This is a genomic window from Propionivibrio sp. (genome assembly GCF_029255185.1).
In the GTDB taxonomy this organism is placed as follows: domain Bacteria; phylum Pseudomonadota; class Gammaproteobacteria; order Burkholderiales; family Rhodocyclaceae; genus Propionivibrio.
The window spans coordinates 1-43,526 of record NZ_JAPUVO010000116.1 but is presented as its reverse complement, the minus strand read 5'-3'; the positions used below and the strand labels follow the sequence as shown (position 1 = coordinate 43,526).

Sequence of the window (43,526 nt, the reverse complement as noted above, 5' to 3'; positions counted from 1 at the left end):
TCTCGTATGGCTCAGGCTCTGGTACTCTTTCATTGTGAATCTCCTTTCTCTTGGCAGAGATCAGAAATTCACGCAGACCGTCGTAAAGGTCAAACCTTGGTGAGTCCCCCGGCAGAGCCGGGGGCTTACCTCTATGAGTTAATGGCATCGACCGCAAGGTAGATGCCATTTTTTTCGGGGCGTTTAACCCGCATCAATGTTTGAGTAAATCGGTCGACTATACTCGCCCTGTTCTCTTTCGCTCCAAGGGTAATCGAATGGATACAAAAACACAGCACACGGCGCAGGAACTGCCCTTCTACGACGCTACCGGCAACGAAGTCGAGATTTTCGACTACGCCTGGAAAAACCGGCTGCCGCTGCTGATCAAGGGCCCGACCGGCTGCGGAAAGACCCGCTTCGTTTCCTACATGGCCGCCCGGCTCGGCCTGCCGCTATACACCGTGGCCTGCCACGACGACCTCACCGCTGCCGACCTTGTTGGCCGCCACCTGATCGGCGACGGCGCCACCTACTGGTCGGACGGGCCGCTGACCCGCGCCGTGCGCGAAGGCGGCATCTGCTACCTCGACGAAGTGGTCGAGGCGCGCAAGGACACCACTGTCGTTCTCCACCCGCTGGCCGACGACCGCCGTGTGCTGCCGATTGATCGCACCGGCGAACTGATCGCAGCGCCACCCTCGTTCATGCTCATCGTCTCCTACAACCCAGGCTACCAGAATCTGATGAAGGGGCTCAAGCCATCGACGCGCCAGCGCTTCGTTTCCTTGCGCTTTGAATTCCCGTCAGCGGCACGTGAACAGGCGATTCTGATCGGCGAAACCGGCATTGATGCCGACACCGCAAAACGCCTGGTAGCCATCGGCAATTCGCTGCGCGCCCTGAAAGACCGTGACCTTGAAGAAGTGGCCTCAACCCGCCTGCTGGTGTACGCCGCGACACTGATCAAGGCCGGCCTGACGCCGGTTGAAGCCTGCCGCGTCACCCTCGTCGAAAGCCTGACCGACGACATCGAGACGGCCGAAGCGCTGCTCGAGATCGTCAAAGCCACGTTTGGGTATTGATCATGGACGATGAGCATACGCCGCAAAAACCGGGGCAGAATCTGGCGATCATCGCTGAAGCCCTCTACCTGGCCAACCTGCTGATCCTGCCTGGCATTGCCTTTGCCGTGCTCTTCTGGCTGTGGCGAACAAGGTCCGATGTACCACCGCTGGCGCGCGAGCACCTGCGTCAGACTTTTTTCGTCAGCCTCTGGGGCGGCACGCTAATCGCTGGCTTCACTGTCGCCTTCATCGCCTTTGGCGGATTACAGTGGGCGTGGACCTGGGTGCTGGTGATTATGTACTTCACCTGCGTGCATTCAACCCTGGTCGTTTGCGGCATGCTCGGCCTTGCTCGCGCGATGGCCGGCAAGCCCTTCTGCTACCCGCTGCTCGGCCCGAAACCGCAAGACGCATGAAGCAATCCACCATTCAGCGCAGCCGCCTATTTATGCAGATGGGGTTTTTTGTACTGTTCACCCTGACACCGGTCTTTGATCTGCTGCGTTACGACCTCACAGAAGGGCATGCCTACTTCCTGACCCATGAATGGCATGTCGGCATCGACGATTTCATCGCCGGCACGGTTTCGCCTTTGACGGCCGCCGGCAACGTACTGCTCTACCTTTTCCTGCCGCTGCTCGGCGTGCTCGCTCTAATCCTGGGTATCGCCTGGAAGTGGGGGCGGCTTTATTGCGGCTGGCTGTGTCCGCACTTCTCGGTCGTCGAAACGATCAACCGCCTGATGCTGCGCGCCACCGGCAAGCACTCGTTGTGGGACAAGCGGGAAACAGCGCCGTGGGAGCCCGACGGCAGACCATCGGCACGTGACGCACGCTACTGGCTGCTCGTCGTGCCCTTTGCCATCGGCTTCGCCTTTGCCTGGGCGCTGGTCTTTCTCACCTACCTGATGCCGCCTTTTCAGGTCTATGGCGGGCTGCTGAACTTCAGCCTAAGCAAGTACGAGGTCATTTTTATCGGCGTGGTAACGAGCGTCCTTTCTGCCGAATTTCTCTTCGCCCGCCATCTTTTTTGCCGTTACGCCTGTGCCATCGGCATCTGGCAAAGCATTGCCTGGATCGGCAACAAGAAAGCGATGGTCGTCGGTTTTGACCGCGAACGCATCAACGATTGCGCCAATTGCGTCGGCGGCAAAACGAGCGCCTGCGACGCCGTCTGCCCGATGCGCCTCAAACCGCGCAACGTCAAACGCTGGATGTTCGCCTGCACCCAGTGCGGCCAGTGCCTGTCGGCCTGTGAAACAGCCAATCACAACCAGCCGCAGGGCGCGCTACTGCACTGGGTCAGCGGCGAAGCCGCACGCCAGAACGAAGCCGGCTTCAACGCTACGACGCTCAAACGACTACGGCAGTTAGGAGCGACCGAGGATGAGGACACGAATGTGCGATAGGCAAGGGAGGTTAACCGCTTTCAGCGCAGAGAACGCAGAGGCGCAGAGGACGCAGAGAGAAAACCGATATATTTTCTGGTTCTTCTCCGCGATCTCTGCGCCTCTGCGTTCTCTGCGTTGAAAGAGCTTGTTCTTAGCAATGGAAGAATTCGTCGGCAAGATTTGGCATCGATGGGCCACTGGCGTGGCGGTGCGGCACTATCCCGAGGCGGCGGTGACGCTCACGGAGGTCGAGAAAACGGCCGGCATTCTCTTTCGTGCCTTTGGCGGCGACCCCGGGCTCAAGGTGGCGGCGGCGACGACCGAAACGCACGGCGCGCACCGTCGCTTGATGCAGCGCATCGCTGGCAGCGGCGACAAGGCGACGCTGGCCCGGCTCGACGCTGATACTCTGCGCCTGCCGTCCGAGATTGCCATTTTTTCGGAGCGCTCGCTCAACCGTGACCTTTACTTCTGGCTGGCCGCGCTGGCGGCCTGCGATGAAGCACCGCAATTGCCGTGGCACCTGCGCAACCAGCGGGCCACGCAAGCCACCCTGCGCCATTTCCCCGGCCTCAAGCCGCGTTACCAGCGCCTGCTCGCAGCGCACCTGGCCAGCCGCATTGAGCCACAGGCCATGGCTGATGACGAGGCGGCACAGGAGAATGCGCTACGCCAGGCACTGTGCAAACCGGGCAGCCTCGCCCTGCTGCCGCCACTGTTCCATCGAGAGTCACGCCCGCCGCAGCCAATTCCGCTGTGGCTAGCCGCCCCACCGGGCAATGTCGCGCGCACCGATGCCGCCACCGACGCCAACCTGCCGGGCGAAGGCAGCGGCAATGACTCCGCGACCAGCCCGGCGTACAAAGCCGAGCAGGTCACAGTGCCGAAGAACGACAGCCCCTTCCTGCTCATATTCCGTGCCGAGAGCCTGCTCTCCTGGGGTGAGTACGTTCGCATCAACCGCGCCTTTGACGAGGACGACGACCCGCTGGCGGCCGAAGCAGCCAAGGACATGGATCAGCTCGCGATTACCCGTGATGCAAAAACCCGCGTTTCGCGCGTCAAATTTGATCTCGACCTGCCATCCGCCGCCGAGGATGACCAGCCGGTCGGCCCCGGCATTCCGCTCCCCGAGTGGGACTACCGCATGGGTGAGTTACTGCCCGACCACTGTCGCCTGCAACCGATGATCGCCGCTGACGCGCAGCCCGCGAAACTGCCGGATGCGCTGAAAAAAACCGCGCACCGGCTGCGCCAGCAATTCGCCGCCCTGGCGCCCGCGCGGCACTGGCTGAAAGCGCAGCAGGACGGCCCGGAACTCGATATCGACAACTGCGTGCGCAACATCGCAGATCAGGCCAGCGGGCATACCCCGGACCACGGCGCCTACCTCGCGCAAGCACGCTGTGAGCGCGATCTGGCCTGCCTGCTGCTGGCCGACCTCTCGCTATCCACCGACAACTGGGTCAGCGATTCGCACCGCATCATCGACGTCATCCGCGAAAGCCTGCTGCTGTTCGCCGAGGCGATGAGCGCCACCGGCGACCGCTTCGGCCTCTACGGCTTCTCCTCGCTTAAACGTCACAATGTGCGATTTAACCTGATCAAGGATTTTTCGACACCTTACAACGCCCAGTGCAGGGGCCGCATCCTGGCCCTCAGGCCAGGCTACTACACCCGCATCGGCGCCGCGCTGCGCCAGGCCTCGCGCATTCTCGTCGAACAACCCGCCGCGCGCCGCCTGCTGCTGCTGATCTCCGACGGCAAACCAAACGACCTCGATCTCTACGACAGTCGCTATGGCGTCGAAGACACCCGCATGGCCATTCACGAAGCCCGCCGCATGGGTTTGCAGCCCTTCTGCGTGACTGTAGACCGCGCGGGCGGCGCCTACCTGCCCTACATCTTCGGCCCTGCCGGATTCACCGTCATCCGCAAGCCGGAAGACCTCCCCGCCCGCCTGCCGCTGCTCTACGCCCAACTGACGCGGGGGTGAGCATCTTGCGACTGACCCAAAAGATTCTCCCGCCACCCCTATGGAATCGTGCAATGATTGCTTGCGTTGAGAGGTTTTTCTAAACAGGTTAACTTCTTTGGCTATTCATGCCGAATAAAAAATCAGTTGGCAACACACTGCGAGTCGTCACCTACAACATCCACAAGGGATTTTCGCAGTTCAACCAGCACATGATGGTGCACGAACTGCGCAAGCAGTTGCGTGCCCTGGGGTCGGACATCGTCTTCCTGCAGGAAGTCCAGGGCATGAACAGCCGGCATGCCGCAGAGATCGACAACTGGCCGGACGAGCCGCAGCAGGACTTTCTCGCTGAAGACGTGTGGCAAGCCACCGCCTACGGTAGCAACATCATCTACGATCACGGACATCACGGCAATGCGATTCTTTCGCGCTACCCAATCGAGCATTCGCACAATCAGGATGTCACCCACCTACGCTTCGAACGGCGCGGCCTTCTGCACTGCGCGATCAACGTTCCGGGCCTGAAAATGGCGTTGCACTGTGTCTGCGTCCACCTCTCGCTGTTCGCCCGTTCACGGCGCCGGCAGCTCGATGCCCTCGCCCTTCATCTGGAAGATATTGCACAGCCCGACTCGCCGCTGATCATCGCTGGCGACTTCAACGACTGGCGCGACGAAGCCAACGAATTGCTGGCGCGTCGCCTCGGCCTCTCAGAAGTCTTTGGCGGCGTCTGTAGCAGCCCGGCATCACCCGGACGCAGCTTCCCCGCCAAGCGGCCTGTGCTGCGCCTAGATCGCATCTACGTACGCGGCTTCTCGGTCGTCCAGGCCGAAATACATTGCGCTGCTCCGTGGTCGGAAATCTCCGATCACGCCGCGCTCTCGGCGCATTTGCGCCATGATTCTGACCATTCCAAGCGCTGACGGTGCCCGCAGACTTTGTTCCCGGCAACCGGCTGACTCTGCTCAACAGTGGGGCTGAATTTTTTCCGGCGCTGCTAATCGCGATCAGCGAAGCACGTCGCGACGTGCATCTTGAAAGCTATATCTTTGAACACGACAGCACTGGCCGTGCTGTCGCCGATGCATTGATCGCCGCCGCCCGGCGTGGCGTCGCTGTGCGCCTTCTCGTCGACGGCTTTGGTACCCCCGCATTTGCAGACACATTGCTGCCTGCGCTGACCGACGCCGGCGTCATGGCCGTGGTCTATCGTCCGGACCTCGCACCTTTCAAACTGCGCCGGCACCGATTGCGCCGCCTACACCGCAAGCTGGTCATCATTGACGGCGAGATCGCCTTCGTCGGCGGCATCAATATCATTGACGACCTCAGCCCGCAGGGTCATTTGCCGCCACGCTTCGATTATGCCGTGCAAATTTCAGGGCCACTACTCCGTACGATCCAAAGCACCATGCGCCGGCTCTGGGAAATCGTCATCTGGGTCAAGCTCAAGCGTCGCTATCGCATAGCAAACAACCCAACGCCGAACCCCGCGCCATGCGGCAAGCAGATGGCGGCATTCCTCGTGCGTGACAACATCAGGCATCGCCGGGACATTGAAGAAGCGTATCTCGTGGCAATCGCCAGCGCCCGTAAAGACATTCTGATCGCTAACGCCTACTTCCTGCCCGGGCGCCGTTTCCGGCGAGCGCTGGGTGACGCCGCACAACGCGGCGTGCGGGTGACCATTCTGCTCCAGGGGTGCATCGAGTACCTTCTGCTGCACTACGCCACGCAGGCACTCTATGGCAACCTGCTGAACGCCGGCATACACATTTTCGAATACCACCACAGCTTCCTGCATGCCAAGGTGGCGGTCATTGACGAACAGTGGGCAACGGTTGGCTCATCCAACATCGACCCCTTCAGCCTGCTGCTATCCAAGGAAGCAAACCTTATCGCACTGGACCATGAGTTTGCCGGGCAATTGCGCCGCAGCCTGGAGACGGCCATGCACGAAGGCGCTCGGGAGCTGCTGGCGGAACACTGGCAACAGCTCCCGTGGTACTCACGCCTCTTGCGCTGGGCAAGCTACAACCTCGTTCGCATTGCCATCGGCATTTCGGGCTACGGCGGGAAGCACTGATCGGCAGCCATCAGGCAGGATGGACTCGCACTGCGCCGCTAAATTTCCGGAAACAGGCTCAGATTGTTGCTGGGTGATTCGGCATAGACCTGATTGCGGCCGCCACGCTTGGCCTCGTACATCGCATCGTCGGCCCGTGCAACAAAAGTTTCTACGCTATCATCACCGCCCCACCATTGCTCAACCCCGATGCTGACGGTAAAACGGATCTCGATCTGACCGGACATGGCGACCGCAGACTCGACGGCAACCCGAATTCTCTCGGCAAGTTCGAATGCGCCAGCCAGAGCGGTCTGCGGCATTAACAGTGCGAACTCTTCCCCGCCAAGCCGGCCGAGCAAATCGGATGAGCGCAGGCATTTGCCCACGGTCTGGACAAAATGCTTGAGGAGAATGTCTCCGGTCGCATGACCGTATTGATCATTCACCTCCTTGAAATGATCAATGTCGAGCACCGCCAGGCAGCAGGAAAAACCAAAGCGCGAGGAACGTTTCAGCTCATTGCCAAGCTCTTCGAGAAAATGCCGACGATTGCTGCACCCCGTCATCGAATCAAAGCGGGCCTGCACCCGCAATTCATCATTGAGCTTGATGAGTTCGGCATTGACCCGGGCTATTTCAGCCTGATGGTCCTTGCCACGGCGCAGGTAGTTGATCCCTGCGCCAACGCTGGCAATCAGCAAAGCGCCGACCAGCAGCAGGATAAGGAATGGCCACAGTCCTTCTTGCCTGATCCGCCACAGTTCGGTGACTTCCCGAAACACCCAGATCTTCAGATTGTCTGCCTGATTCCCTGAAAATGCCATTAGCATTGGCGTGCTGTGACCTTCCAGCCGCAACAGACGAAACCCATCAAGATCCAGAGAATCAACGGCGAGCATGGCAAATTCGCGCCGCTTATATCGACTCTCCCGCTCGCTTTCGGTAAGCCTGCTGACCCTGGCCCCGGGAACAGTCTTCATGAGCAGGCCGGTATCTGTGGCCGTGATGACCACCCCGTTTTCGTCAGTAATAAAGGCATTCCTGTCGTTGATCAGTCGCGAAAACTGCACCGTGTCGATCTTGACGGCAATCACCCCGAGAAAACGATTGCCCACGACAACCGCAGCTGAGTAGAAGATTCCCGGCGTATTGGTCGTACGGCCGACGGCAAACTGTCGGCCCACACCCTCCCGCTTCGCCATCCAGAAGTACTCACGATCAAGATAGTTCACTCCGGTTGCCGTGGTTGCGAGGGGAAAACCGCCCGACGCAACGCAATCACCGGCCGCATTCATGATCCAGATCTGGTCGACACCGAGTTCGGCAGCCATGGTCTCGAGCCGTTTCGACACATGCGACAGGCGCGTGTCCTTTGCAAGCATTTTCCTGAACCTGGGCAGCGCCAGATTGCTGCGCTGTACGTCAGGGCCCATGCTGGAAAGGATCGTTTCAATTTCGGGCTGTCTGGCCAGAATCTTCGGGATGTTGCGCATGTGTGCCAGAGTAAAGCCGATATTGGCACCGAGCGAGATCGCCGCTGACGACGCTGCATCCTGCTCCCGCTCGAGCATGCGGGACGTTCGCTCAAGGCACAGGCTCTCGGCGACCAGCCATGACCCGAAGACCCAGGCGCTGGCAACGACAAGCGTGATAAGCATGCCCAGACGCACGCGCCCCCGGGTTGCGGTCCAGGCAACGCCAGAAATTTCTGCATTAGACATCAGGTCATCAACCTCCATGCAATTGCGTTAACCGTTGCCGGCCGGGATAGCACCGGACACGCCACGGGCTCCATTGCCAATTTCAGCGAGATCGCCGGGAAACACCCCGCGCAACGCAGGTACGCGCGACATCGACCAGACAGAGATTGCCCAGCGCCAAAAATCGGCGACCGGGACACCGCGCAGTTCGCTCGGCACCGGATGGCCAAGAAAATCCATGGCCAGGGCCAGCCGCGCACTGCCATCAGACGGTGTGACGGCCGCCGCCTGCGTCTGTTTGGAAAGCTTCTCGCCAGCAGCATTGACCACGACTGGCAGATGCGCGTAAGTCGGAGTCGGTAGTCCAAGGCGCTGTTGCAAGAACATCTGGCGTGCCGTCGAGTCGAGCAAGTCGACGCCACGAACCACCGCATTGACCCCCTGCGCAGCATCGTCGACGACCACCGCCAGTTGGTAGGCGTACTGCCCGTCAGCCCGCAGCAGGACGCAGTCGCCGACATCACGCAGTGGATTTTGATGGACCTCGCCCTGAACACGATCGACGAAACTGAGGGTCTGATCGGGAACGCGCAGGCGCCAAGCGCGCGCGGCTTTCCCGTCGGCCAGACCGGCGCGGCAGGTCCCAGGATAGACCAGCCCGCCATCGACCGAGGGCTGGCGTGTTGCCGCGGCAATCTCGCTGCGCGAACAGGCGCAGGGATAGACATCGCCGTCGACTTGCAGGCGAACGAGCGCGGCGTGGTAACGGTCAAGACGGCGACTCTGGACAAGAACCTCACCATCCCATTCGAAGCCAAAACCGGCAAGCGTGCGCAAAATCCCGTCAGCAGCGACAGGCACCATGCGCGGCGCATCGACGTCCTCTATACGCAGCAGCCAATCGCCGCCGTGTGCACGTGCGTCAAGATAACTGCCTACCGCCGCGACCAGCGAACCAAAATGCAGAGGACCAGTGGGCGAGGGGGCGAAGCGGCCGCGATAACGGGCAGGCAAACTGAGGGACGAAACCGGATTCATGGCGCCCGACGTATAGGTGCTATCAGACGTTAAACAGAAAGTTCAAAACGTCACCATCCTTGACCACATACTCCTTACCCTCGGCGCGCATCTTGCCCGCTTCCTTGGCGCCCTGCTCACCGGCATAAGTTATGAAGTCGTCATAGGCAATGGTCTGCGCCCGGATGAAACCGCGCTCGAAGTCGGTATGAATAACGCCAGCCGCCTGCGGTGCAGTATCCCCCTTGTGGATCGTCCACGCTCGAACTTCCTTAACACCGGCCGTGAAGTAGGTTTGTAGGCCAAGCAAATGGTAGCCGGTGTGCACCAGCCGGTTGAGCCCCGGTTCGTCAAGACCGAGGTCGGCCAGGAAGAGCTGTTTTTCGTCGTCGGCCAGATCGGCGATCTCGGCTTCAATCGCCGCACATACTGCAACCACCTCGGCCTTCTCGGCCCTGGCGTGTTCGCGCACGGCATCCAAATACGGGTTGTTCTCGAAACCGTCCTCGGCGACATTGGCCGCATACAGCACAGGCTTGGCCGTAATCAGGCAGAAAGGCTTTAGGTTGGCCCATTCTTCCTTGGCCAGATTAAGCGCGCGAACCGGCTTGGCCTGGTCGAGCTGTGCCAAGCATTTTTCGAGCACCGCCACCAGCAGTTTGGCTTCCTTGTCACCGGCGCTGGCTGGCCGGCGGTAGCGCAAGAGCGCCTTGTCTACCGTCGCCATATCGGCCAGCGCCAGCTCGGTATCAATGATTTCGATGTCGCGAATCGGATCAACGTTTCCCGAGACGTGAATCACATTGTCATTGGCAAAACAACGCACAACATGCAGGACGGCATCGGTCTCGCGGATGTTGGCCAGGAACTTGTTGCCCAGGCCCTCACCCTTCGAAGCCCCGGCGACCAGGCCGGCGATGTCGACGAACTCGGTCACCGCCGGCACGACCCGCTGCGGCTTGACAATTGCGCTCAGCTTGTCCAGGCGTGCGTCGGGCACTTCGACCACACCGACTGAAGGATCGATGGTGCAGAAAGGATAGTTTTCCGCTGCCACGCCAGCCTTGGTCAAGGCGTTGAAGAGGGTGGACTTGCCAACATTGGGTAGGCCGACGATTCCGCATTTGAGGCTCATGGTGAGGTTCCTGTGTGGTGCATTCGTTAAACGACTTTGGAGTGCAGTAAGCGTTGCGCAGCCTCGTAATCGCCAGTACAAAGTTTAGGCCAGGCCAGCAGACAGCGATCCAGGGCCTGGTCGATCAAAACCTGCTCTGCCTTGCGCGGGGCCTGAAGGACATAGTTGACCACTTCGTTGCGTTCGCCCGGATGCCCGATTCCAAGACGCAAGCGCCAGAAATCCGGCGTCGCCAAGTGTGCCTGAATATCCTTCAAACCGTTGTGACCGCCATTTCCACCGCCCTGCTTCAACCGGATGCTGCCCGGCTGCAGGTCAAGCTCGTCATGCACCACCAGTATTTCCTGCACTGCAATTTTGTAAAACCGCGCCAGAGCAGCAACCGCTTGACCGGAGCGGTTCATGAAGGTGCCCGGCTGCAGCAGCCACAAATCGCCATCCCGGCCAACACGGCCGAAAAACTTGCCCTGGGCCACGAGTGGCGCCTTCAGATCACACGCCAGACGGTCGACAAACCAGAAACCGAGGTTGTGACGGTTGTCTTCGTATTCGCTGCCGGGGTTACCGAGGCCGACGATCAGACGGGGTGGAGTCATTGGAGAAATGCCCTGAAAACCAAAAGCCGCCGCTGGCATCAAGCACCAAACGGCGGCCTCTCATGGCGGACGCAAGGATCAGGCAGCAGGCGCAGCTTCTTCGCCTTCGACACCCTCGGCAACAACAGCCTTCTTGACCGAGATCGAAACCACGACAGGATCGTCATTGCCATGAGTAATCGGTTTCACGCCTTTCGGGAAAACGATCTGCGACACGTGGATCGTATGCCCGGCTTCGAGATCCTTCAAGTCAACTTCGATAAAGACCGGGAGATCCTGCGGCAGACAGCTCACCTCGATCTCGACCATAGCCGGCGAGACATTGCCGCCGCTGAGCTTGACACCCGGCGAACTTTCGGCGTTGATGAAGTGTAGCGGCACCTTCTGATGAATCGCATGGGTGGCATCGACACGCAAAAAATCGACGTGCAGAACCAGCGGCCGGTAAGGATGCATCTGGGAATCACGCAGCAGCACGGTTTCCACAACACCATCAACATTGATTGTCAGCACGGACGAGTGAAAAGCCTCCTTGCGCAGCGCCAGAAGAAGATCGTTGTGCGGAAGTTCGATCATGGTCGGTGCAGTTGTGCCACCGTAAACGATGCCCGGCACCCTGTTCGCATGACGCAGGCGGCGGCTCGCTCCGGACCCCTGCAGTGTGCGCTGTTGTGCGTTAAGTTCAAATTTCATGATAGCTCCTGAGTGAAACAAACCCCGCCCGCGACCAGGCAGGGGGTTAATAAAACTATTCAATAAACAGCGAAGAAACCGAATCCTCGTTGCTAATCCGGCGAATCGTTTCGGCCAGAACATCGGCCACCGACAATTGCCTAATGCGTGATGACTTCTGCGCCTCGACACTCAATGGAATGGTGTCGGTAACAACCAGTTCGTCAAGTGCGGAGTCGTTGATGCGGCTGACGGCCGCTCCGGAAAGAACCGGGTGAACGCAATAGGCGAGAACCTTCTTGGCGCCGTTATTCTTGAGCGCGGCAGCGGCCTTGCACAGTGTGCCGGCAGTATCGACCATGTCGTCCATAATGACGCAAGTGCGGCCTTCGACCTCGCCGATGATGTTCATGACTTCCGAGACGTTGGCTTTCGGACGCCGTTTATCGATGATCGCCAGGTCGCACTCGAGGCGTTTGGCCAACGCACGGGCACGCACCACCCCGCCGACGTCGGGCGAAACGACCATCAGATCTTCAAAATCCTTTTTCCACACATCCGCCAGCATGATCGGCAGCGAATAGATATTGTCGACCGGGATGTTGAAAAAGCCTTGTATCTGCTCAGCATGCAAGTCCATGGTCAGCACTCGGTGCACGCCGGCGGCGGTAAGCAGGTCGGCGACCAGTTTGGCGGCAATCGGCACGCGCGCCGAGCGCACCCGTCGATCCTGACGGGAATACCCGAAATAAGGGATGGCGGCAGTAATGCGGGTCGCCGAAGCACGCTTGAGCGCATCAACCATCACCAGCAATTCCATCAGGTTTTCGTTGGCCGGTGCACAAGTCGATTGCAGGATGAAAACATCCTTGCCGCGCACGTGCTCCTGAATCTCAACGGTAATTTCGCCATCCGAAAAGCGGCCGACGTTGGCTCGCCCAAGCGAGATATTCAGACGCTTGACGACATCGGCAGCCAACTTGGGGTTGGCATTACCAGTGAATACCATCAGGCTGTCGTAGGCCATAGCGCGCATCCTGTGACGCCGGAAAGACGCCAGATAAAAAACAGTCGGTACAGGCAACCTGAACTGCTGCCCGGGTTGAAAGAAACTGAATGGCTGGGGAAGAAGGATTCGAACCTTCGAATGCCGGAATCAAAATCCGGTGCCTTAACCAACTTGGCGACTCCCCAGCAGTCGCCCACTGATTGAGTCCCAGCGAGCGAGGCGCGGATTATACAGGGATTTTCCTAAAAAAAAACAGGGCAGCGCGGCCATTTGAAGGATCAGGCCTGGCTAGCGAGCCAGCATTCCAGATTGTGCAGTGACGAATCAAGCGCCGCTGCGGTCGACATGAGATCCGGGGAGCGTTTATCGGACAGCAGCGAACGGCTGTGATCGCGAAGCAGCGGAATATTAAGGTGCATACCGTGTCGTGCAAAAATTGGCGAGAGTTCGTGCCGACGTCGGTACAGATCGGAGCGCGTACGCTGATAGGCATGCTCGCACAAGCGGCTGCGACTGCGATAACTGAAGACATTGGTAAAGAACATTTCGGCGTCATCACGTTTCGGCTCGAACAACACCACGTCCGAATTCTCGTATTCGTGCCGGTAACGCGCCATACCGATCTGCATGCGGGAGTGAATGATGGCGCGGAATGTTTGCGACAAAACAACGGGCAAGCCGCCGTCTACCAGATGCTCAGGCCGACGCACCGAATCATCATGATGCGGCTGTTTGAACGCCAGCGCGGAATCAAAAGGCACGAGCGGGTTGATGCAGATCACCAGATCGGCACCCTCGCGCAAGGCAACCGAGGCGTGCAATGTTTTTATCAGGGCGCCATCAACGTAATAATGTCCGCCGATCTTCACCGGCGGAAATAATCCGGGCAGAGCTGCGCTGGCCTGAACGGCCAGCGAGATCGGCACATCATCGTGCCCTGCAGTGCCAAAAGCCACTGAATCACCTGAATCAAGATCAGTCGCGACCAGAAAGAGTTTGTGCCTGAGCTGCCTGAAATCGTTGCTCCGCCCGGATGTTGAAAACAGTTTGCGCAGCAGTTCATCAATCCCCGAATTATCAAAAAAACCCGCCGGGAGCACGTAACTCAGGCGCTGAAACGATTCGAACAAACCCAGATGCCATGGGTCTGAAAGATAATGCCGGAGAGAAGACCAGAGCAGGGGAGGCACAGAAAGCGCGCGCTTGAAATACTCGCCAAATGCCGGACGCAATAACATCTCGGGGTCAAAAACCTCGTCGGTATCATTCTCAACCAACATGCGCGCCAGTGTTTCCGGACGCAGGCCATTGGCCAGCGCGGCAGCAACGAAGCCACCCGAGCTAACGCCAACGAAATAATCAAACTCATTGATATCCGCACCATCGAGCGACTCGGCCAGTGCAGCCAGAGCGCCGACCTCGTAGATTCCACCAACCGGCCCACCGCCAGCAAGCGCCAATCCTACCTTCGAACTCGAGACTGCTGCGGCCATCATTTGTCTCCAAAAAAATGGCGGGGCGATGGAAACGCGCCACCGCCGACCAAATTTCTGCGAACCTGACTACTTATTGCTCTTGGCAATAGTCTTCAGGACATCCGCCGGTGTAACTGACGGCGCGACCTTCGCCGCAACCGGCTTTTTGGCAGCAGCTTTGACTGTCGGCTTGGCGACCTTGGCTACCGCAGCCTTGGCTACCGGCTTGGCAGCAAGCTTCGGCGCCGTTTTCCTTTCGCTCAATCCCTGCACGACGGCAGTCAACTCAGCTACGCGTCTGGATAGTTTGTCGATATCCTTCTTGCTCGGCACACCAAGACTGCCGAGCGCCCGCGCAACGCGGTCTTCAAACACCTGCTCAAGACGATCCCAGGTCCCGGCTGCCTTGCCGGCAACAACGGCGATCTTCTCATCGGTCATCTTGCGTGTCCGCGCCTGAATGGTCTCACCCTCCCTAACCAACGCATCAAAGACCTTGCCACCTTCTTCCTGAGCCTTGGCAAATGCGCCGAGGCCAGCCAGCCAGATTTGCTGCGCTGAATCTTTGACGGTCAGTGCGAGTTGATTTTCCGTCAAACTACCCGCCAGTGCTTTCAATTTTTTTCCCATGTCGATCTCCTTGACGATAACAAACAAAAAAGGCCGGCAAGCGTTGTTTCCCTTGCCTCCCTGTGACATTGTAGGGACAATAAATAGAGGGGGCACACTAATAAGCTAGGCTTCACCCTCTAAAATCAACTACAAGATGTGCATGCTGGCGTACTACGTCGAATGAGCCACAAACGGTACGCCGAGCGTCGAAATCATCACCTCCGCCAACTCGAAACAGCGCCGCGCGATGGAACTTCTGCAACAGATATCGGCGTAGTCAGAAAACAGAACTCCAATCTCAAGCCAAACGCTTGCGGTATCAGCTACATTCGCTCTTCAAGTGTTGGAACTTCAGGTTAGAACCAGGGGTAACTCATGGAAACTATCATCATCCAAATCAGCGGCATGAAAAACGAGGAATGTGTCCGTGCAGTGACCAATGCGATTCAGGATCTGCCCAGTATCGGTCAGCTCGAAGTGTCACTGGAGAAAGGCGAAGTCAGCGTCGAGCATGGCCGCTTTGTCAGCCTGGACGACATTCTCCAGGCCATCGCCGAGGCCGGCTATGAGGCGGTTTGGTCAGGTAAATAGGGTCAGCATTTCCTGGGCGTCGGCCTCGATTTCTGGCAGCAGGTCGGCGAAGTTCTGACGAACGAGTCCCGATTCGCCAACGTCCGGATCAAAATTTTGACGTAGCCATTCGAAATCGGTACCGGCGAGAATGTTGCCGACATAGACGATTTCAGACAAGGTCCGCACCATTGCCGGAGCGGCACGCGGCTGATCGTGATCGATGGTCGCCTGGACAATTTCATCGGGCATGCCGAGGGCGTTGAGCAGCGTGACGCCGATGCTTTCATGCCACTGCAGGATGAGATGTTTTAAGGTGTCGGGACGGGCGCGCAGTTCCGGGTACTGGACCGCGCGGTAGAGCATGTAGAAGGCACCAAGGTCATGCACCAGACCGGCCAGCAGGGCTTCGTCCGGGTTGATCCGGGTGTAGGTGTGCGCCAGGATGCGGGTCGCCGATGCGGTCTTGATGGAATGTTCCCAGAGAGCGTGGGTAAAGTCGTTGAAGGCCACTAGATCCTTTGAGCGCATGAGCTGGCCCATGGCAATGGCAAGAGCGGTGGTGCGTACCACGTCGATTCCCAGGCGGGTGATGGCGGCCTTCAGATCAATAACCTGATTGTTTCTGCGTCGGTAATAGGCGGAGTTGGCCAGGCGCATCAACTTGGTGGCCACCAGCGGTTCGAGGCTGACGATGCGGGCAATGCGCGCCGTCGGCAGAGCAGGATCATGCAATTCCTGACGCAGGTGGAACGCTGCGTCAAAATAGGTCGGAAAAACCACCGTGCCTGTCAGTTCCTTGGCGATGTCCGCGAGCATCTGGAAGCGTTCGTCGTTGAGAGCCTGGCCGACCTTGTCGCCCTGCTTTTCATCAACGTCTTCTGCATCCGCTTTCGGGTGCGCTTCGTGGTTCGTAGTCATGACAGGCTAGTTTCTCTTTCTTGTGCAACTTTGGTACTCGACAGGCATTTCAACGACGACTTTTACAACGATAGCAATTGTGTGATGGATTGTCACTTGGCTTTGATCTTCTCGCCATAACCGGCCAGTGTTGCCGTTTGAAGTCAAGTTTGCCGGATGTGAGTGCGTTATCATGAGATATGCTTGGCCGCCCTGTTCCCCCGCTGCTTGTTCTGCTGGTTTTCCTGCTTGCGTCCTGCGCTACCCGCATCGGTTCCAACGGGCAGCAAGAGACGCGTTTTGATCCGCGCTATCTGGCCAAGACCGAGATCGACCGGGTGATCGATACCGACCGCGCTGAAGTGATGGCCGGCCTGCGCCGTATCGCCGAGAAACTCTACCGACGCAATCCACGGGAATGGAAGAAATCCGGGCAGCCCGGCATCGAGGCAGCGCTTGATCGCCTGTTTGCCGGCGGAGTTGATTTCCCCGAGTTGGAGGGGCGCCGCGAGGGTGCCGCAGCGCTCTTTGCCTTCAGCCCAAACTATCAAGGCGATCGCGTACTAGCCGTAATGGCCGGGTTGTTGGGCATGGCCTATGCTGCTTTCGAAGACAAGGACGATTTTTATCTGCTCGACAACTTGAATGAGCAGAAGCTCTACAATTGCGCCCGCAACATTGAAATCGCCATCTGGAAAATGTCGTCAACTAGGAATGCCAGTGGTGAAACGTTGCTGCTGTCCAATGAGCTGGACCCGAATAACCCCAACCTGAGTTTCGAGCGTGAGTTCGGTCGCGTTATCGGTCTCCTGGATTTTCTCTCCAAGGTGGTCGCCGACAAGCACGGGCGGACAGTCACGCGGTTTACGCAAAGCCTGGCGACGGCGGTGTTTTTGCCCGTCGGTCTGTTAGGCATCAAATGAACCTAGAAACCTCACCGCAAAGGCGCAAAGACGCAAAGATCGCAAAGAAATAAAGGGATTGCATGGTTTTCTCCATTCACCACCTGGGTGAGCACCATGAACAAGATCAACAAGATTAAACTGTTGATTTCTTTGCGGCACTCTGCGCCCTTCGCGGCTCTGCATTCCCTTCAGTCACCTTTGCGGTGAACAACTGAGTTTTTAAAGATGAAATCAATCGTCATTCTCATCTCCGGTCGCGGCAGCAATATGGAGTCGCTGCTGGCCGCTGTCGCTGCGGGATCGCTGCCGGTGCGCGTGGCGGCGGTGCTGGCCAACCGGGCCGATGCCAAAGGGCTGGAAACGGCTGCGGCAGCAGGCGTTGTGACGCGCGTTGTCGAACACAGGTCATTTGCCTCGCGCGATGCCTTCGATGCCGCCCTGGCCGAAGCCATTGATGCTTTTTCTCCGGATCTGGTCGTGCTGGCCGGTTTCATGCGAATTTTGAGCGATGGTTTCGTGCGCCATTTCGCCGGGCGATTGATCAATATCCATCCTTCGCTGCTGCCGTCCTTCCCCGGTCTGCACACCCATCAGCGGGCGATTGATGAGGGCGTGCGGGTGCATGGCTGTACGGTGCATTTCGTGACCCCGGCGCTTGATCACGGCCCGATCATCGTTCAAGCCGCCGTTCCGGTGCTTGACGGCGATGACGCCGCCAGCCTCGCGGCGCGGGTGCTGGCCCAGGAGCATCAGGTTTATCCGCTGGCCGTGCGCTGGTTCGCTGAAGGTCATCTACAGTTGGTCGATGGGCGGGTTGTCTTCAGTGCGCCGCAGGACAGCGCTGGCGCCCTGGTGTCGCCGCTGGCGCGAGTTGCGCGTTAGCGCATGCCCTTTTTTCTGCTTATTGCTCTTGCCGCTTCGCTCGGCATTCACGCAGCGCTGTTGTTCGGGCCGGAAATCGAACTGTCGGCCGAGGCCGAATCAACGCCGCTCATAGCCGAGCTCAAACCCACATCCAAGCCACCGCCGCAGGTCGAAACGGCGACTCGGCCTGATCCGCAGAAGCCGGCCAAGTCGAGAATGCCGCGGCGCAAGGAGGGAAGCGTCGCCAGCACCACCCAGGGACTGAGCGTTCCCGATACGTCGTTACTGGCTTTGCCCCAGACAGGGCCGGAACCAGCGGTAACGCCGCCGCCGGAACCCGAGTTGACGCCTGTCGAAGCGCGCCTGCCAGCCCACGGAATGATTCGTTATCGGGTCGATCGTGGCGATTCGAATTTCGAAATCGGTGTTGCCCAGCAGGAGTGGTCTATCGTCGATGGGCACTACCACTTGACGTCTGTGGTCGAAACGACGGGTCTTATCTGGCTATTCAAGGCCATCCGCATTGAGATGGAAAGCCGTGGACTAATAACAGTTGCTGGCCTGCAACCCGAGACCTTTGCCATTCGGCGCAATGGTCAGGAGGCGAGGGAGACGGCCACCTTCGACTGGCAGAACATGAGCGTGCGTATCGCAGACCGCAGCGAGCAGCCTCTGGACTACGGCGCACAGGATCTGCTGTCGTTCAATTATCAGCTCGGCTACCTGCCACATCCCGAGGCCGGTGGCAGTCTATCGATCACGACCGGCAGGAAGTACGGGGTTTATCATCTTGAGGTGTTGGGCGACGAAGTCATTGAGCTGCCGGCTGGCACAATGCGTACCTTGCACCTGCGCGCTCCGGGAACGAATACGACCGAACTCTGGTTGGCTTATGATTATTTGCTGCTGCCGGTTAAAATCCGGCATGTGGATGCCAAGGGCGACAGCTTTGTCCAGGTTGCCACCAAGATTCAGGTGGGCGATGAAGCTGATGGACTTAAACCACGCTGATCGTGGCGTGCGCGGCGCCGCGCTATTTTTCGGCGCAAGCCGGAATCCAGATTTGTCCATTTGATCAAGGTGTTAAAAGACCTGTTTGATAAACGAACTGGATCGGGTCAAGCACGGAATGACAGCAAATCAATGGGTTAGCGGTAGAACAAATTTATCCTGTTCATGGGGCAGCATTGTATTTCCGCTCTCTTTGTGATCTAGTTTCGTCCATAGGATTTCTATGTGTTCGCATGTTGCCATGTTGCCTCTCGAGACAAAGGACAGCTTTGATACTTGGCTGAAGGATGTTCCGGCCTCCCAATGGGAACACAGGCCCAGTCTGGCCGATTGGCTGTATGAGGATATGACGGGACAGACGCGTTTGCCGAGAGTTCGATGACCGTGTTGCTACCGAATATCGAAAACGCCAACATTGACCTCAAAAAGCTCACCGGTTATGTGTTGAATACGAACCATCCAGAGGGCCGACACAAGGCCCGCGTCTTTCTATCCGCTTTGGGCATCGCAGCAGCAGATGGAGAGTGGTTGGCCTCCGCAATCTTTGCCGGACTACGGAAATCGGAGGCAGTACTGCAAAGCAACACTTACTGGGGATCGATCTACCGGGTTGATATGGAGATTGTCCGTGGTCAGAGATGCGCCAAGGTGCGAACGGGTTGGTTGTGTGCAACTGACATGGCAAAACTGGCGACATGCTACGTGATTGGAGAATGCAATGAAACTACTTGATGTCGTTGCGACCTTGGAAGACCTTCCAGCAATTCACCTCGCCAAAGGACAGGTTGGCACCATCGTCGATGAATTAGGCGATGATTTTGTTCTTGTTGAGTTCGCTGATCTTGGGGGGATGGCCTATGCGATTGAACCGATCCCTATCAGCCAACTTATCGAGCTTCGTCATTCCCCGGCTATGGCCGCGTAGCAAGGTCGACCGAGCGGTTTCCAGTTACCCCCGGACATTCCCGGCGCGTGTCTGCCGGAAATTGGCCGTCCGTCCCCGGCCAGAAGCGGCCGGTTGCATTTTGGTCATAAAGCAGCCGTTCAACTGTTCTCTCGTAACCACTTTCGGAATTCGTAAGGAGCCAGGGCGAGTAATGAAACGCTTCGCGATAATGATGCTGCTGCTTCTGGCTGCAATTAGTTCAGAAGCCCGTTCAACCGCCGAGAAGTGCGTGGCTCTATCAAACGAGTTGTCTGAAAGATGGGAGAGGCCCGTTCCCTGCTACTGCGGCAACGAGCTATCGAACCTTGAAGTTACTCCGCCGCGCGGACTTCGCCTTAGCGCGGTCTGCGGCCTACGTGATAGTTCAGACCGTTGGATCGACCTAGAGAAAGAAAAAGCTTCTCTCGATCACTACGACCGGTATGGCGGCATGCCTGACGGTGAAATCTATCTATCTGGTCAAATCAAGCTCACTGGATCGGCCGGAATGGAGCCAAGTGATTCTGGCGACCTTTCATTCGCCATCGAATGCGATATGCCGCCGGAGCCAGCATTTCTAAGAAGGTTTTGTGAGTTCAAGCTTGGCAGCGATGCCGACTACAAGAAGCTCGGCGGACCAAAACCATCCGACGAAGAAGGAATGAAGTGCTGGTCGGCAAACGTGACACTTAAAATTGTCGATCCGATCGTAAGCCTCGGTGAAACTGACAGTGCGGGGACCTATCCTCGCAATATCGTCGTTCTAAGGAAGACCAAGCCGGTGTTTTCGAAGTGCTACCAGTAGGATGCGTTTCATGCCTTGGGGGCGATGGTCCGCTTTTTCGAAAGCCCGAGCGGCTCCTATGGGTCGGGGGCGGTCAGATCGAACATATTGGGCTGGACGTCTGCAATGTATCCCGAAGCCGGCATTCGCAAACCTCGGTCGCCGACTGCTCCCCCGAGGTAAACACATTATTCTCCGCCGCCACCCACACTGGAATTACTCTCCAAACAGCCCGTTTTTCTTACAAGGATAATTGCTCCAATGCGCTTTACCCCCGCCCTGTTTAATCATACCGAAGCGTTGCTCTCCGAGTTGCTGCGTTCGACTTTCCCCGCCGATCTGGTGGTGTCGCGCTACTTTCGCCAGAACCGTGAGCTGGGGCACGCCGATCGCGGTTTTGTTGCCGAGGCCGTTTATTCGGTGCTACGCCGCAAGCGCTCACTAGCAGCCCGTTGCGGCGATGATGTGACATCCCGGCGTTTGGTGCTGGCCACCCTGGCTTGCGTGCAGGGGTTGAATCGGCGCGAACTGGACTTGGTCCTGAATGAAGTCGAAGGCAAATGGCTGGCCCAGGCCAAGGCGATCAGGCTTGAGGATCTGCCACCGGCGGTTCGCCTCGATCTCCCGGATTGGCTGTATGAGACGCTAAGCACCGAGTTCGCTGCGACCGAACTCGAGGCGTTGGCCATCGGCCTCAATCAGTCGGCGCCGCTTGACCTGCGCACCAATCCGCTCAAAATAGAGCGCGAGGCGGTGCTGGCCCGGCTTAATGCCGATGGTCTAGCCGCCGTTGCCTGCCGCTATTCGCCGCTTGGCATCCGGTTGGTCGGCAAGCCGTCGATTTCGCGCCACCCTCTTTTCGTTGACGGTAGCTTTGAGGTGCAAGACGAGGGCAGCCAGTTGCTCGGTTTCCTGGTGCAGCCAAAACGCGGAGAAATGGTCGCTGATTTTTGCGCCGGTGCCGGCGGCAAAACCCTCCTCCTTGGCGCCCTGATGCGCTCCCAAGGCCGGCTTTACGCCTTCGATGTGGCCGAGAAGCGTCTGGCCAAGCTGAAGCCACGCCTGGCGCGTTCCGGGCTGTCGAATGTGCATCCGGTGCGTATCGAGTCCGAGAATGACATCAAGATTAAGCGACTGGCCGGCAAGCTCGATCGCGTGCTGGTTGACGCGCCGTGCTCGGGCCTTGGAACACTGCGCCGCAACCCCGATCTGAAATGGCGGCAGAGCCCGGAAAGTGTCGCCGAACTGACGATCAAGCAGGCGGCGATATTGCATGCGGCATCAGTTCTGGTGAAAAAGGGCGGGCGCCTGGTTTACGCTACCTGTAGCCTGCTCGCTGCGGAAAACGATGTGCTCGTGTCGGCGTTTCTGGCGGCGCACCCGGAGTTCGTTTCGCTGCCTGCGGCCGAGGTGCTGAGCAAGCAGGCGATCGAAATCGATTGTGACCCGAACGGCGGCGAGCGTTTGCGCTTGCTGCCGCAGCGCCATGGTACCGATGGCTTTTTTGCTGCTGTCATGGAGCGCCAATGAGCGAAAAACAGATATTTGCACTGCTCCATCAGTTCTGGCGGGATTTGCAACAGCCCGTGTTTTACTGGGAAGTGTTGGCTTTGGCGTTGATCCTGGTATTTTCCTGGTGGTTGTCGTTCAGCTTGCGTAAACAGGAGAGCCGCTACAGCCATTCCGGGCAGAGCGCGCTGCGCCTCTTCGGCGTTGGTAGCCTGAAGCGTATTGCCTTCCCCTCGGTTGCGCTGGTCTTCGTCCTGATTCTGCGCCAGGTGCTCAAGGCCGGTCAATGGGGGCATTTGAGCCTGTTTGAGCTGGCTGTTCCGCTGCTCGTCTCGTGGGCGCTGGTCAGAGTGCTGGTCTATGTGCTGCGCTGCGTTTTTTCCGATGGCGGCTTTCTCACCACGTTCGAGCGCTTGATCACTTCAACCATATGGCTGGGGGTAGTACTCAATATCACAGGACTTGACGATCCCGTGATCGAAATGTTCGAACAGGTGAGCTTCAAGGTCGGCAAGCAGACGATTGATCTGTGGATGCTGATGCACGGCGCCGTGACAGTTGGCGCCACGCTGTTGCTGGCGCTGTGGATCGCCAGTCTGATCGAGGGCCGCCTGCTGGCCGCCGGGCAGATGGATGCCAATCTGCGCGAGGTGCTGGCGCGGCTGGCCAAGGCCTTGCTTGCAGTGACCGCACTGCTGTGCAGTCTATCACTGGTCGGCATTGATGTGACGACACTCTCGGTTTTCGGTGGCGCGCTGGCTGTTGGCCTGGGGCTTGGCTTGCAGAAAATTGCCAGCAATTATGTCAGTGGCTTCATCATCCTGCTCGACCGCTCGATCCGGCTGGGCAATCTGGTGGCTGTTGATGACAAGACCTCGGGTACGGTGACGCAGATCACCACGCGCTACACCGTATTGCGCACCCTGACCGGTATCGAGGTGATCATTCCCAACGAGTACCTGGTGAACAATATTATCCGTAATCTCTCGTTTACCGACACTCGAGTCCGTATCGTGCTGAGCGTTCAGGTCGCTTACAGCACGGATCTTGAAAATGCCATGCAATTAATGGCCGACGCCGCACTGCGGCATTCACGGGTGCTTGCCGATCCGGCGCCGGGTGTCTTGCTGACTGGGTTTGCAGAAAGTGGCATCGACCTCGAACTTGGCTTCTGGGTATCTGACCCGGAAGCCGGAACGGGTAATGTGCGCTCGGAGATCAGCCTGGCGATCTTGAAGTCCTTCCGCGAAAACAGCATCGAGATTCCCTTCCCGCAGCGTGAAGTTCGCATCCTTGGCAAGGCCCCGGCAGCGGTCTGATTTGCAGAAATAAGGCAAAAAAATCCCGCGCCAGCTGGGCGCGGGACCTAAAGGCCCATCATTGGCGATGGGTCAGGGAGGGTCAAACATTGCCAGCGGGGGACGCTGAAGCAACAGGGCCATTCTGGGGATTGCCTGGGTTTGTGTCTGTTGCGCTTTTTCAGCGTTTGCGTGACGACACGTAACGCGCCTGCGGGCTGCTAGTGATGCTTGTTGCGGTTTTTCTCTTTCCAACAGCGTAAGCCAAACCAGACGATCGAACCAGCAGCGGCTGCGAGCAATGCCCGGATGAGTTCGATGTGGCCGTCAGCGAGCAGATACCAGGCCACGACTCCGACAAATATGCCAAGCCCTTCGGCGACCGGGAATGTCGTGTGCGGCGCTGGCATGGTATTCAATCTTCGTTTTTCCCTTGTGGTAGCAATCGTTCGAGAATCTGTTTGGCTTGGAACTGGGGCACGTCGCGGTTCTCCATTGATTTGACCACCGCAGTCCAGGATCGTAGCGGGGTGCAGCGAGCGTGTCTTTAGTCCCTTCGTCAGGTTTGGGTGACGTTCTGTGACAATGGCCACTCCAGGGTAAATCGTGCTCCGCCCAGGGGCGATTCGTCGGCTGTTGCCGTGCCGCCATGCTGCTCCAGAACCAGGCGGACGATGGCCAGTCCCAGGCCGTAGCCGCCAGTCGAACGGTCACGCGAGCGATCCAGTCGAGTAAAGGCGAAGAAGACACGCTGGCGTTCTGGCGCCGGGATTCCGATGCCGTCGTCATCAACATGAACACGAATACGGTTGCTGACAACCTCGGCACTGACGGCGATTGTTGACCGGGCGTACTGGAGCGCATTGCGCAGCAGGTTGGTTATCGCATAAGGCATGCTCTTCAGGTCAAGTTCGACCTGTTGCCCGGCAGGTAAGGCACTGCTGTCGACGGTCAGTTCAAGATTGCGGCTGAGAATGCGCATGGAGTTAACTTCTTGCTCAAGCCAAGGCGCGAGTTCGACCGGCGTTAGATGAAGCTCGGGTTGTTCGCGCTCGAAGCGAGCGTAGGTCAGGCTGGAATCGATCAGATTATCGAGTTCGTCAAGATCGATTCCCATCATTTGCCCTAGACGTTCGCGCTCGGCACGTCCGTCAGTTTCGGCCAACATTTCCAGCGCGAAGCGCATGCGCGCGATGGGAGTTCGCAATTCGTGCGAGATCGCGCTCGACAACTCCTTCTGGGTGGCAATCAGACGTTGGATGCGTTCAGCCATGCCATTGAGCGTTTCGGTCAACAGTTCAAAAGCACTGCTGCGTGCTTCCGGCGAGCGTGCTTCGAAGTGACCTTCGCCAAGTGCTCGCGCCGTCTGGCGCAGTGCTTCCAGGTCGCGCCACACCGGCCGTACCCAGAACCACACGGCAATGGCTAGGAAAAGGCCGATCAGGCTCCAGGTCAAGAGGCGGATGCGCAGCTCAAGCGGCAGTGCGCGCGGGTGATCCGGGCTGGTGTCGGGGGTTAGCGGACCGACGACAAGAATCTGTGGCGTTTGCTTTAAACGGTGGTAGAGAATATCGCCATCGGAATCAACCGCCAGTTCGCCGGAGTCGAGCTTTTCTGCCTGTTTTGGCGGCAGCTTGAGCGTCCAGCGGTCGACGATATCAAGCTTGTAGGCAAATTTTTCGTCAAGCGCCTTGATTGTTTTGGGCCATTCCGAGCGCGGTTTACGAAACAGGTCGTCCTCAATCAGGACGATGGTGCCGCGCATGAAACGGCTGGTGTAGTCGTCGGCGATTCCCTTGACGGCAGTCGAAATGACGAAATCGGCGAAGAAGGCGATGGCGACAAAGGAGCCCATCACCAGCAGGTAGAAATTGAAGAAAAGGCGTGACAGGCTGTAGCGACCGCGCCACGGCACCGGTTTGTAGCGCCCCAGGATGTTAAGTAGCCGATTGTTGCGACTATTGCCAGTCATGCTTGCTGAACAGATAGCCTTTGCCGCGTACCGTCTTGATTCGTACCGGGTTTTCCGGGTCGTCGCCGAGCTTGCGGCGCAGCCGTGAAATCCGCGCGTCAATCGATCGGTCAAGGCCGTCAAAGCCGATGCCACGCAACTTTAGCAGTAAATCGTCGCGCGACAGGATGCGGCCGGCGTGGCGGGCGAGCAACCACAGGAGGTCAAATTCAGCGGTGGTCAGATCGATTGTCTGGTCGCCCAGGCGGGTGTTCCGCGTTGTCTGGCTGATGCTGAAGTTGCCAAAGGCCAGTTGCGTCGCCTCGCCAGGGTCGGCGCTCTCGCCGGCTGTGCCAGGTAGACGGCGCAGCAGGGCTTTGATGCGCGCCAGCAGAAGTCGCGGCTGCACCGGCTTGGCGATGTAATCATCGGCACCAAGTTCGAGGCCAAGTATCTGGTCGAGATCTTCGTCGCGCGCCGTAAGCATCAGGATCACGCCTTGGTACCTGGCGCGTATTGCCCGACAGACTTCGAAGCCATCCTTGCCGGGGAGCATCACGTCGAGAATCACCAGTTCGGGATCGTCGTTCAGTATGCGGGTCTCGGCGGCGTCACCGCGTGATTCGATGGCGACCTCGAAATCGTTCTTGCGCAGATATTCAGCGGTCAGATCGGCGAGGCGCTCATCGTCCTCAACCAGCAGGATGCGTGTCTTCATGGGACAATGATAGCCGGTTGCGGGCATGAGATTAACGCTTTTGGAAAAAATACCTGGCCAGGCTTCGGACGAGCAATTCGTGTGAACCGTTTATTTTTATTTTCGCAGTGATCGAATATCGGTTTTTTCTGTCATACCAAATGCCTTAGAATTCTCGGCTAAATCAACTGGAGGGATTATGTACGCTGGAATTGTCGATTGGCCGTGGTGGGCTTATGTGCTGGTGACCTTGGGTTTGACTCATGTGACGATTGCTGCCGTGACCATCTTTCTGCACCGCCATCAGGCGCATCGTGCGCTGGAATTGCACGCGCTGCCCGCACACTTCTTCCGTTTGTGGCTGTGGCTGACGACCGGCATGGGGACCAGGGAGTGGGCATCGATTCACCGCAAACACCACGCCAAGTGTGAAACCGCTGACGATCCGCACAGCCCGCAAATCCATGGCATCAATCGCGTGTTGTGGGGCGGCGTGTTCCTCTACGTCAAGGAAGCAAGAAACGCTGAAACACTCCGTCGTTACGGGCAAGGCACACCGGACGACTGGATCGAGAAGCATCTTTATACGCCTTGGCAGAAGGGCGGCGTGGTGATCATGCTAGCCATTGATGTGGCGGTTTTTGGGCTGAGCTGGGGGACCGCAATGTGGGCTGTTCAGATGGCCTGGATTCCATTCTGGGCGGCTGGTGTGGTCAATGGCCTCGGGCATTTCTGGGGTTACCGAAATTTCAATTCGCCTGACGCCAGCACCAATATTTTCCCTTTTGGGATTCTGATTGGTGGCGAGGAACTGCATAACAATCACCACACCTATGCCACCTCGGCCAAGCTCTCGAACAAGTGGTACGAGTTCGATCTAGGCTGGTCATACATCTGCATTCTCGCTGCGTTGGGTCTGGCGCAGGTGAAAAAAGTGGCGCCTGTTCCGCATGTCGGAACGCTGCGTCCGCTGGTTGATTTCGATACCCTGCAGGCGGTGATCGCCAACCGTTATGACGTCCTTTCGGGTTACGCCAAGTCCTTGAAGCAGTTGTATCGGGAAGAGCTGCTCAAGGCCCAGAACGGCGAACAGTTTAAAGGGTTAAAACGCTGGTTGGTGGTCGAAGCCGCCGCAGTGCCTGAAGATCTGCGCGGGCGTCTCGAGCAGCTTCTGAAGCAGAGTAATGCGCTGCAAACGGCCTATGCCATGCGCGAAGAACTGGTTGCGCTGTGGGCACGCACCAACGCCTCGCGCGAGCAATTGATCCGGGAGTTGCAGGATTGGTGCCAGCGTGCGGAGAGCTCGGGGGTGCGCCAATTACAGGAACTTTCGCTGCGCCTGCGCAGCTATTCGCTCAGTTGATCAGGATTCTTATGCGCCTTTCCACCCGTAGTGTTTTTGCCTTGCTGACCACGGCGTCGCTTGGTCTGTTGGCGTCCGGGCTGGTTATTGGCGAGTTGGCTCGGTTGCAACCTTGCCATTTGTGCAATCTTCAGCGCCTGCTTTATATGGTTCTGGCTTTTTTTGCGCTGTGCGGTGTGCTGCTGCCCGGAGGGCGCAGACTGTGGTGCGTTTTCGTCGTCTTGGCCGCTGGCGGCGGGGTGATCACCGCGCTTCAGCAGAGCTGGATGCAGTATGCGCCGCAACAGGCGATTGAATGCGGTTTTGGTGATCCAACGCTGGCCGAGCGGCTTATCAACTGGCTTGGCACGCAATGGCCGGCCATGTTTATGGTGACCGGCTTCTGCACCAACAAGGAGTGGGTTTTCCTCGGCCTCTCCCTGGCCAACTGGTCGGGTGTGTGTTTCGCTCTATTGCTTGCCGGGGCGCTCTGGCTGCTATTGCGGAGTGAAACGGCACGGTGACCAAGAGCCCCCTCAGCAGGGGCTCTCTCAGCGGGTAACCAATGGAATGCTGTCTGAAGCGTGTTTCTTGGCCTGTTTGGCGGCCTTTTTTTCCTTGGGGGTTTTTGCTGCCTGTTTCTTGGTTTCTTTGCTGGTTTCCTTTGCTTTGCCCATGACCTTGCTCCTCGTAAATGCCAGCGAATGCAGGCTAGGCCTTAGTGTAGTCCGATAAGCTGCGAGAAACCAGCTGCCAAATAATATATCGCCGCTAGTGGCCGGGTATACGTGGGTCTGGCTTCAGGGCCAAGGCTGCGGGTGTTCTTCAGCCAAGCGGGTACCCGTGAGGGAGGCTGAAATTCAGCCCGCAGTGGTCGCCGACTCCCGGTCCGGGTAAACGCCGGGTTTTCTGCACCCGCACCTCGGTCTGTCCGACAGCAATGCGATAGTCGATGGTCTCGCCCAGATAGGCCTTGCGCATCACCACCCCGCGCACGCCGCCGGCGCTGACAAAATCGATTTCGGTCGGCCGTGCAGCCAGCAGGCCGGTGCCGGAGGCCAAGATTTCGGCCGGCGGCAGCAGGCCGCCAGGCCAGTCATAGGGCGTACCGTCGATACTCATTCCGGAGGGCGACAGTCCAGCCTGCAGAAAACACGACAGACCGATGAACTCGAAAACAAAACGATTCGCTGGCGATCCGTACACTTCAAGCGGCGTTCCGATTTGTTGAACGACCCCGGTACGCATGACCAGAATGCGATCTGACAGGGCCATCGCTTCAGATTGATCGTGCGTGACGTAGAGGATCGAAAAGCCGAAACGACGCTGCAGATCCTTGATCTCGAACCGCATCTCTTCGCGGAAATGTGGGTCGAGGCTGGACAGCGGTTCGTCGAGCAGCATAACGTCGGGACGAATGGCGAGTGCGCGTGCCAGTGCCACGCGCTGCTTGCCGCCACCGGAAAGATCATCGGGGCTGCCGCGCGCCGCCGAGAGCAGATTGGTGTGCTTTAGCGCCTCTTCAGTCCGCGCGATGATCTCCGCTTTGGGCAGCTTGCGCACGCGTAGCGGGAAGGCGACATTCTCGAATACCGAAAGATGCGGCCAGACGGCGAAGGCCTGGAAAACCATGCCGAAATTGCGCTGTTCCGGCGGTAGGTAATATTTTCCCCGGCGCGAAGACAGGAGTTTGTCGCCAACGCGGATTTCGCCGTCGTCGAGATCTTCAAAGCCGGCAACCATGCGCAGGGTGGTCGTCTTGCCGCAGCCTGAGGGACCGAGCATGGCCACGCATTCGCCCTGGGCGATGTCGAGGTCGAGGCGATCGACCGCCGTGACTTCGCCGAAACGTTTGGTGACCTGCCTGAGTTCGATATAGGCCATCGCTGAGTTTCCTAGGCGCTGTTCTTGCCGGTGACCAGGCGTTTGATCAGCACTTCGCCGAGGACGATGATGATCAGCGCGATGCCGGCGAGTGCCGCCGAGTACACGGTCTCGCCGTCCTCGTTGAGCGTGTAGATGGCGACGCCGATGGTGCGTGTCGTCGGGCCGTAGAGAAGCACCGACACGGTCAGTTCACGCAGTGCCGGCAGAAAGATCAGGAAAAACGCGGCGACCATCCCGGGCCGCACCAGCGGGATGACGATGCCTTTCAATGCCTGCCACATCGTCGCCCCTGAGGCACGCGCGGCCTCGACCAGCGAGTCATGCACCTGCTCCAGGGCGGCCGAGTTGGCCTTGAGCGAGAAGGCCATGTAGCGTGCGATGTAGGCGACCAGAATGATCCACACGGTGTTGTAGAGGTTGATGCCATACTTGCCGCTCCAGGCCAGGATGACGCCGAGCGCGATCACCGAACCGGGAACCGAGAATGGCAGCATGCCGAGGAACTCGAGCAGGCCCTTGCCGCGCACCTTCATCTTGACGATGACGTAGGCAATGATGACGCCGGCAAACATGGTGATCAGCGCCGAGGTGAGGCCAAGGCTGATGCTGTTCCAGATGGCATCGCGCGTCAGATCCCACTCGAAGAGGATGTAGCGGTAGTTGGTCAGGGTCAGGTTCTCGATGGTGAACGGCAGGCCGTAGGTCTTGAGCCCGCCGACCATGAAAATAGTCACCGTTGGCAGCACGATGGTGAAGCCGATGTAAACCAGGCAGAGCATGAGCAGCGGAACGCGCAGGCCGCGCAGCTTCAGTTCGGTCGGGCGAAAGCTCTTGCCGGCAATAATCTGATAGCGGCCCTTGTCCAGGATACGATTCTGCAGCCAGAGAATCAGTGCGGCGGTGATTACCAGAACCGTCGCCAGCACGGTCGCGGTACGGATCGAGTCAAAGCTGCCGGCGCTTTGGTGTATCTTTTCGTAGATCAGCGTCGGAATGTTGTAGATACCGGTTTCGATGCCGAGCACGGCCACCGTGCCGAAATGCGCCATCGAATAGAGCATGATCAGCAGGGCGCCGGAAAGAATCGATGGCATCACCAGCGGGATGGTGATCTTGCGTGTAATCGTCAAGAGATCGGCGCCGGAAATCCGCGCCGATTCCTCGAGCGTCGGGTCCATGCGTTCGAGCGCGCCGCTGACCTGGATGAAGACGAAGGGAAAGAGATACATCGTCTCGACGAGAATGATTCCGGCATAGGAGTAGATGTTGAAGAGCGGTCCGTCGAAGCCGAGCACGTCGATGAAAAAACGGTTGATGTAGCCAGCCCGCGGCGAGAGCAGCATCTTCCAGGCCAGCGCGCCGATGAAAGCGGGCAGCATGAAGGGGACCAGGAACAGCAGTTTCATCGTCTTCTTGAACGGCAGATCGGTGCGTGTGACTAGCCAGGCGAAGAAGGTTCCGACGATGGTTCCGGTAAAGGTGACGCCGACCGAGAGCACCAACGAATTGCCCAGCGCCTTGTAGGTCTCGGGCTGGCGCAGGATTTTGACGACATCGAGCACGTTGAAGTGGCCATCAACCCAGAACGCATTGAAAAAAATCAACAGCATGGGGACGGCGACGACAATGACCAGAATCGCCACCGACAGGCCAAAGAGCAGCTGCGAGGTGCCGAAACGCGAGTCGCTGCGGCTACTCATCGCTTTACGCCTGGGTGCTGGCGACGATATCGCCGGCAAACCACTGGACGCTGGTCAGCCCGGCGCGACAGCGATCACCCTGGACAAACAGCAACTGGCGGGCAAGGCATTCATGGCTGGGTAAGGCGGCCCGGATCAGGGTGCCGGCAATATCGATCAGGTAGTCGACCTGGGCGCCGAGAAAGCTTGCGCGGCGAACGATTCCGGGCAGTCCGTCATGTTCGTTCCGGTCGCGATAGAGCAGCACGTCGCTCGGGCGAAAGCCCGCACTGAGTTGTACTCCCGCTTTGTCCGGTGGCGGACCGACCCAGGCCGCCATCGAGCCGCCGATGTAGAGCGACTCGCCATCGCGGCGTACCGGCAAGAAATTGGCAATGCCCAGGAAACGGAAAACGAAGTCGTCGCCCGGATGTTCGTAGACCTCTTCCGGCGCACCGATCTGGCGCAGCGCCCCATGCTCATCTATCACCGCCAAGCGGTCGGAAATGCCCAGCGCGATTTCCTGATCGTGCGTGGCATAGAGAATCGTGATTCCCAGCTTGCGCTGCAGCGCCTTGATCTCGAAACGCATTTCCTCGCGCAGATTGGCGTCGAGATTGTTGAGCGGCTCGTCGAGCAGCAGCAGGTGAGGTTCCGAGACCAGGGCGCAGGCCAGCGCCACCCGCTGTTGCTGGCCGCCGGAAAGCTGAGATGGCATGCGTGCCTCAAGACCGTCGAGTCCGACCAGTCCAACCGTGCGCAGCGTGCGTTCGCGTAGCGCTGCGGAATCAGTTTTCGCCAGTTTGAGCGGGTAGGCGACGTTGTCGAAGACGTTCATGTGCGGCCACACGGCGTAATCCTGGAAGACGACGCCCAGGCCGCGCTGGTCGGGCGGAATCAGCAGCCCGGTCGCCGCGTTGGCGACCACCTTGCCACCAATGGCGATGCTGCTGCTATCCGGCGTTTCAAATCCAGCCAGCAGTCGCAGCAAGACGGTCTTGCCGCAGCCAGAAGGGCCGAGCAGGGTAAAGCACTCACCGTCATCAAGGGACAGCGACAGCCCGGACAGAATCGACCGCCCCGCATACTGCTTGCTTATGCCCTCGATGCGAACGTCAGCCATGCTTCAGTGCCGGTAGCGGGAAATTATTTCTGCATCATGTCGGTGAATTTCTTGATCGTCGTTTCTTTCTCGGCCATGATCTGCTGATAGTCGATTTTCATCGCGCGCTTCATAGCTTCTTCAACCGGTGGTAGCTTGAAACGCTCGGGAATCTTGACGTCGGCGCGTACCGGCAGCGTGCCTTCGTTGGCGATGATCGTCTGACCATCCTTCGACAGCACGAAGTCCACAAATTTTTTCGCCGCCTCGACATTGGGACTGTTGCGGAAGATCGCGATGGGGCTCGGGATGACCAGCATTTCGGGCGGGTAGACCAGCGCCAAGGTGGCGCCCTTGTCGACCTTGTCGAGCGTGATGTAGTCCACCGCCAGGCTGGCCACCAGGTCGCCCGATGCCGTATCGTCGACCACCTGCCCGGAGCCCTTGCCCATCTTGGCGCCATTGGCGCGCAGACCTTCGAAATAGGACCAGCCGAAGGTCTTTGAGAGGACGGCGACGCTCATGTAGGCGGTTCGTAACCGGAGAGTGCCGGATTTGCAATGCCGTAGGCCCCCTTGAAAGCCGGCTTTTGCAGGTCTGCCCAGGTCTTGGGCGGCTCCTTGATCAGGCGCGTGTTGTAGGCGATGCCGAGGGTGCCGAGGCGAACCGCAGTGAACGAGCCATCGTAATCGGGCAGCGGATTCAGCAGCAGTTTTACCTCGGCCGGAATATACGGCAGCAGCAGGCTTTGTGCCTTCATCTGCTAGAAGTCGGGGACTTCGCTGGTCCACAGCACGTCGGCCAAAATATTGCCCGATTCACGCTCGGCGGCAATCTTGGCCATCAGCTTGCCGGCACCTGCAGACTGGAAATCGAGTTTGATGTCGGGATGTTTCTTGATGAAGGCCGTTTTCAGGTCACCGACCATCGATTCCTTCATCGAGGTGTAAACATACAGTTTTTGTTGCGCGACTGCAGTCACGGAAAAGATACCGAGCAGCATCGCGGCAGCACACAGTGGAAGAACTCTCATGGAACGCATGGTAGTTCTCCTGTAAGAATGAACTGCATTTCAATCGTCGGTACGCGTGAAACTGTATTCCTGTTGCGTGGCTGTGAAAACGAGTTGATGCCAATAACGGTTCGCTGTCAATACACCGGCGCACCCTTGAGCAGGCTGGGAATCCACAGGGAGAAAGCAGGCACATAAGTAACCACCGCCATCACGGCAAAGAGGGCGCCGTAAAAGGGCAGGATGCTCTTCATCACCTCCTCGACCGAGACTCCGCCAATGGCACAACCGACGAACTGCGTCGTGCCGACCGGCGGCGTATTGAGCCCGAGTGCACAGTTGAGCAGTATGACCATGCCGAACTGCACCGGACCCATGCCCATCTGGATGGCCAGAGGCAGGAACAGCGGCGTGCAGATCAGGATCGTCGAGGCCATGTCCATGAAGGTGCCGAGGATGAACAGGATCAGGTTGATCAGGAAGAACATTATGTAGGGATTGGTCGTCGCCGTCAGCAGCAGCTCGGCCGTCTTGTCCGGAATCTCGAGGATGGCCATGATGTACTGAAACATCGTCGACACGCCGATCAGCAGCAGCACTACGCCGGTAGTCTTGGCGGCCTTGGCGGCGGCTTTCATCAGCTTGGTCCAATTCATCGTGCGGTAGCCGAGGAAGGTCAGCAGCAACGTGTAAGTCACGGCGATGCCGGCGGCTTCGGTCGCCGTCGTGATGCCGGCGATGATGCAGCCGAGGATGATAATGATCACCAGCATACCGGGAACCGCGGCCACGCACGAGGTCAGCACGGCGTTCCAGCCGGCGAACTTGTCGAGCGTGTGCGAGCCGTCGGCACGGATCGGATAGCCTTCCTTTTTGGCCACCCAGTAGGCGGCAAAGAGCATGCACACCATCAGCACCAGCACCGGCAGCAGGCCGGCAAACATCAGGTCACCGATCGAGACGCCCTTAATCATGATGTTGTGGCCGAGCAGCATGCCGCTGCTCGAGGAGGCGGCGAAGGCATAGATGATCAGGTTGTGCGAGGTCGGCATCAGGGCACCGGCCAGCGAGGCGTGGGTGGTGACGTTGACCGCGTAGTCAGCGCTGTAGCCTTCCTTCTTCATCATCGGAATCATCACTCCACCCATCGCCGAGACGTCGGCGACCGGCGAGCCGGAGACGCCGCCGAACAGGGTGCAGGCCACGACGTTGGCCATGCCTAGGCCGCCGCGCCAGTGACCGACGAGGTTGCGTGCGAAATTGACGATCTTGTCGGCGACGCCACCGTGCAGCATCAGTTCGCCGGAAAAGATGAAGAAGGGAATGGCCAGGAAGGAAAACACGTTCATCCCGGAAATCATGTTCTGGAACGCCAGTTCCAGCGGAAAACCTTCAACCCAATAGGTGGCGATGCAACTCAGGGCAATCGAAAAGGCGACTGGCACGCCTAGCAGCAGGAAGAGCGTGAAACTGATGCAAAGGACGGTCAGTGCCATGATGGAATCACTTCCTTGTCAGTAAACATTGCAATCAGGTGTTCAATCGAGAACAGGATGATCAGCACCCCGGCGGCAATGCAGGGGATGTAACGAAAGGCTTCGGAGATTCCCAGCGTCGGCATCTTGTTGTCCCAGACCGAGTCGGCCATCATCGAGCAGCCCCAGACCAGCGAAATGCCAAAGCAGATGGTGATCAGGCCGACCAGATTGCCGATCCAGAACTGATAGACTTTGGGCAGCAGGCCGATCAGCGATTCCATGCCGATGTGGCCTGCATCGCGCACGCCGGCAGCGGCGCCGAACATCGCGACATTGATCACCAGCACCAACGCCACCTGTTCCGACCACGACGGCGCATCGTTGAGGATGTAGCGCCAGATCACCGAGCCGACGACAACGCCGACGATTCCCAGCAAGCAGGCGACGGCGATATACATCGCCCAACGCGAGAGATGGGCGTTAAGACTTGTTAGCCAATTCATTGCGTTCTTCCAGAAAAAGCCCGAAGGCAGTGAGCATCACCGCTTCGGGCTTCATGACCAAACACCGGCATTTACTTGGTATTGACGATTTCCTGAGCCAGCGCTTTCAGTTCCGGCGTCGGCGAGAATTTGTCCCAGACCGGCTTCATGACGGCAACAAATTCAGCTTTGTTTACATCGGTAATGTATTGGGCGCCGGCCTTCATGGTGATTTCCTTGGAGACCTGTTCCTTCTTGGTCCACAGATCAATGTAGTAAGGGACGGTTTCTTTGGCGGCATCACGAATAATCTGTTGCTCTTCCTTGGTCAGGGTGTCCCAGACTTTCTTGGAGAAAACGAGGACTTCCGGTGACATTACGTGCTGGGTTTCGCTGTAGATTGGGGCGGCTTCGAAGTGCTTGGCCGTTTCGTATGATGGGTAATTGTTTTCAGCGGCATCAACCAGACCGGTCTTTAGCGCTGTGTAAACTTCGGCCATCGGGATCGGCGTTGGGTTGGCGCCCATCGCTTGCGCCAGGCTGACCCACAGATCGGACTGCTGTACGCGGATCTTCATGCCTTTGACGTCGGCGAGGTTGCGCACCGGCTTCTTCGAATAGATCGACCGCGCGCCCGATTCCCACAGTGCCAGACCAATGAAACCATGCTTTTCGAAAGCAGCAAGAATCTTGTCGCCGGCCGGACCGGACATGGCGTGACGGAAGTGGGTGATGTCCCGGAAAATGAACGGGAAGGACGGAACCATGGTTTCCGGGATGATGCCGTGGAAGGCGGCGGTACTGACGCGAACCATGTCCAACGCACCGATCTTGACCTGCTCAACGGTGTCTTTTTCCGAACCCAGCGAACTGTTGCCAAAGACCTTGATGTTGTACTTGCCGTTGGTTTTCTGGCTGACGATTTCGCCGATCTTCTTGACCGTCATCACCGTCGGGTAATCTTGCGGATGAACGTCCGCCGAACGGAAGTCACGTGCTTGGACTTGAGCGGCACCCATAGCAAAGGCGGACGCCAGAACGACGCCCAGGATCTTCTTCAGTTTTTTTTGCATGATTTCCTCCGTGATGAAAACAATTAGATCAAACGCCTCCCAGTCGAACAAGCAGGCCTCCACACCAACTCACTCGAAATATACGCCAAGCCGAAACGCCGTTCAAGATTTTTCTGAAACATAATTTCATTTTTTGAATTCCCGCTACTGTCCGCATTCCGCACGCCTCGCATAGATCAACCCTGGACTTGCACCATGATTCGATCAAGCGTCCGCATATTGCTCAGGGATTCGCCCAGGCCCAACTTTGGCGAACGCTTTTCCAGAATGGCTGCTGAAAAATCTCGGATCTCTTCGGCATAGCGATCAGATTCAGCGATCGCGATAATTTGGCAACCGTTTTTGTCATGTACGGTCAACTGGCCTGCATCATTGAGGAAGGTGTCCGGTGCAAGCAGCATGCCGTCGGTGCCGATGATCTCGCTGTGCATCCGGCCAAAGGCATTGAAGCCACAATGCAGCGAGGCGATAAGGCCATCCTCGTAGCGCAATACGGCGGAAAGATTGATATCTACCCCATGCGGCTTGTCGCACTCGACCGCGACCGAGATGGGCTCGGCGCCGGCAACGAGGCCGATCAGGTTAAGCGGGTAGCAGCCAACGTCATACATCGCACCGCCGCCCAGGTCCGGGTTTTCCTTGATCGTGTTCTGACGATCAAGCAGGAAACGGAAGGTCGAATTGACACTTCGAATTTTTCCGAGCACGCCACTGTCCAGTACGCGGTTGATCTGGCGCATGCGGTCGGTATAGCGATACATGAAGGCCTCCATCAGCAGTACGCCACAGTCGCGCGCGCACTGGATCATCTCCGCTGCCTGGTGACTGTTAAGTGCCAATGGCTTCTCGCACAGCACATGCTTGCCGCAACGCATGGCCCGGATGGCCCATTCGTGGTGCATGGAGTTGGGTAGGGGAATATAAACGGCTTCTACAACCGGGTCCTCGATCAGGGCTTCATAGCTGGCATGGGCGGTGAATGGGCCGGCGGTGAACAACGACTGGAATTCGGCCAGTTTGCTGGGATCACGCGAGGCCAGCGCAGCAAACCGGGCATTTTCGCAGCGCAAAATGGCAGGAACGACTTGCATGCGGGCGATTCGGGCACAGCCCAGCACACCCCATTGAATAGTCTTCATTGGTCTAGGGCACCCTGTTCTGGATCAACTCGATCTTGTAGCCATCCGGATCTTCGACAAAGGCAATGACGGTCGTGCCGTGCTTCATCGGCCCGGCTTCGCGCGTGACCTTGCCGCCCCTGGCCTTGATCTGCTCGCAGGCGGTATAGGCATTGTCGACGTCCAGCGCGATGTGGCCGAAAGCGTTGCCCAGATCGTAAGACGGCGTGTCCCAGTTATGCGTGAGTTCAAGCACGGCACCTTCGCTTTCCTCACCAGGGCCGACGAAGGCGAGAGTAAAGCGACCCTCGGGGTATTCTTTACGGCGTAGCAGGCGCATGCCGAGTACGTCGGTGTAGAAGGCCAGTGAACGATCCAGGTCGCCGACACGGATCATGGTATGCAGGATTCTCATGTGTGTTCCTTGATGGGGGTTTCAGAAATGGCGAAATGCTCTCACCAGTGCGGGCAGTGGGCAGCGAGGTGTTTCAGCTCATCGCGTGCGGCCTTGTATTCGGGATAGAGTTGCCCGACTATGGACCAGAAGCGTGGGCTGTGGTTCATTTCGCGCAGGTGGGCGAGTTCATGCGCCACGACGTAATCAACGATGCTCAGGGGAAAATGGATCAGTCGCCAGTTAAGGCGGATTCCGGTTTTCAGGCTGCAACTGCCCCAGCGTGTGCGTGCGGCGGATAGCGCAAGCGCGGGCACGGTCAGCGTGAGCCGCTCGGCGTAATGCACTAGGCGTTCGGCAAACAGCCGGCGTGCTTTTTCGCGCAGGGTTTTTTCCAGTAAGCGGCCGGCGTCACTCGGTGAGCGCAGGCAGAGGGTCAGGATAGGGGCGGCATGCTCGTTCCAGATGGCACGGTTACTGCCCAGCGCCAGGCGAATCTCCAGTGATTCACCGAGCATCGGCAAGCGCGCGCCATCGACAATCTTCAGGGCATCCGGGCGGCGACGGCTGCGCCATTCGTCAAGTTTTTGCGCTACCCAGTCACTGTGGTGGAGGATCAGCGACTCGACTTCAAGCAGCGAGGCACGACGGGGCGCGCCAACGCGCAAACCGCGATGATCGATTGAAAGACCAATGGTGCGACGTCGCGCGCGGCGCAAAACATAGGGAACAATGCGGTCGCCCAAGGCAATGGTGCGTGGCGTTTCGTCTGCCGCCAGCGGCTTTGTGGTGCCAAGCGGGAGTTCAGCTTGCCACGGCATGGGCAACAGTGAGATAACGGTGCGGCGAAATGCGCCGCATTTCGCCCTCGACCCACTGCTCGGCGAGGGTGGTGATTTCGTCCGCAGTCTTGCCGGTCGGATCAATGGCCGGGCCGATACTGACCGTGATCAACCCAGGTTTCTTGACGAAAGCGTTCCTGGCCCAGAATTCGCCGGCATTGTGCGCGACCGGAACGACCAGGGCGCCGGCATTGAGCGCCAGGTGCGCGCCACCGCTCTTGAAACGGCGCTTTGCACCGGGGGCAATCCGCGTACCTTCGGGAAAGATGACGACCCAGTAGCCGGCCTTGAGGCGATCGCAGCCCTGGGTGATGACTTGCCGCAGGGCATCCATGCCGGCGCTGCGGTCGATCGAAATCATCTTGACGGCGGCAAACGCCCAGCCCAGGAAGGGAATCATCAACAGCGATTTTTTCAGCACGAAGACCAGCGGCGGAAAGATGGCCTGCAGGCCGACTGTCTCCCAGGCCGATTGGTGCTTGGACAGAATGACCGAGGGTGTTGCCGGGATATTCTCGCGGCCGATAACCTGATAGTGAAGTCCCAACACATATTTGCACAGTGCCAGAAAGCAGGCGCGCCATACCGAAATGACCCAGAATCGGAACTTCATCGGGAAGACGATAGCCAAGGTGACGAGCAGGCCGAAGGGGGCGGTGATCAGGATGGCGAGCAGCAGATACAAGAGCGAGCGTAGGAAGGCCATCATGACTTGAGAATACGGTCGACGGCCGCCGCCAGATCGGCAAACACCAGCGTGCCTTCAGGCAATGCTTCTTGCGCCTGTGTTTCTACACCTTTGCCAGTGAGCACCAGTATCGGTCGCGCTCCGGCTGCTGCGGCCGCTTGTAGGTCACGCAAGGAATCGCCAATGGCATAAACCTCGGACAGGTCGGCGTTAAAGCAGGCGCCGATCCGGTTAAACATGCCGGGCTTGGGCTTGCGACATGCGCAATTCGAATCGGCCGAATGCGGGCAATAGAACACCGCATCGATGCGCCCGCCGACCGCTCGCACGGCGCGATGCATCTTGTCATGCATGGCGTTGAGCGTATCCATGTCAAACAGTCCGCGACCGATTCCGGACTGGTTGGTGGCCACCACGACACGGTAGCCGGCTTGCGTCAGCCGGGCGATGGCCTCCAGGCTGCCAGGCATGGCTTTCCATTCGGTCGGCGATTTAACAAACTGCTCCGAGTCGAAATTGATGACACCGTCGCGATCGAGGATAACGAGTTTCATGCCGAGTTTCATACGCCCAGTTTTGAAATATCAGCTACTGCATTGAGTTGGTCGAATAGCGCCTTGAGCAGGCCGAGACGATTGGCACGCACAGCGGAATCATCGGTGTTGACCATCACCTTGTCAAAAAAATGATCGACCACGACACGGACCGAGGCCAGCGCCTTGAGTGCGTCGGCATAGGCCTCATTGGCAACGTGCGCCTTGACCCGTGGTGCGATTTCGGCAACCCGTTCATAAAGCGCCTTTTCGGCGTCTTCCTGCAATAGGGCGGGATCGGGTTCGGAGAATTGTTTGGCGCCCGCGCCTTCAGATTTTTTCAGGATGTTGCCGATGCGCTTGTTGGCGGCAGCTAGCGCCAGCGCGTCGGGCAGGGCAAGGAAAGCGCGCACAGCGTCCAGTCTGGCCGGAACGAGGTCAATGCGGGTTGGCCGTTGCGCCAGTACGGATTCGACAATATCTTGCGCGTAACCGGCCTCCTTGAGCAGGCCGCGTAGACGGTCGAGAATGAAGTCGAGCAGCGGTTCGGCGACCGGTGTCATCAGTACGCCGGCGGAAAATCCGGCTTGTGCGTCGGCAATCAGTTCGGCGAGATCGAGCGCCAGCGGTGACTCCATCAGGATGCGCAACACGCCGAGTGCGGCGCGGCGCAGGCCGAAGGGGTCCTTGTCGCCGGTCGGGAGCTGCCCGATGCCGAAGAAACCAACCAGGGCGTCAAGCTTGTCGGCCAGCGCGGTAGCACAGGCGATCTTGCCCTGCGGCAGGGCGTCACCGGCAAAACGCGGCTGGTAATGGCTTTGTACGGCATCGGCAACGGCGGCGTCCTCGCCGTCATGCAAGGCGTAGTAACGTCCCATGATGCCCTGTAACTCGGGGAATTCGCCAACCATGTCGGTGGAAAGATCGGCTTTAGCCAGGCGCGCCGCGCGGGCGGCCAACGAGGCGTTGGCATCGAGGCGAACGGCGATTTTCTGGGCCAGTGCTTCAAGGCGCTCGACACGTTGCAGCACCGAGCCGATCTTGTTGTGATAGACGACACTGCCAAGCTTTTCCAGACGTGAAGCCAACGTCGCCTTGCGGTCTTTGTTGTAGAAGAAACGCGCATCCGAGAGGCGCGGACGAACGACGCGGGCATTGCCGCCGATGATGTGCTGCGGATCGTCCACCTGCATATTGGAAACAATCAGGAACTTGTTGATCAGCTTGCCCATGCAATCGAGCAGCGGGAAGTACTTCTGGTTCTGTTGCATGGTCAGAATCAGGCATTCCTGCGGTACTTCGAGGTACTCGGCCTCGAACTCGCCGACATAGACGGCCGGCCACTCAACCAGCGCGGTCACCTCGTCGAGCAGACCGTCAGCCGGATTGAGGCGGGCGTTCAAGGCGGCGGCCCTGGCGTTAAGTTGCGCGGCAATCGAAGCGCGGCGTTCGGCGAAGCTGGCGATGACCTTGCCGGCGGCCAGTTGCGTTGAATAGTCCTCGGGTGTGGCGACCACAATCTCGCCACTGGACAGGAAGCGGTGCCCTCGCGTTCGGTTGCCGCTTAACAGGCCAAGCAATTCGCCCGCAACAACGCGTTCACCGTGCAGCATGATCAACCCATGCACGGGGCGAACGAACTGGTGCTCGGAATCCCCCCAGCGCATGAGCTTCTGGATCGGCAGTTTCTTGAGCGCCTGGGCGACAATATTAGCCAGGTGGGTGCTAAGCGTTTCGCCTTTCATTTCGATGCGGGCCACGAAGGATTCGGCCTTGCCGTCGCCGATTTTATGCAACTGCGCGAAGGTGACGCCAGCCGAACGCATGAAGCCTTCCAGCGCCCTGGTTGGTTTGCCTTCGGTGTCGATCCCGCTGCTTACTGCCGGCCCCTTTTTTTCGATGATGCGATCAGCTTGTTGCTCGGCGATGTCGGTCAGCACCATTGCCAGACGACGTGGCGTGGCGTAGGGCGTGCAGACGCTGTGCGCCGAAGCGAAGGCCTGCTCCTTGAGCGCGGCGAATACGCCGCTGGCAAAGGCCTCGGACAGTGCCTTCAAGGATTTTGGTGGCAGTTCCTCGGTACGCAGTTCAATCAGCAAACTGTTGTTCATTTCGCCTCTCCGATGGCGAGCGCCTTGCGCATCGGGAAGCCCAGGGCCTCGCGTGAGTTGTAATAGGACTGCGCGACTTCGCGTGCCAGAGCGCGCACGCGACCGATGTAGGCGGCGCGCTCGGTGACTGAAATGGCACCGCGAGCGTCGAGCATGTTGAAACAGTGCGAACACTTCATGACCTGCTCGAAGGCAGGCAGAGCCAGGTTCAGCACCATCAGGCGCTTGGCTTCGGATTCGTGATCGCCGAAGTGGCGGAACAGCACTTCGACGTTGGAATGTTCGAAGTTGTAGCGCGATTGTTCGACTTCGTTCTGGTGATAGACATCGCCGTACGTTACGCGGTAGCCCGGACCTTCAGCCCAGACGAGGTCATAGACGTTTTCGACGCCCTGCAGATACATCGCCAGCCGTTCGAGGCCATAGGTGATTTCACCGAGTACCGGCTTGCAGGTGAGCGAGCCGACTTCCTGGAAGTAGGTAAACTGGGTGACCTCCATTCCGTCCAGCCAGACTTCCCAGCCCAACCCCCAGGCGCCGAGCGTCGGCGATTCCCAGTCGTCCTCGACGAAGCGAATGTCATGTTCCTGGAGGTTGATGCCAAGGGCTTCCAGCGATTGCAGGTAAAGCTCCTGAATGTTTGCTGGTGAAGGCTTAAGAACGACCTGGTACTGGTAGTAGTGCTGCAGGCGGTTCGGGTTTTCACCGTAGCGACCATCCTTGGGGCGGCGCGAGGGTTGTACGAAGGCGGCATTCCACGGTTCCGGGCCAATGGCGCGCAAGAAGGTGGCAGTGTGAAAGGTGCCGGCGCCGACTTCAATGTCGTAAGGCTGGAGCAGCGCGCACCCCTGTTTGTCCCAGAAATTCTGGAGACGCAGAATGACTTCCTGAAAAGTTGGCATGAAAGGCTTTGTAAAGACCAAATAAATGGCGATTTTACTTGGTTTTATGAGCAAGGCGCGATTGTACGCGATGGCTGGCAGCGGGTGCGATTCAAACTGGTGTGATGCAACCTAGACGAATAAGCATTCAAATGTGTCTGCCCCCCCATGGCACTACAATAGGCGAAATACATAAGGGCTGACCAGCACGCAAGTTGCCTTGCTGAAGTTGATCGACCACGGCACGGCAACAAAGGAGGTCAACTCAAATGGATGCTGCCAAACGGCAGCAACAAATGCGTCGTGACGTGACAGCACTGCGCCACCAATTTACCCAGGGAGGAAGCGGGGTGTTCTCGGAGGTTCTGGCGGGGGCGGACGCTGCCCACGTCATCAATACCGACCCTGACCCTTTAGATACACCTGCTGCAGGTTGCGACTTACGGCCTTAGCAACGTTTTGACACGATCCAAATCCACTTTTGTTTTCAATTTCAAAATAGATGCCATTACCTCGATCCAATGTCCTTTGTCAAAAATGTCATGATAATTTGCACCATACAATACAGCCTTATATGAAAAATAATTTTTTACCAGTCCACGCTTGGTGACGTCCGCAAAAATTGTAGCCAAACCGTCCATTGAAAGTTCTTCTTTACTGGAGAGTGACAAGTTCTCCCCCTTCAGATCGTTTCTTTGGCGAGTCGGAGATTGGATAGTTCTGTTCCCAGCTCGATCCATCGGTCGATGAGAAGCTTCATGCGTTCGTAGTTTTTCAGTTGTTTGCGGATCG

47 protein-coding genes and 1 tRNA gene are annotated in these 43,526 nt (G+C 58.3%); 17 read left to right on the top strand and 31 right to left on the bottom strand.

Annotation, left to right across the window (positions count from 1 at the left end; genetic code table 11):
* Positions 1 to 257: 257 nt before the first annotated feature.
* From Q1J43_RS10480 to clsB, 6 genes are all read left to right on the top strand, one after another.
* Positions 258 to 1,064 carry a CbbQ/NirQ/NorQ/GpvN family protein gene (locus Q1J43_RS10480; RefSeq protein ID WP_301102443.1) on the top strand — a complete coding sequence of 269 codons (807 nt, stop codon included), beginning with the start codon at positions 258 to 260 and terminating at the stop codon, positions 1,062 to 1,064.
* A 2-nt stretch (positions 1,065 to 1,066) separates the two neighbouring features.
* A complete protein-coding gene (locus Q1J43_RS10475; protein WP_301102442.1) occupies positions 1,067 to 1,462 on the top strand; it encodes a hypothetical protein in 396 nt (131 codons plus the stop codon).
* Positions 1,459 to 2,454, top strand: a complete 996-nt coding sequence (locus tag Q1J43_RS10470; RefSeq protein ID WP_301102441.1) for a 4Fe-4S binding protein — start codon at positions 1,459 to 1,461, stop codon at positions 2,452 to 2,454. The genes Q1J43_RS10475 and Q1J43_RS10470 overlap by 4 nt, the downstream gene beginning before the upstream one ends.
* Before the next feature lie 139 nt (positions 2,455 to 2,593).
* On the top strand, positions 2,594 to 4,432 hold the full coding sequence (locus Q1J43_RS10465; protein WP_301102440.1) for a VWA domain-containing protein: 1,839 nt from the start codon (positions 2,594 to 2,596) through the stop codon (positions 4,430 to 4,432).
* Between the two features lie 107 nt (positions 4,433 to 4,539).
* On the top strand, positions 4,540 to 5,337 hold the full coding sequence (locus Q1J43_RS10460) for an endonuclease/exonuclease/phosphatase family protein (protein ID WP_301102439.1): 798 nt from the start codon (positions 4,540 to 4,542) through the stop codon (positions 5,335 to 5,337).
* 2 nt (positions 5,338 to 5,339) lie between these two features.
* Positions 5,340 to 6,500: a cardiolipin synthase ClsB gene (gene clsB / locus Q1J43_RS10455; protein WP_301102438.1), complete on the top strand. Its 1,161-nt coding sequence runs from the start codon at positions 5,340 to 5,342 to the stop codon at positions 6,498 to 6,500.
* Between the two features lie 38 nt (positions 6,501 to 6,538).
* Here the strand turns inward: clsB and Q1J43_RS10450 are convergent, their stop codons facing one another.
* From Q1J43_RS10450 to Q1J43_RS10410, 9 genes are all read right to left on the bottom strand, one after another.
* Positions 6,539 to 8,203 carry a sensor domain-containing diguanylate cyclase gene (locus Q1J43_RS10450; RefSeq protein WP_301102437.1) on the bottom strand — a complete coding sequence of 555 codons (1,665 nt, stop codon included), beginning with the start codon at positions 8,201 to 8,203 and terminating at the stop codon, positions 6,539 to 6,541.
* Positions 8,204 to 8,230: 27 nt separating this feature from the next.
* Positions 8,231 to 9,220, bottom strand: a complete 990-nt coding sequence (gluQRS, locus tag Q1J43_RS10445) for a tRNA glutamyl-Q(34) synthetase GluQRS (RefSeq protein WP_301102436.1) — start codon at positions 9,218 to 9,220, stop codon at positions 8,231 to 8,233.
* A 22-nt stretch (positions 9,221 to 9,242) separates the two neighbouring features.
* Entirely contained in the window at positions 9,243 to 10,334 is a 1,092-nt protein-coding gene (gene ychF / locus Q1J43_RS10440; protein WP_301102435.1) for a redox-regulated ATPase YchF, read from the bottom strand.
* Positions 10,335 to 10,360: 26 nt separating this feature from the next.
* Positions 10,361 to 10,930 carry an aminoacyl-tRNA hydrolase gene (pth, locus tag Q1J43_RS10435; protein WP_301102434.1) on the bottom strand — a complete coding sequence of 190 codons (570 nt, stop codon included), beginning with the start codon at positions 10,928 to 10,930 and terminating at the stop codon, positions 10,361 to 10,363.
* A 78-nt stretch (positions 10,931 to 11,008) separates the two neighbouring features.
* Positions 11,009 to 11,623 carry a 50S ribosomal protein L25/general stress protein Ctc gene (locus Q1J43_RS10430; protein WP_301102433.1) on the bottom strand — a complete coding sequence of 205 codons (615 nt, stop codon included), beginning with the start codon at positions 11,621 to 11,623 and terminating at the stop codon, positions 11,009 to 11,011.
* A 55-nt stretch (positions 11,624 to 11,678) separates the two neighbouring features.
* The gene (locus tag Q1J43_RS10425; protein ID WP_301102432.1) at positions 11,679 to 12,629 is read right to left on the bottom strand and encodes a ribose-phosphate pyrophosphokinase; all 951 of its coding nucleotides are present in this window, start codon (positions 12,627 to 12,629) and stop codon (positions 11,679 to 11,681) included.
* Between the two features lie 90 nt (positions 12,630 to 12,719).
* Positions 12,720 to 12,796, bottom strand: a tRNA-Gln gene (locus tag Q1J43_RS10420).
* 93 nt (positions 12,797 to 12,889) lie between these two features.
* On the bottom strand, positions 12,890 to 14,107 hold the full coding sequence (locus Q1J43_RS10415) for a patatin-like phospholipase family protein (protein WP_301102431.1): 1,218 nt from the start codon (positions 14,105 to 14,107) through the stop codon (positions 12,890 to 12,892).
* 66 nt (positions 14,108 to 14,173) lie between these two features.
* Positions 14,174 to 14,716, bottom strand: coding sequence for a phasin family protein (locus Q1J43_RS10410; protein ID WP_301102430.1), 543 nt, complete (start codon positions 14,714 to 14,716; stop codon positions 14,174 to 14,176).
* A gap of 357 nt (positions 14,717 to 15,073) precedes the next feature.
* Here Q1J43_RS10410 and Q1J43_RS10405 point away from each other — a divergent pair, with 357 nt between their 5' ends.
* The gene (locus Q1J43_RS10405; RefSeq protein WP_301102429.1) at positions 15,074 to 15,289 is read left to right on the top strand and encodes a heavy-metal-associated domain-containing protein; all 216 of its coding nucleotides are present in this window, start codon (positions 15,074 to 15,076) and stop codon (positions 15,287 to 15,289) included.
* Here Q1J43_RS10405 and Q1J43_RS10400 read toward each other — a convergent pair.
* Positions 15,278 to 16,189 (bottom strand): HDOD domain-containing protein, encoded by a 912-nt coding sequence (locus tag Q1J43_RS10400; RefSeq protein ID WP_301102428.1) that lies wholly within the window; start codon positions 16,187 to 16,189, stop codon positions 15,278 to 15,280. The two genes, Q1J43_RS10405 and Q1J43_RS10400, sit on opposite strands and share 12 nt — an antisense overlap.
* A 179-nt stretch (positions 16,190 to 16,368) precedes the next feature.
* Between Q1J43_RS10400 and Q1J43_RS10395 the strand changes: the two genes are divergently transcribed.
* The 8 genes from Q1J43_RS10395 to Q1J43_RS10360 all read left to right on the top strand — a co-directional run bounded on the left by Q1J43_RS10395 (position 16,369) and on the right by Q1J43_RS10360 (position 23,485).
* Positions 16,369 to 17,091 (top strand): hypothetical protein, encoded by a 723-nt coding sequence (locus Q1J43_RS10395; RefSeq protein ID WP_301102427.1) that lies wholly within the window; start codon positions 16,369 to 16,371, stop codon positions 17,089 to 17,091.
* A gap of 207 nt (positions 17,092 to 17,298) precedes the next feature.
* Positions 17,299 to 17,955 (top strand): phosphoribosylglycinamide formyltransferase, encoded by a 657-nt coding sequence (purN, locus tag Q1J43_RS10390; protein WP_301102426.1) that lies wholly within the window; start codon positions 17,299 to 17,301, stop codon positions 17,953 to 17,955.
* A 3-nt stretch (positions 17,956 to 17,958) separates the two neighbouring features.
* On the top strand, positions 17,959 to 18,948 hold the full coding sequence (locus Q1J43_RS10385; RefSeq protein WP_301102425.1) for a DUF3108 domain-containing protein: 990 nt from the start codon (positions 17,959 to 17,961) through the stop codon (positions 18,946 to 18,948).
* Positions 18,949 to 19,326: 378 nt separating this feature from the next.
* On the top strand, positions 19,327 to 19,680 hold the full coding sequence (locus Q1J43_RS10380; protein ID WP_301102424.1) for a DUF6883 domain-containing protein: 354 nt from the start codon (positions 19,327 to 19,329) through the stop codon (positions 19,678 to 19,680).
* A complete protein-coding gene (locus Q1J43_RS10375; RefSeq protein ID WP_301102423.1) occupies positions 19,667 to 19,873 on the top strand; it encodes a DUF4926 domain-containing protein in 207 nt (68 codons plus the stop codon). The genes Q1J43_RS10380 and Q1J43_RS10375 overlap by 14 nt, the downstream gene beginning before the upstream one ends.
* A 172-nt stretch (positions 19,874 to 20,045) precedes the next feature.
* A complete protein-coding gene (locus tag Q1J43_RS10370) occupies positions 20,046 to 20,678 on the top strand; it encodes a hypothetical protein (protein ID WP_301102422.1) in 633 nt (210 codons plus the stop codon).
* Positions 20,679 to 20,918: 240 nt separating this feature from the next.
* Complete coding sequence (locus tag Q1J43_RS10365) at positions 20,919 to 22,187, top strand: RsmB/NOP family class I SAM-dependent RNA methyltransferase (RefSeq protein WP_301102421.1); 1,269 nt, start codon at positions 20,919 to 20,921, stop codon at positions 22,185 to 22,187.
* Positions 22,184 to 23,485, top strand: coding sequence for a mechanosensitive ion channel domain-containing protein (locus Q1J43_RS10360; protein WP_301102420.1), 1,302 nt, complete (start codon positions 22,184 to 22,186; stop codon positions 23,483 to 23,485). The genes Q1J43_RS10365 and Q1J43_RS10360 overlap by 4 nt, the downstream gene beginning before the upstream one ends.
* 200 nt (positions 23,486 to 23,685) lie before the next feature.
* On the opposite strand, the gene Q1J43_RS10355 is transcribed toward Q1J43_RS10360, so the two are convergent.
* From Q1J43_RS10355 to Q1J43_RS10345, 3 genes are all read right to left on the bottom strand, one after another.
* Entirely contained in the window at positions 23,686 to 23,883 is a 198-nt protein-coding gene (locus tag Q1J43_RS10355) for a hypothetical protein (protein ID WP_301102419.1), read from the bottom strand.
* A gap of 140 nt (positions 23,884 to 24,023) precedes the next feature.
* Positions 24,024 to 25,436 (bottom strand): ATP-binding protein, encoded by a 1,413-nt coding sequence (locus Q1J43_RS10350; protein WP_301102418.1) that lies wholly within the window; start codon positions 25,434 to 25,436, stop codon positions 24,024 to 24,026.
* Complete coding sequence (locus tag Q1J43_RS10345) at positions 25,423 to 26,133, bottom strand: winged helix-turn-helix domain-containing protein (protein WP_301102417.1); 711 nt, start codon at positions 26,131 to 26,133, stop codon at positions 25,423 to 25,425. The genes Q1J43_RS10350 and Q1J43_RS10345 overlap by 14 nt, the downstream gene beginning before the upstream one ends.
* 178 nt (positions 26,134 to 26,311) lie before the next feature.
* On the opposite strand from Q1J43_RS10345, the gene Q1J43_RS10340 reads away from it, so the two are divergent.
* The gene (locus Q1J43_RS10340; RefSeq protein WP_301102416.1) at positions 26,312 to 27,475 is read left to right on the top strand and encodes a fatty acid desaturase; all 1,164 of its coding nucleotides are present in this window, start codon (positions 26,312 to 26,314) and stop codon (positions 27,473 to 27,475) included.
* Between the two features lie 11 nt (positions 27,476 to 27,486).
* The gene (locus tag Q1J43_RS10335; RefSeq protein WP_301102415.1) at positions 27,487 to 27,978 is read left to right on the top strand and encodes a disulfide bond formation protein B; all 492 of its coding nucleotides are present in this window, start codon (positions 27,487 to 27,489) and stop codon (positions 27,976 to 27,978) included.
* A gap of 27 nt (positions 27,979 to 28,005) precedes the next feature.
* Here the strand turns inward: Q1J43_RS10335 and Q1J43_RS10330 are convergent, their stop codons facing one another.
* From Q1J43_RS10330 to Q1J43_RS10245, 18 genes are all read right to left on the bottom strand, one after another.
* The gene (locus tag Q1J43_RS10330; protein ID WP_301102414.1) at positions 28,006 to 28,131 is read right to left on the bottom strand and encodes a hypothetical protein; all 126 of its coding nucleotides are present in this window, start codon (positions 28,129 to 28,131) and stop codon (positions 28,006 to 28,008) included.
* 148 nt (positions 28,132 to 28,279) lie between these two features.
* Entirely contained in the window at positions 28,280 to 29,338 is a 1,059-nt protein-coding gene (locus Q1J43_RS10325) for an ABC transporter ATP-binding protein (RefSeq protein WP_301102413.1), read from the bottom strand.
* An 11-nt stretch (positions 29,339 to 29,349) separates the two neighbouring features.
* On the bottom strand, positions 29,350 to 31,041 hold the full coding sequence (locus Q1J43_RS10320; protein ID WP_301102412.1) for an iron ABC transporter permease: 1,692 nt from the start codon (positions 31,039 to 31,041) through the stop codon (positions 29,350 to 29,352).
* Between the two features lie 4 nt (positions 31,042 to 31,045).
* Positions 31,046 to 32,143, bottom strand: coding sequence for an ABC transporter ATP-binding protein (locus tag Q1J43_RS10315; protein ID WP_301102411.1), 1,098 nt, complete (start codon positions 32,141 to 32,143; stop codon positions 31,046 to 31,048).
* A 23-nt stretch (positions 32,144 to 32,166) separates the two neighbouring features.
* Positions 32,167 to 32,646, bottom strand: coding sequence for an extracellular solute-binding protein (locus Q1J43_RS10310; RefSeq protein ID WP_301102410.1), 480 nt, complete (start codon positions 32,644 to 32,646; stop codon positions 32,167 to 32,169).
* A complete protein-coding gene (locus Q1J43_RS10305) occupies positions 32,643 to 32,882 on the bottom strand; it encodes an extracellular solute-binding protein (protein ID WP_301102409.1) in 240 nt (79 codons plus the stop codon). Before Q1J43_RS10305 ends, Q1J43_RS10310 begins: the two co-directional genes overlap by 4 nt.
* Before the next feature lie 3 nt (positions 32,883 to 32,885).
* On the bottom strand, positions 32,886 to 33,164 hold the full coding sequence (locus Q1J43_RS10300; RefSeq protein ID WP_301102408.1) for an extracellular solute-binding protein: 279 nt from the start codon (positions 33,162 to 33,164) through the stop codon (positions 32,886 to 32,888).
* A gap of 107 nt (positions 33,165 to 33,271) precedes the next feature.
* Positions 33,272 to 34,630, bottom strand: coding sequence for a TRAP transporter large permease (locus tag Q1J43_RS10295; RefSeq protein WP_301102407.1), 1,359 nt, complete (start codon positions 34,628 to 34,630; stop codon positions 33,272 to 33,274).
* On the bottom strand, positions 34,621 to 35,115 hold the full coding sequence (locus Q1J43_RS10290) for a TRAP transporter small permease (protein WP_301102406.1): 495 nt from the start codon (positions 35,113 to 35,115) through the stop codon (positions 34,621 to 34,623). Before Q1J43_RS10290 ends, Q1J43_RS10295 begins: the two co-directional genes overlap by 10 nt.
* A 71-nt stretch (positions 35,116 to 35,186) precedes the next feature.
* Complete coding sequence (locus Q1J43_RS10285) at positions 35,187 to 36,167, bottom strand: TRAP transporter substrate-binding protein (protein ID WP_301102405.1); 981 nt, start codon at positions 36,165 to 36,167, stop codon at positions 35,187 to 35,189.
* A gap of 176 nt (positions 36,168 to 36,343) precedes the next feature.
* Positions 36,344 to 37,306, bottom strand: coding sequence for a Gfo/Idh/MocA family oxidoreductase (locus Q1J43_RS10280; protein ID WP_301102404.1), 963 nt, complete (start codon positions 37,304 to 37,306; stop codon positions 36,344 to 36,346).
* A gap of 4 nt (positions 37,307 to 37,310) precedes the next feature.
* Positions 37,311 to 37,700: a lactoylglutathione lyase gene (gene gloA, locus Q1J43_RS10275; protein WP_301102403.1), complete on the bottom strand. Its 390-nt coding sequence runs from the start codon at positions 37,698 to 37,700 to the stop codon at positions 37,311 to 37,313.
* A 41-nt stretch (positions 37,701 to 37,741) separates the two neighbouring features.
* Positions 37,742 to 38,500: a SprT family zinc-dependent metalloprotease gene (locus Q1J43_RS10270; RefSeq protein ID WP_301102402.1), complete on the bottom strand. Its 759-nt coding sequence runs from the start codon at positions 38,498 to 38,500 to the stop codon at positions 37,742 to 37,744.
* Positions 38,484 to 39,230, bottom strand: a complete 747-nt coding sequence (locus Q1J43_RS10265; protein WP_366141878.1) for a lysophospholipid acyltransferase family protein — start codon at positions 39,228 to 39,230, stop codon at positions 38,484 to 38,486. Before Q1J43_RS10265 ends, Q1J43_RS10270 begins: the two co-directional genes overlap by 17 nt.
* Positions 39,227 to 39,763, bottom strand: coding sequence for a D-glycero-beta-D-manno-heptose 1,7-bisphosphate 7-phosphatase (gmhB, locus tag Q1J43_RS10260; protein WP_301102401.1), 537 nt, complete (start codon positions 39,761 to 39,763; stop codon positions 39,227 to 39,229). The genes Q1J43_RS10265 and gmhB overlap by 4 nt, the downstream gene beginning before the upstream one ends.
* Before the next feature lie 8 nt (positions 39,764 to 39,771).
* Positions 39,772 to 41,853 carry a glycine--tRNA ligase subunit beta gene (gene glyS, locus Q1J43_RS10255; RefSeq protein WP_301102400.1) on the bottom strand — a complete coding sequence of 694 codons (2,082 nt, stop codon included), beginning with the start codon at positions 41,851 to 41,853 and terminating at the stop codon, positions 39,772 to 39,774.
* Positions 41,850 to 42,755, bottom strand: a complete 906-nt coding sequence (gene glyQ, locus Q1J43_RS10250; RefSeq protein ID WP_301102399.1) for a glycine--tRNA ligase subunit alpha — start codon at positions 42,753 to 42,755, stop codon at positions 41,850 to 41,852. Before glyQ ends, glyS begins: the two co-directional genes overlap by 4 nt.
* 419 nt (positions 42,756 to 43,174) lie before the next feature.
* The coding region (locus tag Q1J43_RS10245; protein ID WP_301102398.1) for a hypothetical protein at positions 43,175 to 43,526 on the bottom strand (352 nt) is incomplete at its 5' end.

Bases quoted from the DNA above. Each gene is read 5' to 3' on its own strand.
- Q1J43_RS10480 (WP_301102443.1), top strand. From the start codon at position 258: ATGGATACAAAAACACAGCACACGGCGCAGGAACTGCCCTTCTACGAC.
- Q1J43_RS10475 (WP_301102442.1), top strand. From the start codon at position 1,067: ATGGACGATGAGCATACGCCGCAAAAACCGGGGCAGAATCTGGCGATC.
- Q1J43_RS10470 (WP_301102441.1), top strand. From the start codon at position 1,459: ATGAAGCAATCCACCATTCAGCGCAGCCGCCTATTTATGCAGATGGGG.
- Q1J43_RS10465 (WP_301102440.1), top strand. From the start codon at position 2,594: ATGGAAGAATTCGTCGGCAAGATTTGGCATCGATGGGCCACTGGCGTG.
- Q1J43_RS10460 (WP_301102439.1), top strand. From the start codon at position 4,540: ATGCCGAATAAAAAATCAGTTGGCAACACACTGCGAGTCGTCACCTAC.
- Q1J43_RS10450 (WP_301102437.1), bottom strand. From the start codon at position 8,203: ATGTCTAATGCAGAAATTTCTGGCGTTGCCTGGACCGCAACCCGGGGG.
- gluQRS (WP_301102436.1), bottom strand. From the start codon at position 9,220: ATGAATCCGGTTTCGTCCCTCAGTTTGCCTGCCCGTTATCGCGGCCGC.
- ychF (WP_301102435.1), bottom strand. From the start codon at position 10,334: ATGAGCCTCAAATGCGGAATCGTCGGCCTACCCAATGTTGGCAAGTCC.
- pth (WP_301102434.1), bottom strand. From the start codon at position 10,930: ATGACTCCACCCCGTCTGATCGTCGGCCTCGGTAACCCCGGCAGCGAA.
- Q1J43_RS10430 (WP_301102433.1), bottom strand. From the start codon at position 11,623: ATGAAATTTGAACTTAACGCACAACAGCGCACACTGCAGGGGTCCGGA.
- Q1J43_RS10425 (WP_301102432.1), bottom strand. From the start codon at position 12,629: ATGGCCTACGACAGCCTGATGGTATTCACTGGTAATGCCAACCCCAAG.
- Q1J43_RS10415 (WP_301102431.1), bottom strand. From the start codon at position 14,107: ATGATGGCCGCAGCAGTCTCGAGTTCGAAGGTAGGATTGGCGCTTGCT.
- Q1J43_RS10410 (WP_301102430.1), bottom strand. From the start codon at position 14,716: ATGGGAAAAAAATTGAAAGCACTGGCGGGTAGTTTGACGGAAAATCAA.
- Q1J43_RS10405 (WP_301102429.1), top strand. From the start codon at position 15,074: ATGGAAACTATCATCATCCAAATCAGCGGCATGAAAAACGAGGAATGT.
- Q1J43_RS10400 (WP_301102428.1), bottom strand. From the start codon at position 16,189: ATGACTACGAACCACGAAGCGCACCCGAAAGCGGATGCAGAAGACGTT.
- Q1J43_RS10395 (WP_301102427.1), top strand. From the start codon at position 16,369: ATGCTTGGCCGCCCTGTTCCCCCGCTGCTTGTTCTGCTGGTTTTCCTG.
- purN (WP_301102426.1), top strand. From the start codon at position 17,299: ATGAAATCAATCGTCATTCTCATCTCCGGTCGCGGCAGCAATATGGAG.
- Q1J43_RS10385 (WP_301102425.1), top strand. From the start codon at position 17,959: ATGCCCTTTTTTCTGCTTATTGCTCTTGCCGCTTCGCTCGGCATTCAC.
- Q1J43_RS10380 (WP_301102424.1), top strand. From the start codon at position 19,327: ATGACCGTGTTGCTACCGAATATCGAAAACGCCAACATTGACCTCAAA.
- Q1J43_RS10375 (WP_301102423.1), top strand. From the start codon at position 19,667: ATGAAACTACTTGATGTCGTTGCGACCTTGGAAGACCTTCCAGCAATT.
- Q1J43_RS10370 (WP_301102422.1), top strand. From the start codon at position 20,046: ATGAAACGCTTCGCGATAATGATGCTGCTGCTTCTGGCTGCAATTAGT.
- Q1J43_RS10365 (WP_301102421.1), top strand. From the start codon at position 20,919: ATGCGCTTTACCCCCGCCCTGTTTAATCATACCGAAGCGTTGCTCTCC.
- Q1J43_RS10360 (WP_301102420.1), top strand. From the start codon at position 22,184: ATGAGCGAAAAACAGATATTTGCACTGCTCCATCAGTTCTGGCGGGAT.
- Q1J43_RS10350 (WP_301102418.1), bottom strand. From the start codon at position 25,436: ATGACTGGCAATAGTCGCAACAATCGGCTACTTAACATCCTGGGGCGC.
- Q1J43_RS10345 (WP_301102417.1), bottom strand. From the start codon at position 26,133: ATGAAGACACGCATCCTGCTGGTTGAGGACGATGAGCGCCTCGCCGAT.
- Q1J43_RS10340 (WP_301102416.1), top strand. From the start codon at position 26,312: ATGTACGCTGGAATTGTCGATTGGCCGTGGTGGGCTTATGTGCTGGTG.
- Q1J43_RS10335 (WP_301102415.1), top strand. From the start codon at position 27,487: ATGCGCCTTTCCACCCGTAGTGTTTTTGCCTTGCTGACCACGGCGTCG.
- Q1J43_RS10330 (WP_301102414.1), bottom strand. From the start codon at position 28,131: ATGGGCAAAGCAAAGGAAACCAGCAAAGAAACCAAGAAACAGGCAGCA.
- Q1J43_RS10325 (WP_301102413.1), bottom strand. From the start codon at position 29,338: ATGGCCTATATCGAACTCAGGCAGGTCACCAAACGTTTCGGCGAAGTC.
- Q1J43_RS10320 (WP_301102412.1), bottom strand. From the start codon at position 31,041: ATGAGTAGCCGCAGCGACTCGCGTTTCGGCACCTCGCAGCTGCTCTTT.
- Q1J43_RS10315 (WP_301102411.1), bottom strand. From the start codon at position 32,143: ATGGCTGACGTTCGCATCGAGGGCATAAGCAAGCAGTATGCGGGGCGG.
- Q1J43_RS10310 (WP_301102410.1), bottom strand. From the start codon at position 32,646: ATGAGCGTCGCCGTCCTCTCAAAGACCTTCGGCTGGTCCTATTTCGAA.
- Q1J43_RS10305 (WP_301102409.1), bottom strand. From the start codon at position 32,882: ATGAAGGCACAAAGCCTGCTGCTGCCGTATATTCCGGCCGAGGTAAAA.
- Q1J43_RS10300 (WP_301102408.1), bottom strand. From the start codon at position 33,164: ATGCGTTCCATGAGAGTTCTTCCACTGTGTGCTGCCGCGATGCTGCTC.
- Q1J43_RS10295 (WP_301102407.1), bottom strand. From the start codon at position 34,630: ATGGCACTGACCGTCCTTTGCATCAGTTTCACGCTCTTCCTGCTGCTA.
- Q1J43_RS10290 (WP_301102406.1), bottom strand. From the start codon at position 35,115: ATGAATTGGCTAACAAGTCTTAACGCCCATCTCTCGCGTTGGGCGATG.
- Q1J43_RS10285 (WP_301102405.1), bottom strand. From the start codon at position 36,167: ATGCAAAAAAAACTGAAGAAGATCCTGGGCGTCGTTCTGGCGTCCGCC.
- Q1J43_RS10280 (WP_301102404.1), bottom strand. From the start codon at position 37,306: ATGAAGACTATTCAATGGGGTGTGCTGGGCTGTGCCCGAATCGCCCGC.
- gloA (WP_301102403.1), bottom strand. From the start codon at position 37,700: ATGAGAATCCTGCATACCATGATCCGTGTCGGCGACCTGGATCGTTCA.
- Q1J43_RS10270 (WP_301102402.1), bottom strand. From the start codon at position 38,500: ATGCCGTGGCAAGCTGAACTCCCGCTTGGCACCACAAAGCCGCTGGCG.
- Q1J43_RS10265 (WP_366141878.1), bottom strand. From the start codon at position 39,230: ATGATGGCCTTCCTACGCTCGCTCTTGTATCTGCTGCTCGCCATCCTG.
- gmhB (WP_301102401.1), bottom strand. From the start codon at position 39,763: ATGAAACTCGTTATCCTCGATCGCGACGGTGTCATCAATTTCGACTCG.
- glyS (WP_301102400.1), bottom strand. From the start codon at position 41,853: ATGAACAACAGTTTGCTGATTGAACTGCGTACCGAGGAACTGCCACCA.
- glyQ (WP_301102399.1), bottom strand. From the start codon at position 42,755: ATGCCAACTTTTCAGGAAGTCATTCTGCGTCTCCAGAATTTCTGGGAC.